Annotated in this window: 54 protein-coding genes and 1 tRNA gene (2 of these 55 cut by a window edge); 20 read left to right on the forward strand and 35 right to left on the reverse strand. The window is 68.0% G+C overall.

Going from position 1 to position 54,712, the window contains the following annotated elements; translation table 11 throughout:
- Positions 1–444 carry the end of a Y-family DNA polymerase gene (locus AC1DMS_RS11720; protein ID WP_478181032.1) on the forward strand. 807 nt of this gene lie to the left of the window's left edge, so the window shows 444 of its 1,251 coding nt (coding positions 808–1,251); the start codon falls outside the window, past its left edge; the stop codon is at positions 442–444.
- 13 nt (positions 445–457) lie between these two features.
- Positions 458–1,138: a TIGR02117 family protein gene (locus AC1DMS_RS11725; RefSeq protein ID WP_478181033.1), complete on the forward strand. Its 681-nt coding sequence runs from the start codon at positions 458–460 to the stop codon at positions 1,136–1,138.
- A gap of 6 nt (positions 1,139–1,144) precedes the next feature.
- Here AC1DMS_RS11725 and AC1DMS_RS11730 read toward each other — a convergent pair whose 3' ends face one another.
- Positions 1,145–2,218 carry a purine-nucleoside phosphorylase gene (locus AC1DMS_RS11730; protein ID WP_478181034.1) on the reverse strand — a complete coding sequence of 358 codons (1,074 nt, stop codon included), beginning with the start codon at positions 2,216–2,218 and terminating at the stop codon, positions 1,145–1,147.
- A gap of 122 nt (positions 2,219–2,340) precedes the next feature.
- Here AC1DMS_RS11730 and AC1DMS_RS11735 point away from each other — a divergent pair, with 122 nt between their 5' ends.
- Entirely contained in the window at positions 2,341–3,588 is a 1,248-nt protein-coding gene (locus AC1DMS_RS11735) for a DNA topoisomerase IB (RefSeq protein ID WP_478181035.1), read from the forward strand.
- On the opposite strand, the gene AC1DMS_RS11740 is transcribed toward AC1DMS_RS11735, so the two are convergent.
- Positions 3,534–4,211, reverse strand: coding sequence for a hypothetical protein (locus AC1DMS_RS11740; RefSeq protein ID WP_012746466.1), 678 nt, complete (start codon positions 4,209–4,211; stop codon positions 3,534–3,536). The genes AC1DMS_RS11735 and AC1DMS_RS11740 overlap by 55 nt on opposite strands.
- Before the next feature lie 184 nt (positions 4,212–4,395).
- A complete protein-coding gene (locus tag AC1DMS_RS11745; RefSeq protein ID WP_012746465.1) occupies positions 4,396–4,575 on the reverse strand; it encodes a DUF3606 domain-containing protein in 180 nt (59 codons plus the stop codon).
- 143 nt (positions 4,576–4,718) lie between these two features.
- On the opposite strand from AC1DMS_RS11745, the gene AC1DMS_RS11750 reads away from it, so the two are divergent.
- Positions 4,719–5,135: a nuclear transport factor 2 family protein gene (locus tag AC1DMS_RS11750; RefSeq protein WP_278880468.1), complete on the forward strand. Its 417-nt coding sequence runs from the start codon at positions 4,719–4,721 to the stop codon at positions 5,133–5,135.
- Here the strand turns inward: AC1DMS_RS11750 and AC1DMS_RS11755 are convergent.
- The 3 genes from AC1DMS_RS11755 to AC1DMS_RS11765 are packed head-to-tail and all read right to left on the reverse strand — an operon-like array spanning position 5,132 to position 10,000.
- The gene (locus AC1DMS_RS11755) at positions 5,132–6,637 is read right to left on the reverse strand and encodes a class I adenylate-forming enzyme family protein (protein WP_478181036.1); all 1,506 of its coding nucleotides are present in this window, start codon (positions 6,635–6,637) and stop codon (positions 5,132–5,134) included. The two genes, AC1DMS_RS11750 and AC1DMS_RS11755, sit on opposite strands and share 4 nt — an antisense overlap.
- Before the next feature lie 5 nt (positions 6,638–6,642).
- Complete coding sequence (locus AC1DMS_RS11760; RefSeq protein WP_012746462.1) at positions 6,643–7,629, reverse strand: Bug family tripartite tricarboxylate transporter substrate binding protein; 987 nt, start codon at positions 7,627–7,629, stop codon at positions 6,643–6,645.
- Positions 7,630–7,672: 43 nt separating this feature from the next.
- Positions 7,673–10,000 (reverse strand): acyl-CoA dehydrogenase, encoded by a 2,328-nt coding sequence (locus tag AC1DMS_RS11765; RefSeq protein ID WP_478181037.1) that lies wholly within the window; start codon positions 9,998–10,000, stop codon positions 7,673–7,675.
- Positions 10,001–10,106: 106 nt separating this feature from the next.
- Here AC1DMS_RS11765 and AC1DMS_RS11770 point away from each other — a divergent pair, with 106 nt between their 5' ends.
- From AC1DMS_RS11770 to AC1DMS_RS11780, 3 genes are read left to right on the forward strand one after another with little or no spacing between them, the layout of a single operon-like run.
- Complete coding sequence (locus AC1DMS_RS11770) at positions 10,107–10,895, forward strand: citryl-CoA lyase (RefSeq protein ID WP_478181038.1); 789 nt, start codon at positions 10,107–10,109, stop codon at positions 10,893–10,895.
- A 5-nt stretch (positions 10,896–10,900) separates the two neighbouring features.
- Complete coding sequence (locus tag AC1DMS_RS11775; protein WP_478181039.1) at positions 10,901–12,064, forward strand: acyl-CoA dehydrogenase family protein; 1,164 nt, start codon at positions 10,901–10,903, stop codon at positions 12,062–12,064.
- 9 nt (positions 12,065–12,073) lie between these two features.
- The gene (locus tag AC1DMS_RS11780; RefSeq protein WP_478181040.1) at positions 12,074–13,438 is read left to right on the forward strand and encodes an MmgE/PrpD family protein; all 1,365 of its coding nucleotides are present in this window, start codon (positions 12,074–12,076) and stop codon (positions 13,436–13,438) included.
- A gap of 6 nt (positions 13,439–13,444) precedes the next feature.
- Here AC1DMS_RS11780 and AC1DMS_RS11785 read toward each other — a convergent pair whose 3' ends face one another.
- The 10 genes from AC1DMS_RS11785 to yaaA all read right to left on the reverse strand — a co-directional run bounded on the left by AC1DMS_RS11785 (position 13,445) and on the right by yaaA (position 23,047).
- Entirely contained in the window at positions 13,445–14,152 is a 708-nt protein-coding gene (locus tag AC1DMS_RS11785; protein WP_478181041.1) for an arylmalonate decarboxylase, read from the reverse strand.
- Positions 14,153–15,157, reverse strand: a complete 1,005-nt coding sequence (locus AC1DMS_RS11790; protein ID WP_478181042.1) for a Bug family tripartite tricarboxylate transporter substrate binding protein — start codon at positions 15,155–15,157, stop codon at positions 14,153–14,155. It abuts the gene before it with no gap.
- 137 nt (positions 15,158–15,294) lie between these two features.
- Positions 15,295–16,449 (reverse strand): mandelate racemase/muconate lactonizing enzyme family protein, encoded by a 1,155-nt coding sequence (locus AC1DMS_RS11795; protein WP_278881433.1) that lies wholly within the window; start codon positions 16,447–16,449, stop codon positions 15,295–15,297.
- 110 nt (positions 16,450–16,559) lie between these two features.
- A complete protein-coding gene (locus AC1DMS_RS11800; protein WP_478181043.1) occupies positions 16,560–17,447 on the reverse strand; it encodes a LysR family transcriptional regulator in 888 nt (295 codons plus the stop codon).
- A 19-nt stretch (positions 17,448–17,466) separates the two neighbouring features.
- Positions 17,467–18,357 (reverse strand): LysR family transcriptional regulator, encoded by an 891-nt coding sequence (locus AC1DMS_RS11805; protein ID WP_018903192.1) that lies wholly within the window; start codon positions 18,355–18,357, stop codon positions 17,467–17,469.
- 96 nt (positions 18,358–18,453) lie between these two features.
- Complete coding sequence (locus AC1DMS_RS11810) at positions 18,454–19,359, reverse strand: SDR family NAD(P)-dependent oxidoreductase (protein ID WP_028253956.1); 906 nt, start codon at positions 19,357–19,359, stop codon at positions 18,454–18,456.
- A 114-nt stretch (positions 19,360–19,473) separates the two neighbouring features.
- A complete protein-coding gene (gene queF, locus AC1DMS_RS11815; RefSeq protein ID WP_307593519.1) occupies positions 19,474–20,352 on the reverse strand; it encodes an NADPH-dependent 7-cyano-7-deazaguanine reductase QueF in 879 nt (292 codons plus the stop codon).
- Entirely contained in the window at positions 20,349–21,248 is a 900-nt protein-coding gene (locus tag AC1DMS_RS11820) for an alpha/beta fold hydrolase (RefSeq protein ID WP_478181044.1), read from the reverse strand. The genes queF and AC1DMS_RS11820 overlap by 4 nt, the downstream gene beginning before the upstream one ends.
- Before the next feature lie 17 nt (positions 21,249–21,265).
- Complete coding sequence (locus AC1DMS_RS11825) at positions 21,266–22,105, reverse strand: 2OG-Fe(II) oxygenase (RefSeq protein ID WP_012746449.1); 840 nt, start codon at positions 22,103–22,105, stop codon at positions 21,266–21,268.
- A gap of 156 nt (positions 22,106–22,261) precedes the next feature.
- Entirely contained in the window at positions 22,262–23,047 is a 786-nt protein-coding gene (gene yaaA, locus AC1DMS_RS11830; RefSeq protein WP_278877801.1) for a peroxide stress protein YaaA, read from the reverse strand.
- Positions 23,048–23,154: 107 nt separating this feature from the next.
- On the opposite strand from yaaA, the gene AC1DMS_RS11835 reads away from it, so the two are divergent.
- Positions 23,155–26,034 carry a valine--tRNA ligase gene (locus AC1DMS_RS11835; RefSeq protein WP_307593521.1) on the forward strand — a complete coding sequence of 960 codons (2,880 nt, stop codon included), beginning with the start codon at positions 23,155–23,157 and terminating at the stop codon, positions 26,032–26,034.
- A gap of 109 nt (positions 26,035–26,143) precedes the next feature.
- A complete protein-coding gene (gene galU, locus AC1DMS_RS11840; RefSeq protein WP_018903186.1) occupies positions 26,144–27,034 on the forward strand; it encodes a UTP--glucose-1-phosphate uridylyltransferase GalU in 891 nt (296 codons plus the stop codon).
- 39 nt (positions 27,035–27,073) lie between these two features.
- On the opposite strand, the gene AC1DMS_RS11845 is transcribed toward galU, so the two are convergent.
- The 3 genes from AC1DMS_RS11845 to cysM are packed head-to-tail and all read right to left on the reverse strand — an operon-like array spanning position 27,074 to position 28,780.
- On the reverse strand, positions 27,074–27,301 hold the full coding sequence (locus tag AC1DMS_RS11845; protein ID WP_012746445.1) for a sulfurtransferase TusA family protein: 228 nt from the start codon (positions 27,299–27,301) through the stop codon (positions 27,074–27,076).
- Positions 27,291–27,869, reverse strand: a complete 579-nt coding sequence (locus tag AC1DMS_RS11850; RefSeq protein ID WP_012746444.1) for an NUDIX hydrolase — start codon at positions 27,867–27,869, stop codon at positions 27,291–27,293. Before AC1DMS_RS11850 ends, AC1DMS_RS11845 begins: the two co-directional genes overlap by 11 nt.
- 8 nt (positions 27,870–27,877) lie before the next feature.
- Complete coding sequence (gene cysM, locus AC1DMS_RS11855) at positions 27,878–28,780, reverse strand: cysteine synthase CysM (RefSeq protein WP_278877802.1); 903 nt, start codon at positions 28,778–28,780, stop codon at positions 27,878–27,880.
- Positions 28,781–28,821: 41 nt separating this feature from the next.
- On the opposite strand from cysM, the gene AC1DMS_RS11860 reads away from it, so the two are divergent.
- A tRNA-Leu gene (locus tag AC1DMS_RS11860) sits at positions 28,822–28,906 on the forward strand.
- Between the two features lie 28 nt (positions 28,907–28,934).
- Here AC1DMS_RS11860 and AC1DMS_RS11865 read toward each other — a convergent pair.
- Together AC1DMS_RS11865 and AC1DMS_RS11870 are read right to left on the reverse strand one after the other, a co-directional pair.
- Positions 28,935–29,561, reverse strand: coding sequence for a DUF7002 family protein (locus tag AC1DMS_RS11865; protein ID WP_478181045.1), 627 nt, complete (start codon positions 29,559–29,561; stop codon positions 28,935–28,937).
- Between the two features lie 4 nt (positions 29,562–29,565).
- Entirely contained in the window at positions 29,566–30,507 is a 942-nt protein-coding gene (locus tag AC1DMS_RS11870; RefSeq protein ID WP_062362967.1) for an SDR family oxidoreductase, read from the reverse strand.
- A gap of 55 nt (positions 30,508–30,562) precedes the next feature.
- On the opposite strand from AC1DMS_RS11870, the gene AC1DMS_RS11875 reads away from it, so the two are divergent.
- Together AC1DMS_RS11875 and AC1DMS_RS11880 are read left to right on the forward strand one after the other, a co-directional pair.
- Positions 30,563–31,627 (forward strand): CDP-6-deoxy-delta-3,4-glucoseen reductase, encoded by a 1,065-nt coding sequence (locus AC1DMS_RS11875; RefSeq protein WP_018903181.1) that lies wholly within the window; start codon positions 30,563–30,565, stop codon positions 31,625–31,627.
- A gap of 37 nt (positions 31,628–31,664) precedes the next feature.
- Positions 31,665–32,642 (forward strand): Bug family tripartite tricarboxylate transporter substrate binding protein, encoded by a 978-nt coding sequence (locus AC1DMS_RS11880; RefSeq protein ID WP_027730918.1) that lies wholly within the window; start codon positions 31,665–31,667, stop codon positions 32,640–32,642.
- A gap of 10 nt (positions 32,643–32,652) precedes the next feature.
- Here AC1DMS_RS11880 and AC1DMS_RS11885 read toward each other — a convergent pair whose 3' ends face one another.
- The 8 genes from AC1DMS_RS11885 to AC1DMS_RS11920 form a co-directional block, all read right to left on the reverse strand.
- Positions 32,653–33,441 carry an ABC transporter ATP-binding protein gene (locus tag AC1DMS_RS11885; RefSeq protein ID WP_027730917.1) on the reverse strand — a complete coding sequence of 263 codons (789 nt, stop codon included), beginning with the start codon at positions 33,439–33,441 and terminating at the stop codon, positions 32,653–32,655.
- A 16-nt stretch (positions 33,442–33,457) separates the two neighbouring features.
- Entirely contained in the window at positions 33,458–34,231 is a 774-nt protein-coding gene (locus AC1DMS_RS11890) for an ABC transporter ATP-binding protein (protein WP_012746437.1), read from the reverse strand.
- 19 nt (positions 34,232–34,250) lie between these two features.
- Positions 34,251–35,450: an ABC transporter permease subunit gene (locus AC1DMS_RS11895; RefSeq protein ID WP_018903178.1), complete on the reverse strand. Its 1,200-nt coding sequence runs from the start codon at positions 35,448–35,450 to the stop codon at positions 34,251–34,253.
- Between the two features lie 13 nt (positions 35,451–35,463).
- On the reverse strand, positions 35,464–36,393 hold the full coding sequence (locus AC1DMS_RS11900) for a branched-chain amino acid ABC transporter permease (protein WP_012746435.1): 930 nt from the start codon (positions 36,391–36,393) through the stop codon (positions 35,464–35,466).
- Positions 36,394–36,632: 239 nt separating this feature from the next.
- A complete protein-coding gene (locus AC1DMS_RS11905; protein ID WP_012746434.1) occupies positions 36,633–37,925 on the reverse strand; it encodes a replication-associated recombination protein A in 1,293 nt (430 codons plus the stop codon).
- Between the two features lie 20 nt (positions 37,926–37,945).
- Positions 37,946–38,578 carry an outer membrane lipoprotein periplasmic chaperone LolA gene (lolA, locus tag AC1DMS_RS11910; protein WP_012746433.1) on the reverse strand — a complete coding sequence of 211 codons (633 nt, stop codon included), beginning with the start codon at positions 38,576–38,578 and terminating at the stop codon, positions 37,946–37,948.
- A 154-nt stretch (positions 38,579–38,732) separates the two neighbouring features.
- Entirely contained in the window at positions 38,733–41,132 is a 2,400-nt protein-coding gene (locus tag AC1DMS_RS11915; protein WP_028254019.1) for a DNA translocase FtsK, read from the reverse strand.
- A 94-nt stretch (positions 41,133–41,226) separates the two neighbouring features.
- Positions 41,227–41,901: a Crp/Fnr family transcriptional regulator gene (locus AC1DMS_RS11920; protein ID WP_018903175.1), complete on the reverse strand. Its 675-nt coding sequence runs from the start codon at positions 41,899–41,901 to the stop codon at positions 41,227–41,229.
- 181 nt (positions 41,902–42,082) lie between these two features.
- Here AC1DMS_RS11920 and trxB point away from each other — a divergent pair, with 181 nt between their 5' ends.
- From trxB to rpmG, 3 genes are all read left to right on the forward strand, one after another.
- Entirely contained in the window at positions 42,083–43,042 is a 960-nt protein-coding gene (gene trxB, locus AC1DMS_RS11925) for a thioredoxin-disulfide reductase (protein ID WP_012746430.1), read from the forward strand.
- 179 nt (positions 43,043–43,221) lie between these two features.
- Complete coding sequence (rpmB, locus tag AC1DMS_RS11930; protein ID WP_007830293.1) at positions 43,222–43,455, forward strand: 50S ribosomal protein L28; 234 nt, start codon at positions 43,222–43,224, stop codon at positions 43,453–43,455.
- A gap of 11 nt (positions 43,456–43,466) precedes the next feature.
- Complete coding sequence (gene rpmG / locus AC1DMS_RS11935; protein ID WP_007830291.1) at positions 43,467–43,640, forward strand: 50S ribosomal protein L33; 174 nt, start codon at positions 43,467–43,469, stop codon at positions 43,638–43,640.
- A gap of 150 nt (positions 43,641–43,790) precedes the next feature.
- Here the strand turns inward: rpmG and AC1DMS_RS11940 are convergent, their stop codons facing one another.
- The 3 genes from AC1DMS_RS11940 to AC1DMS_RS11950 form a co-directional block, all read right to left on the reverse strand.
- Positions 43,791–45,005, reverse strand: a complete 1,215-nt coding sequence (locus AC1DMS_RS11940) for a DesA family fatty acid desaturase (protein WP_012746429.1) — start codon at positions 45,003–45,005, stop codon at positions 43,791–43,793.
- A gap of 133 nt (positions 45,006–45,138) precedes the next feature.
- On the reverse strand, positions 45,139–46,410 hold the full coding sequence (locus AC1DMS_RS11945) for an RsmB/NOP family class I SAM-dependent RNA methyltransferase (RefSeq protein WP_012746428.1): 1,272 nt from the start codon (positions 46,408–46,410) through the stop codon (positions 45,139–45,141).
- 28 nt (positions 46,411–46,438) lie between these two features.
- The gene (locus AC1DMS_RS11950) at positions 46,439–48,292 is read right to left on the reverse strand and encodes a M48 family metallopeptidase (RefSeq protein ID WP_412510474.1); all 1,854 of its coding nucleotides are present in this window, start codon (positions 48,290–48,292) and stop codon (positions 46,439–46,441) included.
- A gap of 44 nt (positions 48,293–48,336) precedes the next feature.
- Here AC1DMS_RS11950 and AC1DMS_RS11955 point away from each other — a divergent pair, with 44 nt between their 5' ends.
- Entirely contained in the window at positions 48,337–48,573 is a 237-nt protein-coding gene (locus AC1DMS_RS11955) for a DUF1653 domain-containing protein (protein WP_018903172.1), read from the forward strand.
- A 40-nt stretch (positions 48,574–48,613) separates the two neighbouring features.
- On the opposite strand, the gene AC1DMS_RS11960 is transcribed toward AC1DMS_RS11955, so the two are convergent.
- Together AC1DMS_RS11960 and purN are read right to left on the reverse strand one after the other, a co-directional pair.
- Positions 48,614–48,934 carry an I78 family peptidase inhibitor gene (locus AC1DMS_RS11960; RefSeq protein ID WP_018903171.1) on the reverse strand — a complete coding sequence of 107 codons (321 nt, stop codon included), beginning with the start codon at positions 48,932–48,934 and terminating at the stop codon, positions 48,614–48,616.
- A 34-nt stretch (positions 48,935–48,968) separates the two neighbouring features.
- Positions 48,969–49,565: a phosphoribosylglycinamide formyltransferase gene (gene purN, locus AC1DMS_RS11965; protein ID WP_018903170.1), complete on the reverse strand. Its 597-nt coding sequence runs from the start codon at positions 49,563–49,565 to the stop codon at positions 48,969–48,971.
- Between the two features lie 144 nt (positions 49,566–49,709).
- Here purN and AC1DMS_RS11970 point away from each other — a divergent pair, with 144 nt between their 5' ends.
- The 4 genes from AC1DMS_RS11970 to AC1DMS_RS11985 all read left to right on the forward strand — a co-directional run bounded on the left by AC1DMS_RS11970 (position 49,710) and on the right by AC1DMS_RS11985 (position 54,275).
- Entirely contained in the window at positions 49,710–50,891 is a 1,182-nt protein-coding gene (locus AC1DMS_RS11970) for an acyl-CoA dehydrogenase family protein (protein ID WP_478181046.1), read from the forward strand.
- Positions 50,892–50,903: 12 nt separating this feature from the next.
- On the forward strand, positions 50,904–52,019 hold the full coding sequence (locus AC1DMS_RS11975) for an acyl-CoA dehydrogenase family protein (protein ID WP_478181047.1): 1,116 nt from the start codon (positions 50,904–50,906) through the stop codon (positions 52,017–52,019).
- Positions 52,020–52,104: 85 nt separating this feature from the next.
- On the forward strand, positions 52,105–53,457 hold the full coding sequence (locus AC1DMS_RS11980) for an alpha/beta fold hydrolase (RefSeq protein WP_478181048.1): 1,353 nt from the start codon (positions 52,105–52,107) through the stop codon (positions 53,455–53,457).
- Positions 53,458–53,486: 29 nt separating this feature from the next.
- The gene (locus AC1DMS_RS11985) at positions 53,487–54,275 is read left to right on the forward strand and encodes an enoyl-CoA hydratase (protein ID WP_478181049.1); all 789 of its coding nucleotides are present in this window, start codon (positions 53,487–53,489) and stop codon (positions 54,273–54,275) included.
- On the opposite strand, the gene AC1DMS_RS11990 is transcribed toward AC1DMS_RS11985, so the two are convergent.
- A protein-coding gene (locus tag AC1DMS_RS11990) for an HNH endonuclease (protein WP_012746419.1) crosses the window boundary here: on the reverse strand, positions 54,272–54,712 show its 3' portion. 120 nt of this gene lie beyond the right edge of the window; the window shows 441 of its 561 coding nt (coding positions 121–561); its start codon lies off the right edge, out of view; it ends in the stop codon at positions 54,272–54,274. The two genes, AC1DMS_RS11985 and AC1DMS_RS11990, sit on opposite strands and share 4 nt — an antisense overlap.

Here is a 54,712-nt window from a genome sequence, read left to right on the forward strand (position 1 = left end):
GGCCGCGACAACCGGCCGGTGGTGACCGAGAGCGAGCCCGTGTCGATGAGCCGCGAGACCACCTTCGACCGCGACCTGCATGCGGTGCGCGACCGCGCCGAGCTGGGCGCGATCTTCACCCACCTGTGCGAGAAGGTGGCCGAAGACCTGCAGCGCAAGGGCTACGTGGGCAAGACCATCGGCATCAAGCTGCGCTACGACGATTTCAAGATCGCCACGCGTGACCAGACCATCGAGCGCCACACCGCCGACGGCAAGACCATCCGCCAGGTCGGCGGGCTGTGCCTGAAGCGCGTTCCGCTGGAGCGCCCGCTGCGCCTCCTGGGCGTGCGCGTGGGCGCGCTTGCGAAGGCCGGCAGCCCCGAGGCCACGGCGCCGGCTGTGGTCGGCCCGGCCTCGCGCGCGTCGGCGGAGGCGGCCTCGGCCACCGCGTCGCTCTTCTGAAACACCCGGCGCCGTGATCAGACGCTGGCTCCGGCGCATCGCATTCACGCTGCTGGGCTTCACGCTGGCCGCGGGGCTGTACGTGGGCGCGGCCTGCGCGCTGATGCTCTGGCCGGCCAATGCACGGGCGCCCGCGCCGCCGCCCGCCGTCCAGGCCTGGGTGCTGAGCAACGGCATCCACACCGACCTGGTGTTTCCGATCCGCTCGGCCACCGTCGACTGGCAGCAGCTCTTTCCGTTCGCGCATTTCAAGGCCGTGCCGCCCGATGCGGAGTTCATCGCCATCGGCTGGGGCGACCGCGAGTTCTACCTGCACACGCCCACCTGGGCCGACCTCACGGCCTCGCGCGCATTGGGCGCCCTGCTCGGCGGCAACCGCGCGCTGCTGCATGTGACCTACCTCAGCCGTACCTCATTGACCAGGAACGCCTTCCACCTGCCGCTCTCACAGGCGCAGTACGCGCAGCTCGCGGGCTACGTGCAGGCGACGCTCGCCTCGGGCGGCGCGACACCCGTTGCCGGCGCCCACTACGGCAACGACGACGCCTTCTACGAGGCCGAAGGCGGCTACCACCTCTTCGAGACCTGCAACACCTGGACCGGCCGCGGCCTGCGGCAGGCGGGCGTCACGGTGAGCCGCTGGACGCCCTTCGATTTCAACGTGACGTGGCACCTGCAGCCGGTGCGGCCCTGAACCCGCTCAGGGCTTGGGCACGCCGGCCTGCCACTGCGGCCAGTTGGCGACGATGTGGTCCACCACGCGCGTGCCCACCAGCGCAATGTTCTCCACCGTCTCGGCAAAGCCGCCCGCCGTCTCGCCCGGGGCCGGGTCCAGGTGCTGCAGCGTGCTTTCCTTCGGGCTGCCCTGGTCGAAGTTGACGGCACCGCGCAGGCTCATCACGCGGTCGGTGCCATGGGTGCGCTTGATCACGAGCGTGATGGCGGCGGCTTCCATTTCGGTGATCACGTAGTCGTCGGCGCCGTAGAGCCTGGCGATGTATTGCGCCTGCTTCGACATGCCGGGGCCGTGGAAGAAGGTGTCGCCGGTCATGTGGGTGCCGGTGGCCACGAAGGGCGCGCGCCGCGCGGCCGCATCGGGGTAGCGCAGGCGGTACTTGCGCGCGCTGTCCGAATCCTTGAGCGGCGTGTCGGACGAGAGCTTCATGGCCCAGCCCACGAGGTCGGGGTTGAGCTTGAAGCGGCGGTATTCCTCGTAGCCCTTGCGCGGCATGAAGGTGGGTTCGCCGGGCTTGTTCTCCTCGGGCGCCCAGCGGTGGCCGAGGTCGTAGTCCACGAGCCAGGTGGCCCAGCTCACCTCGCCGATGGTGCCGCGCGCCGGCGGCGTGCCGGCCACGCCGGAAATCACGTAGTAGGCCTGCGAGAAGTCGAACTGCGGGTTCAGCAGGATGGCCTGCATCGACGACGAGGCGTTGACCTTGCCCATGCCGAGCACCGCGCCGCACACGCCGTCGGCATTGCAGTACACCGGCTGCAGCGCGCCGGGCACCGCCATGGGCGCGGCGCCCTTCCAGTAGCGCTCATACCAGTGCTGGAACTCGCCGGCCCGGTCGCCGGTGTTCTGGCCGATCTCGAACATGGCCGCGACGAAGACCTTCACCTTGACGGGTGCGGCAGCAGCAGCAGCTGGGCGTGCAGCCGATACCGGCGAGGTCGGCGAAGTTGGGGAAGCGCAGGCCGCAACGAGCAGCGCCGCACCGCAGGCCGAGAGCCAGCGCACGCAGGAAGACGGAAACGGCCGATGGAAGAACATCATTTCTTTGGGACTCCAGGAAAAGAACAAAGCGCCTCCATCGCACCAGCGGCGATTGCGGCGTCCTACAGGCGGCGATTGTCGGTGCAGGCACAAGCGCTGGGTACCGTCACCACGCAAACCCCATGCCGGCCCGCTCCAGATCGACCGCCCCGCCCTCCAGGCCCTCGCCGACGGCCGCGCCCATTGCCAACGGCCTGGTCTACGTGAACCCCGACATGCCGGGCATCCGGCGACTGAAGCACGGCGAGCACTTCCGCTACCGCGACGCGCAGGGCCGCTGGGTGCGCGATGCGGACGAGCTCTCCCGCATCCGCATGCTGGCGATTCCGCCGGCCTACACGCAGGTGTGGATCTGCCCGCTGCCCAACGGCCACCTCCAGGCCACCGGCATCGATGCCCGCGGCCGCAAGCAGTACCGCTACCACCCCGACTGGCGGCTTTTCAAGGACGAGACCAAGTTCGAGCGCCTCGAGGCCTTCGGGCTCGCGCTGCCGCGCATCCGCGCCCGCGTCGCGCGCGACCTGCAGGAAGGCGCGGCAACGGCCAAGGCGCCCGGTCGCCAGCAGGTGCTGGCGGCCCTGGTGCGGCTGCTCGACACCACGCTGCTGCGCGTGGGCAACGAGGAATACGTCAGCAGCAACGGCTCCTTCGGCCTCACCACGCTGCGCAACCGGCACGCGGCCGTGCAGGGCGCGGCGCTGCGGCTGCGCTTCAGGGGCAAGAGCGGCGTGATGCATGAAGCCCGGCTCGACGATCCGCGCGTGGCCAGGGTGGTGCGCCAATGCCAGCAGCTGCCCGGCCAGGCGCTGTTCCAGTACCAGGACGAAGACGGGGAGCTGCGCAGCGTCTCGTCCACCGACGTCAACGGCTACATCGCCGAAGCCTCGCCCGGCGAGCGCTTCACCGCAAAGGACTTCCGCACCTGGCACGGCACGGTGCAGGCGCTGGAGCTCACGCGGCTTGCCTGCGAACCGGGCCGCACGGCCGCCGACGGCAGGCGCTACAGCGCCAAGGAAATACTGGCCGCCGTGGCCAGGCAGCTGGGCAACACGCCCGCGGTCTGCAAGAAGGCCTACGTGCACCCGGCCGTGCTGGCGCTGGGCAGCGCGCTTGCGGGCGACGAGGAAGACCCCGCGGCCGAACTGCTGCGAAAGATGTCGGCCCGTACCGCCGCGCGCAAGACGCGCGGGCTCCACGCCGCCGAACAGCGGCTGCTCGCCTTCCTGCGGATGCATCGGCAAGGCCAGGCGCGCCAGCAGCGCGAGGCGCGCAGCGCCAACGGCCGGCGCAAGGCCGAAGAAGAACGACGAAGGCCTCAGCCCGGCGCGAGCGGAAAGCGCACGCTGTCGCGCTCGAGCGCCACGGTGTAGCCCAGGTCTTCCGCCAGGCTCTGGAGCGCAATCGCGTCGATGGCCAGCGCACGCGGGGCGCGGTGCGCGTCGAGCACCGGGCTGGCACCGGCGGATTCGCGCGGCAAGGCGCTGAGGCGAAGCGCGTTGCCGCCATCGGCCTCGATGCGGATCGCGCCGGCTTCGGATGCGCCGTCGTGCAGGTATCCGAGGCCGCCAAGCACCAGGTAGCGCAGCGCGGCGCCCTGGGGCCAGCGCGTTTCGCCCTCGCGCGGTTCGAGCGCGGCATCGACAGCCAGCTCGACGCCGTGCATGTCGAAGGCTGCGCGCATCAGGCCCACGCACTGCGCCACCAGCGCGCTGCGCGTGATGCCGTCATCCGTCGTGGCCAGCTCCCAGTCGCGCAGCGAGCGGATGCCCTCGACGAGTTCGGACACCTGGTTGTCGATCAGCGCCACGCGCTCCTCGCAGACCGGTGCATCGATGACCGGCGCGCCGATCTGGCGCTTGAGCATGAGCAGCGCCATGCGGATCACCGACACCGGGGCCGCCATGTCGTGGCGCAGTGCCGGCAAGGCGCGGGTGAGCAGTTCGTGGCGTACGCCGGCGGCGATCCAGCTTCGGGCTCCGGGCGAGGCCTTCATTGGGCGCGGAGAGCCGAAGGCTTCGCCTCGGTGAGGGGGTGGCAGGCCCGCGGACCACTGCTGCTGGTGCGGGGTTCGGCATTCGGCTCGTTCACTTTGCGCGTCCTGAAGCGAAGGAAAGCCAAAGTATCGGTCCCGCCCCCCGCAGCGGGTGTAGGAGCGTACCTACGCTTTCGCCACCCGCCTAGGGTTTGCCGAGGTAGACCCGCACGTCCTTCACCTCGACGCCCGCGGCGGCCACGGCCGAACGCAGCTGCGCCTCGGTCACGCCCAGCGTCTCGGTCCAATAGCGCACCTCGTGCGGCTCGTTGACATTGATGCGGGTCCGGTCCTGCGGGCCGCGCTTGTTCGGGTCGTCTGCCATGGCGTGCTTCCTGTATTTGGTGTGTCGATGCAGGGACGATGCGCGCCCCTGCGGCGCGGCACTGGCGGACGGCGGCGCGGCTCCTTGCAGGAAATGTCCGAAACCGGCGTGCGGGCGCCGCGGGCCGCGCCTATGGTCGGCGCATGAACTCCGAACAGAACAAGCGCACCATCGCCGACGCCTGGAAGGCTTTCGCAAGCCGCGACCCCCAACGCATCGCATCCTGGTTCACCGAGGATGCCGAATGGCTTGCGCCGCGTGGCAATGCCACCGCGCTGGCGCTCGATGCGCCCGACCACATGATCGGCCCCCACGCCATCGTGCATTTCCTGGCCGAGAGATTTCCGGCGCTCTTCGTCTCCGATGTCGCGGTCGATTTCCGCAGCCGCTATTGCGAGGGCGATACCGTGATCGTCGAGCTGCGCCTGCAGGCCACGCTCGCGAACGGCCGCCGGTACGACAACGACTACTGCTTCATCTTCGAACTGCGCGATGGGCGCATCGCCCGCGTGCGCGAGTACATGGACACGCAGAAGGGCCGCGCCTGCATCTTCGGCTAGGGCCGGGTGGCGCGCGCCTGCAACTCGCGCTTGAGCAGCTTGCCGTTGGCCGTGGTCGGCATGGCGTCGACGGTCTCGATGCGCGCGGGCCGCTTGTAGGGCGACAGGTGCTCCGCGAGGTAGGCGCGCAGCGCCGGTTCATCGAGCACGGCGCCGGGCTTCATCTCGACGAAGGCGACGATGCGCTCGTTGCCGTCGGCCTCGGGCACGCCCACCACCGCGCAAAGGTGCACGCCGGCGAAGCGGCCGATCACCGCCTCGATCTCCGCGGGGTACACGTTGAAGCCCGAGCGGATGATCATTTCCTTGAGCCGGCCGACCACGAACAGCGCACCGTCCGCACCGAAGCGCCCGAGGTCGCCGCTCGCATACCAGCCGCCGGGGCGCATGACCTGCGCCGTGGCCGCCGCATCGCGGAAGTAGCCCAGCATGAGGCCGGGCCCGCGCAGCCAGATCTCGCCGGTCTCGCCCGGCGCCAGGTCCTGGCCATCGGGGCCCACGATGCGCGCCTCGCCGCCCTCGACCACATGGCCCGCGGCCGTGTCCGCACGCGGTGCCTCCACGCGCGTGAGGAACACCGAGCCCGCGTACTCCGACAAGCCATAGCCGTAGTGCAGCGGCTGGCCGAACAGCGCCTCGACGCGCTGCTTGAGCGCTGGATCGAGCGGCGCCGAGCCGGTGTAGGCATAGCGCAGCGCCGGAAAGCGCGGCGCACCGTGCCCGGCCTCGATGTGGGCCAGCAGCCGCGCATACATCGTGGGCGGCCCGAGCAGGTTGGACACCTCTTCATGCGCCAGCGCATGCAGCATGTCGGCCGGCGAGAAGCTCGCGCGCAGCACCAGCGCCGCGCCGCCCGTGAGCGCGGCCATGAGCACCGTGCCGATGCCGAAGATGTGCGTCATCGGCAGGAAGGCGTAGACCCGGTCGTGCGCGCCCAGCGATCGCACGCCGGCCGACACGCGGCCGAAATGCAGCAGCCCGCGGTGCGACACCATCACGCCCTTCGGCGTACCCGAGGTGCCTGAAGTGAAGATGATGGCCGCGGTATCCGCGAGCGCGGGATCGGCCTCTGGCCTGGCCTCGGCGCGCACGGCCGAGCGCATCACGCCCGGCAGCGCCGAGGGCACCGCACCGGCGCGCTGGGCATGCTGCCGCGCGGCGTCCGAGGCATCGGTGGTGAAGCAGCACAGCCGCGCATCGGCGCGGTCGGCAATGGCCGCGACCTCGCCGGGCGACATGCGCGCATTGACCCCGCACGACCATGCGCCGATGCGGCTGCACGCCATGATGAGCGCGATGTGCGCGGCGCAGTTCTCGGCCACCAGCAGCACGCGGTCGGTCGGCCGCACGCCGGCGGCCAACAGGTCCTGCGCGGCCGCCTCGGCCATGGCCTGCAGCGCGCCGTACGACACGGTGCCCGATGGTTCGAAGAGAAAGGCGTCGCGCGGCGACTGCAATGCGCGCGCTTCGAGCAGCTCGTGGATCCGCGTGGGTGCCGGCATTTCGCTCATTCCGCCTCGATGCCCTGCGCCGCGGTGGCCCAGAGCCTGCGGTCGGCCTGGCCCTTGGCCGCGAGCAGCTCCGCGCCGCCGCTCCAGACCTCGTAGCCCTGCTCGCGCAGCCGATGGGCGACATCCTCACGCGCCAGCGCCTTGTGCGCGGCCGCGTTCAGGCGCGCGACCAGCGCCGCGTCCATGCGCGCAGGGCCATAGAGGCCGAACCAGCCGCCCACGTCGTAGCCGGCCACACCCGACTCGATCATGGTCGGCACCTCGGGCAGCATGCGGTTGCGCTGGCGCGAGGTGACGGCCAGCGCGCGGATCTTTCCCGACTGGATGAAGGGCCGCGAGGTGGCGATGATGTCGAACATCATCGTCACGGTGCCGCCCATCACGTCGGCCAATGCGGGTGCGCTGCCCTTGTAGGGCACATGCGTGAGCTGCACGCCGGTCATCTTCTCGAGCAGCGCGCCGCTCAGGTGATTCGACGCGCCGATGCCGGCCGAGCCGTAGAACACCTTGCCCGGCCGCGCCTTCGCATAGGCCAGCAGCTCGGCCACGCTGTGCACCGGCAGGTCCTTGTTGACCACGAGCACGTTGGTGTAGTCGACCAGCGGCGCGATGGGCGTCAGGTCCTTCATCGGATCGAAGGGCATCCTGCGCTGGATGTTCGGATTGATGGTGATGGTCGGGCTTGCGCCGAAGAACAGCAGCGCGCCGTCGGGCACGGCCTTGGCCACCGCATCGCCGCCCACCGAGCCGCTGGCACCGGGGCGGTTGTCGACGATGACCTGCGTGCCGAGCTCCTGGCTCAGCGCGGGCGCAAGCAGGCGCGCCGCGCCGTCCACCGGGCCGCCGGCCGAATAGCCGACCACCAGCTTGATGAGCGGCGGCAGAGGCTGCTGCGCGAAGGCGCGATGCGGCAGTGCAGACAGCGCCGCGCTGCCTGCCATCGCGGCCATGAGGTGGCGGCGCGAGAAGTGAGTCGATGTCATGGCGTTGTCTCCTGTTGTGTATTTCTTCGGCGGCTCGCATCGATCAGGCCGGCAAGTCCAGCACCTGCCGCGCAAGGATGTTGCGCTGGATCTCGTTGGTGCCGCCATAGATCATTGCGGCGGTGGAGCCGATGAGCGGCGACAGCACGTTGAAGCTCTGCCCGTCGAGCAGCTGGTCGCCCGCGACGGCGCCCTGCTCTTCGCCGGCCTCGACCAGCAGCGCGCCGATGCGGTGGTAGGTTTCACTGGCCCATATCTTGAGCAACGACACCGACGCCGGCAGCGGCTGGCCCGCGCGCACGATGTCGGCAAAGCCCGTGTATGCAGCCGACAGGTCGAGTACGTCGAGCCGCAGTGCGGCAAAGCGCTGCGCGAACACCGGGTCCGCAAATAGGCGCCGCGCCTGCGCCAACCGCGCAAGCTGGCCCAGCGCGTACTGCGACTGCTTGGGGCTGCCGAGAAAGATGCGCTCGAAGCCCAGCAGCGCCTTGGCAATCGTCCAGCCGCCATGCAGCTTGCCCACGAGGTTTTCGGCCGGCACGCGCACGCTGTCGAAGAACACCTCGCAGAACTCGGGCTCGCCCGAGAGCGTATGGATGGGCCGCACTGTGATGCCCGGCGTGCGCAGGTCGCACAGCAGGAAGCTGATGCCCTCCTGCTTGCGCGCGGCCTTGTCGGTGCGCACCAGCATGAAGATGTGGTTGGCGTCCTGCGCGAGCGTGGTCCAGATCTTCTGGCCATTGACGATGAAGTGATCGCCCTCGGCATCGCGCCCCGCCACGGCCTCGGTGCGAAGGCCCGCCAGGTCGGAGCCGGCGTTGGGCTCCGAATAGCCCTGGCACCACACATGCTCGCCGCTCAGGATGCGCGGCAGGAAGCGCTGTTGCTGCCCGGTCGTGCCATGCTGGATCAGCAGCGGGCCGATCATCACGATGCCCTGGTCCGGCGCGCGCGCCACGCCGTGCTGCTCGAGTTCCTCGATCCATGCAATGAGCTTGTCGGCCGGCAGTCCCATGCCGCCATGCACCTGGGGCCACGCCGGCGCGATCCAGCCCTGCGCCGACAGCGTGAGATACCACTCGCGGATCTCGCTCCAGCGCGCGCGGTGCGACAGGTAGCGCAGCTGCTGCGGATAGCGCTGCTGCAGGAAGGCGCGCACCATGCGCCGGAACTCGGCCTCGGGCATCGCATGCCAGTCGGCGCTGCGCGGAAACTCGCCCTCCCATGCGGCGGTGCCCGCCCGCGCTTCACCGCCGTCGGCCAGCGCGGCATGCCGGCGCTGGTGCGCGGCCACGTTGCCGAGCCACGCCGAAAGGCACAGCGTGCGCTTGTAGTAGAGGCTCAGGTCGCACTCCTGCGTGTAGCCGATGGCGCCATGCAGCTGCACCGCCGTGCGCGAGGCCTGCAGCGCCGCGGCGGTGCAGCGGGCATTGACACGGCTGGCTTCGGCTTCGAGCCGCTCGGCCGGGAGCCCCTGGTCCGCCAGTGCCAGCACCTCGGCGAGCGCGGCCTGCGCCACTTCGAGGTGGATGAACATGTCCACGCAGCGGTGCTGCAGCGCCTGGAAACTGCCGATGGGCTTGCCGAACTGCGAACGGGTGCGCAGGTAGGCCAGCGTCTGCGCGAGCATCGCCTGCCCCACGCCCAGCAGCTCGGCCGCCTGCAGGACCTGGCCGGCCGCGAGTGCATGGCGCAGCGCGTCCTGCGCGGCGGGGCCTTCGGCCAGCACCGCATCCGCGGGCAGCGCCACCTGCTCGAAGCGCAGGCTCGCAGCCTGGCTGCCGTCCACCAGCGGCACCAGGGTTTCGCTCACGCCGGCCGTGCCGCGCGGCACCCACAGCAGCACCGCGTCGTCGCTGCCGCGCGCCGACACCAGCCAGCCGCTGGCGGCCGCGCCGGGCAGCACCATGAGCTTCTCGCCCTGCAGCAGCACGCCGCCCGCATGCCCCGCGCGCGGCTCGCAACCGCAGGCGAGCGGCACGGCGCTCAGGTCGCCGGCGCTCTCCTGCCAGGCCAGCGCAGGCAGGCTGCGGCCCGCGACCAGTTCGGCCAGCAGCGACTGCGCGGCCGGAGCCGCGAGCCGCGCGAGCAGCATGGCGCTCAAGCCCGCCACCGCCAGCAGCGGCTCGGGTGCCACATGCTCGCCCGCAGCGCGCAGGATCTGCGCGGCGCCCGCAAGATTCAGCCCCAGCCCGCCCGCGGACTCGGGTGCCAGCATGCCGGTCCAGCCCAGCTCGGCCATGGCGCTCCAGCCCTGCGCCTCGTCGGCATCGGGCCGCTCCATGCGCTCGCGCCGCCGCTGGATGGAACGGCTGCGAACGAAGTAGTCGAGCGCAGCATCGCGCACGGCGGAAAGTGATTCTGTGTCCATCGCCGCAGCGTGACAGAACGCCCCGCCGCGCGGCATTTGCATTTGCCGAAGGGAGGGTTTCGCATTCACAGACCCGCCTCGCGCGAGGGCGGCATAGATTCGGCGCATGACCACCACAAAGATCAAGAAATCCCTGCACACCGAGCTCGGCCACAGCACGCCCGACCGAATCACCGTGCGCGGGCGCGACCTGCCCTCCGAGATCCTCGGCCACCTGAACCTCGGCGACATGGCCTTCCTGGAGCTCACGGGCCGCATCCCGACACCGCAGGAGTCGGTCACTTTCAACGCCATCGTCGTCACGCTGGTCGAGCATGGCATCACGCCCAGCGCGCTGGCCGCGCGCCTCACCTATGCAGGCGCGCCCGAGGCGCTGCAGGCCGCGGTGGCCGCGGGCCTGTGCGGGCTGGGCACGGTGTTCGTGGGCAGCACCGAAGGCGCAGCGAAGATGCTCTACGAGGCCATTCCCTTCGGCGAGAAGCCGGCGCGGCCGCTGGCCGACATGGCGAAGGACATCGTGGCCGACCACCGCGCGCGCAAGCAGATCGTGCCGGGCCTGGGGCATCCGCTGCACAAGCCGATCGACCCGCGCACGCCGCGCCTGTTCCAGATCGCCGAGGAGAACGGCCTCTCGGGCCATTACGTGGCGCTGATGCAGGCGGTGCAGCAGGAGGCCGAGCGCGTCTCGGGCAAGTCGCTGCCCATCAATGCGACGGGCGCCATCGGTGCGATTGCGGCCGAGTTCGGCTTTCCGTGGAAGATCATCCGCGGCCTCGGCGTGATGGCGCGCGCCATCGGGCTCGTGGGCCACCTCTTGGAGGAAATCGACGACCCGATGGCCATCGAGATCTGGCAGCGCGTCGAAAAAGAAGCCGGCGGCCCGCGCCAGGATTGAACGAGATGAACAACCACAACGACACCCGCTTTGCCGACATCCGCGATGCCGTGCGCGACCTGTGCGCGCAGTTTCCCAACGAGTACTTCCGCAAGATCGACGAGGCCCGCGGCTACCCGGCCGAATTCGTCGACGCGCTCACCAAAGCCGGCTGGATGGCCGCGCTCATTCCCCAGGAGTACGGCGGCTCCGGCCTCGGGCTCACCGAAGCCTCGGTGATCATGGAAGAGATCAACCGCTCGGGCGGCAATTCGGGCGCCTGCCACGGCCAGATGTACAACATGGGCACGCTGCTGCGCCACGGCAGCGAGGCCCAGAAGCGCAACTACCTGCCGCGCATCGCCACCGGCGAGCTGCGCCTGCAGTCGATGGGCGTGACCGAGCCCAGCACCGGCACCGACACCACCAGGATCAAGACCACGGCCGTGAAGAAGGGCGGCCGCTACGTCATCAACGGCCAGAAGGTGTGGATCTCGCGCATCCAGCATTCGGACCTGATGATCCTGCTGGCGCGTACCACGCCGCTTGCGGAGGTCAAGAAGAAGTCCGAAGGCATGTCGATCTTCATCGTCGACCTGCGCGAGGCCATCGGCCAAGGCATGACGGTGCGGCCCATCCTGAACATGGTGAACCACGAGACCAACGAGCTGTTCTTCGAGAACCTCGAGATCCCGGCCGAGAACCTGATCGGCGAAGAGGGCCAGGGCTTCAAGTACATCCTCGACGGCCTCAATGCCGAGCGCACGCTCATTGCGGCCGAATGCATCGGCGACGGCTACTGGTTCATCGACAAGGTCACGGCCTACGCCAAGGAGCGCGTGGTGTTCGGCCGGCCCATCGGCCAGAACCAGGGCGTGCAGTTTCCGATTGCCGAGGCCTTCATCGAGATCGAGGCCGCGAACCTCATGCGCTACGAGGCCTGCCGTTTGTTCGATGCGCGCGAGCCCTGCGGCGCGCAGGCCAACATGGCGAAGTACCTGGCAGCCAAGGCCAGCTGGGAGGCGGCCAATGCCTGCCTGCAGTTCCATGGCGGCTTCGGCTTTGCGTGCGAATACGACATCGAGCGCAAGTTCCGCGAGACGCGGCTCTACCAGGTGGCACCGATCTCGACCAACCTCATCCTGAGCTATGTGGCCGAACACATGCTCGGCCTGCCGCGTTCGTTCTGAAGGCACTCCATGACCACCTCATCGAATCATCCCAGCCGGGATCTCGCCACCTTCGCCGCCCAACTCAAGTTAGCGGACATTCCCGCCCCCGTGCTGCGCCGCACCGAGGACCTGATGCTCGACTGGCTGGGCTCGGTGCTCGCGGCGCGCACGGCACGGCCGGTGCGCAGCATCGAGCGCTTCGCGCAGACGATGGGGCCGGCCGAGGGGCCGAGCGAAATGCTCACCTCGCGCCGCACCACTTCGCCAGTGTTCGCCGCGCTCGTCAACGCCGCGGCCTCGCACTACGTGGAGCAGGACGACGTGCACAACGGCTCGGTGTTCCATCCCGCGGCCGTGGTCATTGCACCCGCGCTGGCCGTGGCGCAGAGCATCGGCGCCAGCGGTGCGCAGCTGCTGACGGCCGTGGTCGCGGGCTACGAAGTCGGCATCCGCGTGGGCGAGTTCCTGGGCCGCTCGCACTACAAGACCTTCCACACCACCGCGACGGCGGGCACGCTCGCGGCGGCCGCGGCAGTGGGCCGGCTGCTCGAACTTGCGCCGCAGCAGATGCTGCACGCCTTCGGCTCGGCCGGCACGCAATCGGCCGGCGTGTGGGAGTTCCTGCGCGATGCGGCCGATTCCAAGCAGCTGCACTGCGCGCATGCGGCCGCGAGCGGACTGATGTCGGCCTACCTCGCGCAGGACGGCTTCACGGGCGCTGCGAAAGTGCTCGAAGGCGCACAGGGCCTGGGCGTCGGCATGTCGAGCGATGCCGATCCGGCGCGGCTCACCGACCGCCTCGGCACGCGCTGGGCACTGGCCGAAACCTCGTTCAAGTACCACGCCTCCTGCCGCCACACGCATCCCGCGGCCGATGCGCTGCTGCAGGTGATGAGCGAGCACCAGCTCGCGCACGGCGACGTGGCCCGCGTGACCGCGCACGTGCACCAGGGCGCCATCGACGTGCTGGGCCGCGTCACGGTGCCAGCCACCGTGCACCAGGGCAAGTTCTCGATGGGCACGGTGCTGAGCCTGATTGCGGTGCACGGCCGCGCCGGCCTGGGCGAATTCGACCGCGACTTTCTGGCGCCCGAGGTGGCCGCGTTCCGCGACAAGGTGGCGATGGAACTCGACGCCGAAGTCGACACCGCCTACCCCGCGCGCTGGATCGGCAAGGTCAGCGTGCAGACCCGCGACGGCCGCACGCTGGCCGGCCGCGTCGACGAGCCCAAGGGCGACCCGGGCAACAGCCTGAGCCGCACGGAGATCGAGGACAAGATGCAGCGCCTCGCGCACTACGGCGAGGGCGCCACGGCCGACGAGGCGAAGGCGCTGTGCCAACGCATCTGGCAGCTCGAGTCTGCGCCGCGCGTGGGCCGCTGGCTCGGCTGAGGCCCTTCAGGCGAACAACCGGCCCTGCCCCGGCGAGCGCGCATCGAGCCCCGCGGTGCGCACGAGGTCCCAGAAGCCCGCGGGCGAACTGGACACCACGGGCACCTGCAGGCGCGCCTCGACCTCGCGCACGGCATCGAGCGTGACGAGGCCGCCGCACGAGATCAGGAGGCCATCGGCGCCGGGTTGGTCTTCGAACACTTTGAGGCACAGGTCGACCAGCACCTGGGTCGGCACCCGGCCCACGGCCTGCACATCGGAGATGGCCAGGCCTTCGAGCGCCAGCGGTTCGAAGCCGCTCTGTTCAAGGTAGGTTCGCAGCTGCGTGTTGACCTCGTCGATGTAGGCGGTGGCGACGGCCACGCGTCGAACCTTCAGGTGATGCAGGCCCGCGATGATGGCGTCGCTCATCGTCGTGCAGGGCAGCTCCGTCGCCTGTTCCATCTCGCGCTGGAGTTGACGCGTGAAGGCGACGCCGCGGAAGAAGCTCAGCGAGGTGCCCATGAGGGAGACGGCGCTGGCGCCCTCTGCCTTGAGTTCCAGCGCTTTGTCGACGACCGAGTCGATCACTTCGGTGTAGCCGCGGGTCGAGATTTCGCCGAGTCCCAAGCCTCTTGCTGAAAAGCGGATGCGCTCGCCGTAGAGCAGCGGGCCGTCCACCGGCACCGCGCCGGCGGCCGGCGGCACGATCAGGCCCAGGTGCGGCCGCGCCATCTACTTGCCCTCCGCCACGATGTTCTGCTCGGCAATGATGCGCTGCCAGCGCTTCGTCTCCTCCGCCATGTCCTTGCCGAGCTGCGCCGGCGTGGCGTAGGCGCGCAGCGTGCCTTGCGCGGCAGCCGCGGCGCCGGCCTCGGGCGTGTCGAGCACGGTCTTCACCGCGGCCGAGAGCCTGTCGACGATTTCGTCGGGCGTGCCGGCGGGTGCGAGCACGAAGATGCGCGGCGCCACGTCGAAGCCCGGCAGCGCATCGGCCAGCGGCGGCACGCTCTCGGCGCCTTCGAGCCGCGCGGTGTTCATCAGCGCGACCGCGCGCAGCTTGCCGGCCTTGGCCTGCGCCATGCCGGCCGTGGCGCTGACCACGCCGATGGGCACCTGGCCGCCGACCACGTCGGGCACGATCTGCGCGGCGCCGCGGTAGGGCACGTGCACCACCTTGCTGCCGCTGGTCTGCTTGAGCATCTCGAAGCCCAGGTGGTGCACCGTGCCCACGCCCGAGGTGGCGTAGGAATAGTGTCCCGGCCGGGCCTTGATCTCCTTCACGAATTCGGCCGGCGTCCTGGCCGGGAAGTCGTTGCCTGTGACGATCATCAGCGGCGAGACGAAGGCGCCCGCGACGGGCCTGAAGCTGGTGAGCGGATCGACCGGCGCCTTCGGCTGCAGCAGCTTGGCGGCCAGCAGCGCGCTGTCGCCCATCATCAGCGTGTAGCCGTCCGGCGCCGACTTGGCGACGTATTCGGCGGCAATCATGCCGGTGGCGCCGGTGCGGTTGTCGACCATCACCTGCTGTCCGAGCACCGCCGACAGGCGCGTGCCGAGCAGGCGCGCGACCGCATCGACGCCGCCGCCGGCCGAATAGCCGACCACGAGGCGGATCGGCTTGTCGGGGTACTTCTGGGCCCAGGCGGCGGGCGCGGCGAGCGTTCCCGCAAAGCCCAGGGCCATGGCGGCACGCAGCGCCTGGCGGCGTGCAGGGCGAGCAATCTCTCTGGCTTTCATCATGTCTCCAATAGTCATCGGTCCGTCGCCGTCTGCGCGGCTCATTCAAGTGCACCCGCGGAACCGGCTTTGCCGGGCCGCCGGGTGCGCCCCCCAGGGGGGGGGAAGCGCCCAAGGCGCTTCGGGGGCGTCCATTTTTATGCTTTGCCCTTGCCGCGCGAAGTCGGCAGCTTCGCGAGCTCGCGCACGCGATCCGCATTGGGCGCGAAGCCCAGGCCCGGCGTCTCGGGCAGCTGCAGCCAGCCGTCCTGCGGCACCGGCAGGCCGTCGAAGACCTGCTTGAGCATCTGCACGGCCACGTAGTGGTATTCGGCCATGCCGCCGTTCGACACGCCCGCATGCAGGTGCATGTTGTGGAAGGGCCAGGCACCGCCGTTGTCGATCGGCACGTTGAAGGCCGCGGCCATGCCCGCGATCTTGAGGCACTGCGAATAGCCGCCCGAGATGGTCACGTTGGGCTGCAGCACGTCGGCCGCCTGGTTCACCAGCAGGTCGCGGAAGCGGAAGGCCAACCCTTCGTTCTGCCCGCAGGCCAGCGGAATGCTGGTGCGCGCGCGCAGCTGGGCCATCTGCCGCACGTCGTTCTGCGTGAGCGGCTCCTCGAAGAAGCTGATGCCGTAGGGCTCGATGCGGCGCGCGAGTTCGGTGGCGTGGAACAGGTCGAGGCCGCAGTTGGCGTCGACGTACAGCTTCACATCAGGACCGACCGCCTCGCGCACGGCCGCCACGCGGCGCACGTCCTCGGCAATGACCTCGTCGATGGGCCGCGGCTCGTCGCGCCGCGCGAGCGCATGGCCGCCGACCGTCATCTTCAGGCGCCGGAAGCCCTGCGAGACCCAGAGCTTGGCGGCGGCGGCGAGCTGGTCGCGCTCGAAGAAGCCGAAGCCGAAGGTCGCATAGACCGGCACCCTGGAGCGCGCACCGCCCAGCAAGCGCCACAGCGGCTGGCCGAGCGCCCTGGCCTTCAGGTCCCACAGCGCGATGTCGAGCGCGGCAATGGTGTGGCTCGCATAGCCGGTCTGGCCGCGCGGCGAGAGCAGCCAGTAGAGCTTGTCCCACAGGCGCTCGGTGGCCATCGGGTCTTCGCCGATCAATGCCGGGCCGGCCACCTCGCGCACGGCGGCGGCAATGATTTCTTCTTCGGTGATGGCCGTCATGCCATGGCCGACAAGGCCGGTGTCGGTTTCGATCTCGGTCAGGCAGAGCGAGAGCGAGGTCTGTTGGTTGAGCCCCAGCACATCGATGGTGACGGGAATGTTCAGCGGCGTGGCGCTGACGCGGATGATCTTCAAGAACGTCTCCTGTTGCTTTGCTTCGGCTGCACGATTCTTGGTGCGCAGGCCGCGGAGAACAATTCGTTTTTGGCGGGCGCGAGGCTTCGCGCCGCGCGAAGGCTCGGGGCTCAGTCCGGCCGGCCGAGGTGCTCCAGCACCGAGCGCGCAGCCGCGGTCAGGTCCTGCTGCCGCCGCACGCACAGCAGGTGGCGGCGCACCGCCCACGGCGCATCGAGCTTCAGGCAGCGCAGCTTCAGTATCTGCAGCTGCGGCAGGATGGCCGCATACGGCAGCACGCCGATGCCCACGCCCTGCTCCACCATGCGGCACACCATGTCGAAGCTGCCCACCTGCATGCGCACCTTGAGCGGCAGCTGCGCCTCCAGCGCCGCGTTCAGCAGCACGCGGTGCAGCGCCGTGCCTTCGCGCACCACGATATGGTCGTGCCGCAGCACCTCCTCCACGCCGATGCGCTTGCGCCTGGCCAGCGGATGGTCGCGCGCCACCACCACGGCCAGTTCGTCGCTGCGGTAGGACAGGCATTCGAGCATGTCGGCGGGCGTGTTGCCCTCGATCACGCCGATGTCGGCCAGGCCGGCCTGCACGGCCTTCACCACTTCGGTGCTGGCGCGCTCCTGCAGGTCGATCTTGAGCACCGGATGCAGCCGCAGGAAGGAGCCGATCTGCGCGGGCAGGAACTGCGCGATGGTGGACGCGTTGGCCGTGATGCTGACCACGCCCGCCACGCCGTTCTGGAAGTCGTCGAGCTCGGCGCCCAGCCGGTCCATGGCCGAGAGCACGGCGCGCGCATGCAGCAGCAGGCCGTGGCCCGCCGAAGTGAGCGTCACGCCACGCGCATGGCGCACCAGCAGCGGCGGCCGCGCGCGGGCCTCGAGGTCGGAGATGCGCTTGCTCGCGGCCGCGAGCGCGATGTGGCAGCGCTTGGCGCCTTCGCTGATGCTGCCGTGGTCGGCCACGGCCACGAACAGGCGCAGCGACTTCAGGTCGGCGGACATGCCCTGCGCGCCCTCTTCTTCAGGGCGCGATGAGGTGGTCGAACAGCTCGCGCGCCGAGGCCGGCAGCTGCTCGCGGCTGCGTGCGATGAGCTTGAGCTCGCGCTCGGCCCAGGCATCGCTGAGCGCCACGGTTGCGATGCGCATCGCCATCGACAGCCGCTGCGCCGACGAGGCCGGCAGCACGCCCACCCCCACGCCCGCCTCGATCATCAGGCAGATCGCCTCGAAGCTGCTGACCTGGATGCGCGGGTTGAAGCCGCGGCCGGCCAGCTCGGCCCGGCGCTGCAGAAAGCGGTGGATGGCGCTGCCGTGGTGCAGGCCCACGTGCTGCTCGTCGAGCGTGTCGGCAAAGGCCACCGAGGCCGCACCCGCCATGTGGTGCGCGGCGGGCACCACCAGCACCAGCTGGTTGCGGCCGAAGGGGCGCGCGTCGAGCTCGCCGGTGTGCACGTCGCCGGCCAGGATGCCGATGTCGGCCTCGCCATCGGCCACGGCGCGCACGATCTCCTCGCTCAGGTATTCGCGCAGGTCCACCTGCACCGCCGGATGCTGCGTGAGAAAGCCGGCCAGCTTCTGCGGCAGGTATTCGGTGATCGAGGTGGTGTTGGCGAACACGCGCACATGGCCCTTGATGCCCTTGCCGAAATCCTGCATGTCGCAGCGCAGGTGCTCCATCTGCTGCATCACGCGCTTGGCGTGGTAGAGCACCGCCTGCCCTGCCGCCGTGAGGCTCACGCCCTGCGCGCTGCGGTGCAAGAGCTTGCCGCCCACGGCCTCTTCCATCTGCTTGATGCGCGTGGACGCGGCCGCCAGCGAGATGCAGGCCTTCTCGGCGCCGCGCGTGAGGCTGCGCGCGTCCGCCACGTAGACGAACAGTTTCAGGTCGAACAGGTCGAAATGCAGGTTCACCGGACAAGCGCGCCAGAAAGAAAGGAAGCGTGCATTGTCCGGCGAATGGCGCTGCGCGCGCCGGCCTCAGGGTTTGACCTCAGGAGCGGGCCCCGCTCAGACCGGGTCCCAGCTGAACACGTCGGCCGAGCGGTCCAGCGGATGGAAGCTCGCGCGCATGGCGGGCATGGCGTGCTCGGCAATGCTTTGCGGGGTCCAGCCCTCGGAGCGATGGATGGAGCGCACCGGCCGCGGCTGGCTGATGAGCGAGATCTCGTTGTTGCGCACCGAGAAGATCTGGCCGTTGACCGCGCCGGCCGCATCGCTTGCCAGGTACACCGCGAGCGGCGCCACCTTGGCGGGCGTCATCTGCTTGATCTTGTCGACGCGGGCGCGCTGCTCGTCGGTGTCGGTGGGAATGGCGCCGATCATGCGGCTCCATGCAAACGGTGCGATGCAGTTGGAGCGCACGTTGAACTTGAGCATGTCGAGCGCGATCGACTTCGACAGCGCCACGATGCCGAGCTTGGCCGCCGCATAGTTGGCCTGGCCGTAGTTGCCGATGAGGCCCGAGGTCGAGGTCATGTGCACCATCGCGCCCGAGTTCTGCTCCTTGAAGTGCGTGGCGGCCGCACGGCTCACGTAGTAGGCGCCGTACAGGTGCACCTTGAGCACGGCGTCCCACTCGTCGACCGACATCTTGTGGAAGAACCGGTCGCGCAGGATGCCGGCGTTGTTGACCACCGCATCGATGCGCCCGAAGCTCTCGACCGCGCACTCGACGATGCGCGCCGCGCTGGCCGCATCGGCCACGCTGTCGGTGTTGGGCACCGCCTGTCCGCCCGCAGCGCGGATCTCGTCGACCACCTGCTGCGCGGGGCCGGCGCTGCCGCCCGCACCATCAAGGGCCGCGCCGATGTCGTTCACCACCACCCTCGCGCCATGGCTCGCCATGGCCAGCGCGATGTCGCGCCCGATGCCGCCGCCCGCGCCGGTGACGACGACTACTTTTCCTTCAACCATGTGTGTCTGCTCCGGATAGCCGCCCGCAGTGTCGCGGGCAGTTCCAGAATGCCACAGGGGCCGCGCTGCGGGTTCCGGATTTCCGAAGAGGGGCTTCGGCGGCGCCCTTGCCCCTTATTGCCGCGCGGTGCGGATGTTCGGCGGCAGCGCCTGCGGCCAGCTGGTGCGGAACGGATTGATGTCGAGCCCGCCGCGCCGCGTGTAGCGCGCATACACGGCGAGCTTGTTGGGCTGGCAGCGGCGCCAGATGTCGGTGAACATGCGCTCCACGCAGGGTTCGTGGAACTCGTTGTGGTTGCGAAAGCTCACGATGTATGCGAGCAGGCCGGCCTGGTCGATGGCCGGGCCGCTGTAGCGGATCTGCACGCTGCCCCAGTCGGGCTGGCCGGTGACGAGGCAGTTGCTCTTGAGCAGGCGGCTGGTGAGCGTCTCGTTCACCGGCGGCTGGGTGCTGTCGCTGGACAGCAGCTCGGGCGCAGGCTGGTAATGGGTGCACTCGATGTCGAGCCGGTCGAGGTCCAGGCCGTCGAGCTCGTGCACCGGCTCGCGGTCGAACATGTCGGGTGCCAGCAGCTTCACGCCGATGCCGGCCGATTGGTCGCTGCCGCGCCAGAGTGCCTCGGACAGGTCGGCGCGCAGGCGGTCTCGCACCGCCTCGACGCTCGCGAAGGCGCTGCTGTTGAAGCTGTTGAGGTACAGCTTGAACGACTTGCTCTCGATGATGTTGGGCGTTTCGCAGGGGATGGTGAAGTGCGCGATGGCCAGCTGCGGCTTGCCGCGCAGGTTGAGCCAGCTCACCTCGAAGGCGGTCCAGAGATCGGCGCCGAAGAAGGGCAGCGCGCCGGCGGCGATGCCCATGGCTTCGCGCTGGGTGCTGCGCGCAATCGGAAAGAGCAGCGAGGGGTCGTACTTGTCGGCATAGGCCGAGGCGCGGCCCAGCTGCGACTGCTCGGGCGTGTTGGGGTTGGCGGGGGGGATGTTGTCGAGGCTCATGGCTTGTGGTGTTCTTCGGCCGCATGCAGGAACGGCGCAATGTGATTGGCGAGGATCGCGCAGACCTCGGGCGGCAGGTCGTGGCCCATGCCGGGAATGCTGACGAACTTTGCGCCCGGAATGCGCTTGGCGGTGTCCAGGCCGCAGGCCATCGGCACCAGCGCATCGGCTTCGCCGTGCAGCACCAGTGTCGGGCACTTGATGCGCGGCAGCACTTCGGGGCGGCGCGCATCGGCGCCAATGGCGAGCATCTGGCGGAACATGCCGGCCGGGCGATAGGCGCGGCGCATGCTGAAGGTGAGGCGCTCTGCCAGCGCCTCGGTGCTTTGCGGATAGGCGGGGCTCTGGATGAGCCTGAGCAGCCGGATGCTGTGCGCCACCAGCTCGGCCTCGCCGCCGCCCAGCGGCCGGCGCAGCAGCATGGCGGCCACGTCGCTGCGCGGTCCGGGCAGGCCGCGCGCGCCGCTGGAGCTCATGATGCTCACGAGGCTGGCCACGCGCTCGGGCGCTTCGGCGGCCAGGTGCTGCGCGATCATGCCGCCCATCGAGGCGCCGATGACGTGCGCCTGCTTGATGCCCAATGCGTCGAGCACGCCCAGCGAATCGCGCGCCATGTCCTGCAAGGTGTAGGCCGATCGGACCTGCAGGCCCAGCTTCTGTCGAATGCTCCCCCACACGATGTTGCCGGTGCCCGCATGGTCGAAGCCCTGGCTCAGGCCGATGTCGCGGTTGTCGTGGCGCACCACGCGAAAGCCCGCATCGACCAGCGCCTGCACGAAGTCCTGCGGCCAGCCGACCAGCTGCATGCCCAGGCCCATGATGAGCAGGGCCACCGGGCGGCCTTCGCCGCCGGTGTCGTCGACCTCGATCTGCAATCCGTTGGCCAGCAGCTTCATGGCGCTCCCGTGTCTGTTTATTTGAACTCGCGCTCGCGCAGCCACTTGGTGGCGACCCACTTCTCGCCCGCGAGCACGGGCGCGCCGCCATGCAGCGTGCGGGTGGCGGGGTCGGGTTCCTCGTAGCTGAAGAACACGCCGGTGCCGCGCACGGGCGCCACTTCCAGGCCCACGTCGGGGAAGGTGGTGGCGCCGCCCTGCCCGGGCTCCTGCAGGTACATCACGAGCGTGGCCACGCGCTGGCCGCCGCGCTTGAGGATGGTGGGCGTGCCGGGCTCGCCGGGGTCGAAGTAGTCGTAGTGCGGCCGATACTGGGCGCCGGGCGCATAGCGCAGGATCTGCAGGCCTTCGCCAAACTCCACCGGCCAGCGCAGCAGCGCGGCAATGCGCTGCTCGAGGCGCGCGACGATGTCGTTCTCGCCGCGCTCGAAGAACATGCCCTCGCTGGTGCGGTCGACGTTGAGCACCTCGCCGCCGGTGCGCGTCTCGACCGTGAGCGAGCGCGCCAGCCGCACCCGCGCCGCGGCAATCAGCCCTTCGCACTCTTCCGGCGATACCAGATTGCCGAACACGACGACGCGCGGATGCCGCATGGTCTGCAGCACCTGCACGCGGCGGTCGCCCGCGTCGATGTAGAGCGGCGCGCCTTCGAGGTCGGGGCCGGGCATTTCGGTGCGCCGCGGCCGGGCCACTTCCACGTGGGGAAAGCCGGCCTCGAGCTGCGCCAGCGCCAGGTCGGTGGCCGCGTCCTGCCAGCCGGCCGCGCGCATCGAGGCCCGCAGCGCAGGCACCGAATGCCCCGCCGCGAGCTGCGACACCAGCCATTCCCGGAGCTCCGGACTGATCGGTTGAGACATTTCTTCAATACTCCTCCATGCTGAAGCGAGCCCCGCAAGGCATGAAATTGCCATGGCCCATTCCAGGAACACCGCGGATCCGGCTTCGCCGGGCCGCCGGTGTTGCCCCCTGGAAGGGGGTTGGCGCAGCGACACGAAGTGCGCGAAGACTGGGGGTCATCCAAATTTCCTTCTGAACACCAGCCTTTCGGCCGTCGACGCCGTGGCATCGAAACCATAACCCTCGAGATCGAATTTTTCCAGCGCCTTGGGCGTGGCGGCCTTGTGCAGCACCGCCCAGCGCGCGAGCAGGCCGCGGGCGCGCTTGGCGTAGAAGCTCACGATCTTGTAGCGGTCACCCTTCCACTCCTCGAACACGCATTCGACCACGCGCGCCTTGAGCGCCTTCCGGTCCACCGACCTGAAGTACTCCTGCGAGGCCACATTGACCACCACGGGCGTGCGGTCCGCCGCCAGGCGCTGGTTCAGGTGCTCCGCAATGCGCGCGCCCCAGAAGGCATACAGGTCCTTGCCGTGCCGATTGGCAAGCGGCGTGCCCATCTCCAGCCGGTAGGGCTGCAGCAGGTCGAGCGGACGCAGCAGGCCGTAGAGGCCGCTCAGGATGCAGACGTGCTCCTGCGCCCAGGCCAGCTGCGCGGGCGTGAGCGAGCGCGCATCGAGCCCGCCGTAGACGTCGCCATCGAACGCGAAGGCGGCCTGGCGCGCATTCTTCGGCGTGCTCTTGCCGGACCAGGCCTGGTAGCGCGCCACGTTCAGCGCGGAGAGCTTGTCCGACAGGTGCATGAGCTCGGAGATCTGCTGCGGCGACTTCTCGCGCAGCAGCTTGATCAGTTCGGCCGAGGGGCCTCGGGGGGCTTCGAAATGGGGTTGGGTGGCGGGGACTTCGGTGGGAACGGGGGTGTCGTAGTCGAGCGATTTCGCAGGGGAGAGCAGGAAGAGCATCCCGGAATTATGTGGGGTGGGCCTGCCCCGGGGCGGCCCCGGTAAAATCGCCGGCTATCCCATCTTGTCCCCACGGCACCCCCGAAGGCGCCGCTTCTGCATTTCCCATGAGCGAACCCACCACCCCTTCCGCCCAGCCTGGACTGGAGAGCCTCTCCAAGTCGTTCGAACCCGCCGCCATCGAGGCGCACTGGGGCCCCGAGTGGGAAAAGCGCGGCTACGCCAAGGCGGGCTTTCGCGGCACGCAGGCGCCCAAGGAAGGCGCCGATTCGTTCGCCATCCAGCTGCCGCCGCCCAACGTGACGGGCACGCTGCACATGGGCCATGCGTTCAACCAGACCATCATGGACAGCCTGGCGCGCTACCACCGCATGAAGGGCGACAACACGCTGTGGGTGCCGGGCACCGACCATGCGGGCATCGCGACGCAGATCGTGGTGGAGCGCCAGCTGCAGGAACAGAAGATCAGCCGCCACGACCTCGGCCGCAAGAACTTCGTGGCACGCGTGTGGGAATGGAAGGAAAAGTCGGGCAACACCATCACCGAGCAGATGCGCCGCATGGGCGACACGGTCGACTGGAGCCGCGAATACTTCACGATGGACGAGGACCTGTCCAAGGTGGTCACGCAGACCTTCGTCTCGCTCTATGAAGAAGGCCTGATCTACCGCGGCAAGCGGCTGGGCAACTGGGACCCGGTGCTCAAGACCTCGGTGAGCGACCTCGAAGTGGAAAGCGAAGAGGAAGACGGCTCGCTCTGGCACATCGCTTATCCGCTGGCAGACGGCAGCGGCACGCTCACGGTGGCCACCACGCGGCCCGAGACCATGCTCGGCGACACGGCCGTGATGGTCCACCCCGAGGACGAGCGTTACCGGCAGCTGATCGGCAAGCAGGTGCGGCTGCCGCTGGTGGACCGGCTCATTCCCATCATTGCCGACGACTACGTGGACAAGGAATTCGGCACCGGCGTGGTCAAGGTGACGCCCGCGCACGACTACAACGACTACGCGGTCGGCCAGCGCCACAAGCTCGAGCTGATCGGCATCCTCGCGCTCGACGCCACCATCAACGACAACGCGCCCGAGAAGTACCGCGGCATGGACCGCTTCGTGGCACGCAAGGCCATCGTGGCCGACCTCGATGCGCTCGGCCTCCTGGTCGAGGTGAAGAAGCACAAGCTCATGGTGCCGCGCTGCGCGCGCTCCGGTGCCATCGTCGAGCCGATGCTCACCGACCAGTGGTACGTGGCCATGACGCGTCCGGGCGCCGACGGCACCTCGATCGCACAGAAGGCCATCGACGTGGTGAAGACCGGCGAGGTGCGCTTCGTGCCCGAGAACTGGGTCAACACCTACAACCACTGGATGGAGAACATCCAGGACTGGACCATCTCGCGCCAGCTCTGGTGGGGCCACCAGATCCCGGCCTGGTACGACGAGGACGGCAAGGTGTACGTGGCGCATGACGAGGCCGAGGCGCAGGCCAAGGCGCCGGGCAAGACGCTTCGCCGCGACGAGGACGTGCTCGACACCTGGTATTCGTCCGCGCTGGTGCCCTTCTCCTCGCTCGGCTGGCCCGAGAAGACCGAGGACCTCGCGCTGTACCTGCCCTCCACGGTGCTCGTGACGGGCTACGACATCATCTTCTTCTGGGTCGCCCGGATGATCATGATGACCAAGCACTTCACCGGCAAGGTGCCGTTCAAGGACGTCTACATCCACGGCCTGGTGCGCGACGCACAGGGCAAGAAGATGAGCAAGTCCGAAGGCAACGTGCTCGACCCGGTCGACCTGATCGACGGCATTGCGCTGCCCGAACTGCTCGACAAGCGCACGCAGGGCCTGCGCAAGCCCGAGACCGCGCCTGCCGTGCGCAAGAACACGCAGAAGGAATTTCCCGATGGCATTCCGGCCTTCGGCGCCGATGCGCTGCGCTTCACCTTCGCTTCGCTCGCATCGCTGGGCCGCAGCATCAACTTCGACAGCAAGCGCTGCGAGGGCTACCGCAACTTCTGCAACAAGCTCTGGAACGCCACGCGCTTCGTGCTGATGAACTGCGAAGGGCAGGACTGCGGCCTGCGCGAGCACACGAAAGAAGAATGCAAGGTGGGCGGCCCTGCGCATGGCTACCTGAAGTTCAGCCGCGCCGATTTCTGGATCGCATCGCAGCTGCAGCGCGTCGAGGCCGAAGTGGCCAAGGGCTTCGAGGAATACCGGCTCGACAACGTGGCCAACGCCATCTACCAGTTCGCCTGGGACGAGTTCTGCGACTGGTACCTGGAGATCGCCAAGGTGCAGATCCAGACCGGCGACGATGCGCAAAAGCGCGCGACGCGCCGCACGCTGATCCGCACGCTCGAAGCCTTGCTGCGCCTCGCGCACCCGGTGATTCCGTTCATCACCGAGGAACTCTGGCAGAAGGTGGCGCCCGTCGCCGGACGCGAGGGCGAATCGATCATGGTCGCGGCCTACCCCCAGAGCCAGCCCGGGAAGATCGACGAAGCGGCCGAGGCGCATGTGGCGCGCCTGAAGGCGCTGGTCGATGCCTGCCGCACGCTGCGCGGCGAAATGAACGTGTCGCCCGCGGTGCGCCTGCCGCTCTATGCGGTGGCCGACGATGCCGAGGGCGCGGCCTTCCTGCGCGACGCGGCGCCGGTGCTGCAGGCACTGGCCAAGCTCAAGGAAGTGAAGGTCTTCGACGACGAGGCTTCCTGGTCGGCGGCGGCCGAAGCGGCGCCCGTGGCCGTGGTCGGCACGGCGCGCCTGTGCCTGCACATGGAGATCGACAAGGCCGCCGAGCGCGCGCGCATCGGCAAGGAAATTGCCCGCATCGAGGGCGAGATCCTCAAGGTGAACGGCAAGCTCGGCAATGAAGCCTTCGTGGCCAAGGCACCGCCGGCCGTGATCGAGCAGGAGCGCAAGCGCCTGGCCGATTTCAGCACCATGTTGGAGCGTCTTCGCGACCAGCTTGTGCGTCTCGGCTGACACACGCGGGCCTGGGCAAGGTTTAGCATGGCAACGACGGCCTTTCCGTGCCGCCGTTGATCCATCGAACCCTCTTCTTCAACTGAACGAACAGACGCCCAAATTGTCCATGCCCACTCCCTCGACACGCATCCGCAAGGCCGTATTTCCTGTTGCAGGTTTCGGCACCCGCTTTCTGCCCGCCACCAAGGCGCAGCCCAAGGAAATGCTGCCGGTTGTCGACAAGCCACTCATCCAGTACGCGGTTGAGGAAGCCTACGCGGCGGGCATTCGCGACATGATTTTCGTAACTGGCCGAAACAAACGTGCCATCGAAGACCACTACGACACCGCCTACGAACTCGAGAGCCAGCTCGAGGCCAGCGGCAAGCTCGAACTGCTCAACATCGCGCGCTCGGTCATGCCCGACGACATGACCTGCTCCTACGTGCGCCAGCCGCGCATGCTGGGACTCGGCCATGCGGTGCTGTGCGCCGAACACCTGGTGGGCAACGAGCCCTTCGCCGTGCTGCTGGCCGACGACCTGATGGTCGGCCCTGTGGGCGGCGCACCGGTGCTCGCGCAGATGACGGCCGCCTTCGGCAAGCTCGGTGCTTCGGTGCTCGCGGTGCAGGAAGTGCCGCTCGAACACGTCAAGCGCTACGGCATCGTGGCGGGCGAATCGATCGGCGACGACCTCGTGAAGGTCGATCGCATGATCGAGAAGCCCTCGCCGGACAAGGCACCTTCGCGCCTTGGCGTGGCGGGCCGCTACATCCTCACGCCCGGCGTGTTCGACGAGATCCGCAACCAGCCCAAGGGCGCGGGCGGCGAGATCCAGCTCACCGATGGCATCGCGGCGCTGATGAAGAAGGAAGCGGTCTACGCCTATGCCTACAAGGGCACGCGCTACGACTGCGGCAGCAAGGAAGGCTTCCTGCAAGCCTCTGTGGAGCTTGCGCTCGCGCACCCCGAGGTCGGCGGGCAGTTCCGCGAATACCTCAAGAGCCTGGAGCTCTGAAGAAAAAGGGCCCGGCGGGGCCCTTTTCTTTTCCGGCGCTCAGCGCCTCTTCAGCACGTGGATGAAGTCGCTGCCGATCGTCTGCTGCTCGACCAGCTCGTTGCCGGTCTGCCGCGCAAAGGCCTGGAAGTCGCGCAGCGATCCCGGGTCGGTCGACACCACCTTCAGCAGCTGGCCGCTCGCCATGTCGTTGAGCGATTTCTTGGCCTTGAGAATGGGCAGCGGGCAGTTCAGGCCCCGCGTATCGAGTTCGCGGTCAACCTGCATGCTTCGGCTCCTCGGGCGGCAGGTTCAGGCCGCGCCGCCGTTCCTCGTTTTCCGCCGCGGTAAAGAACACCGGCTCGTGCCCCCGCGTGCGCAGCCAGTCGGCCAGCGCATAGCCGGTGCCCGCGGGCCAGCACTTGAGATCGGGCAGGTCGTAGAGGCGGTAGTCCAGCAGCTCGGGCGAAAGCTTGACCTCGCCATCGGCCACCACGTGGTAGGCGATGATGATCTGGTTCATGCGCTGGAAGTCGTACGCGCCCACGAGTTGGGTCGCGCTCACGTCGAGGTTGGTTTCTTCCTTGACCTCGCGCGCAATGCCTTCCTCGGGCGTTTCGCCGGCTTCCATGAAGCCGGTGATCAGCGCATACATCTTCACCGGCCAGGCGGCGTTTCGCGCCAGCAGCACCTGGCCGCGGTACTCGACGATGGCTGCGAGCACGGGCGTGGGGTTGTTCCAGTGCGTGTGGCCGCAGGAGGGGCAGCGCAGGCGCTCCTTGGGACCGCCGTCTTCCATCAGTGCGATCCATTCGAGCGGCGTGGCGCAGGCCTGGCAGAACTTGGGATGGGCCATGGCTTCGGTCAGGCGGGAAAGACGCCGGTCGACAGGTACCGGTCGCCGCGGTCGCACACCACGAACACGATGGTCGCATTCTCGACCGTCTTGGCAACCTCGAGCGCCACCCAGAGCGCGCCGGCCGCGGAGATGCCGCCGAAGATGCCCTCCTCGCGCGCAAGGCGCCGGCACATCTCCTCGGCGTTGTCCTGGCTCACGCTGATTTCATCGTCGACCCGGCTCGGGTCGTAGATCTTGGGCAGGTATTCGGCCGGCCACTTGCGGATGCCCGGGATGCGCGAGCCCTCGGCCGGCTGCGCGCCGATGATGCGCACCGCGGGGTTCTTTTCCTTCAGGAAGCGCGAGACGCCGGTGATGGTGCCGGTGGTGCCCATGGCGCTCACGAAATGCGTGATCTTGCCCTTGGTGTCGGCCCAGATCTCGGGGCCGGTGGTCTCGTAGTGGATGCGCGGGTTGTCGGCATTGGCGAATTGGTCGAGCACCCGGCCCTTGCCCTGCGCCACCATCTGCTCGGCCAGGTCGCGCGCGTATTCCATGCCGCCGCTCTTGGGCGTGAGCACCAGCTCGGCGCCGAAGGCCTTCATGGTCTGGGCGCGCTCGACGGACAGGTCCTCCGGCATGATCAGCACCATGCGGTAGCCCTTGATGGCCGCGGCCATGGCCAGCGCGATGCCGGTGTTGCCCGAGGTGGCTTCGATCAGCGTGTCGCCGGGCTTGATCTCGCCGCGCTCCTCGGCGCGCTTGATCATCGAAAGCGCAGGACGATCCTTCACCGAGCCCGCGGGATTGTTGCCTTCCAGCTTGCCGAGGATGACATTGCCGCGCCTGGCGTTTTCGGCCGCATCGATGCGTTGCAGTGCCACCAGGGGGGTCTTGCCGATGGCGTCTTCGATCGTCGGATAATTCATGGCAGCCACTGTGCCATAATTTTGGGCTTCCTTCCGGATGTGCCCGGGTGGTGAAATTGGTAGACGCAGGGGACTCAAAATCCCCCACCGAAAGGTGTGCCGGTTCGATTCCGGCCCCGGGCACCACCCCCTCTCCCTCTTTTTCTGCCTGCCCTCACGCAGCCCCGATCATTTCGGTCGCCGTGACATGGCGCATCGCGTCCGGCACGGCCGCGGCGCGCAGCACCAGCTCGGCCGGCCGATGGCTCGCAGCCCGCACCGCCTGCTCCGGCAGCGCCTCCGACGCCCATCCCTTCGCCTGCCATTGCTTGAGCGGCACCAGCGTTCGCAGCCCGCGCGGTGCAGCCTTGCGCAGGGCGCTTCCGACGTTGAATGGCGTAACGTGCGCGACAGCCTCGTAGGCGGCCGCCAGCGCATGCGCGTCGAAAGTCAGCAGCACCTGCGGCCGGCCGCGCAGGGCGGCGCGATGGCGCTGCACCCTTTCAGGGCCCAGCCAGAAGAACACGCAGCCGTTGAGCAGCACATACCAGTCGGCCGGCGCCAGGCCGGGATCGAGGCAGCGTGCCAGTGCTCCGGGCGGCATGGGACGCTGGTCGCGGATGTAGCGGCCGTCGGGCAGCGTGACGCCCTCGGGCCGGTGCGCGCGCACCGAGGCTTCGACTTCAGCGCCGAAGGCGCCGCGCCGCAGCAGCTCGTCGGTGCTGCACAGCCCCTGCTGCTGCACCGCCGGCCAGTTGGCAGCGTCGACGAAATGAAAGGCCTTCGCGGGCAGGTTCGGCACGGCTTCAGGCTGCTGCTGCTTCTTCGCGCAGGCCGGTGTGCACCGTCGGGTGCGCGAGCCGCACGCGCAGTTCGCGCTTGAGCCGCGTGTTGTCGAGCCGGCGCGATTCGCCCATGAAGCTCAGCAGCTGCAAGGGCAGTTGGCGCTGGGCTTCCTCGCGGGCCACGCGCGGCGGGCGCGGCATGCCGTACAGGTCGGCCGCCAGGTCGATGTAGTCGCCCATGCGCAGCTCGGTGTCGTCCGAGGCATGCACGATGCGCTGCGGCCGGCCGCGGAACAGCGCCGCCACGCAGGCCCGCGCAAGATCGTCGGCATGGATGTGGCTGGTGAACACGTCGTCCTCGCGCCGCAGCACCGGTGTGCCGCGCGCGAGCCGCTGGCGCGGCGTGCCGCCCTCGCGGTCGGGCGCATAGATGCCCGGGATGCGCAGGATGCTGGCGCGCACACCCGCGCTGCGGCCGAGCCAGCGCACCGCGCGCTCGGCGTCCACGCGGCGGTGGGCGCGGGGCGTGTCGGGCCGCACGGGGCGCGTTTCGCTCACGCGCGCGCCGCCGCAGTCGCCATAGACGCCGCTGGTGGAGCCGTAGACGAACGCCAGCGGCACGGAACGCAGCCGCAGCGCGCGCGCCAGCGCCGTGGTGCGCTGGTCGCGCCACCAGGCGGCGCCGCCGTCGCGCGCCGGTGGCGCCAGGTGCAGCACGCGGGTGGCCACGCCGGCCAGGCGGCGCAGCGTGGCCGGATCGTCCAGGTTGCCCTGGAGCGGACGGATGCCCGCCGCCCGCAGGGCCGGCACCCGTTCGCCCGATGAAGTGAGCGCCACCAGCTGCATGCGGCCGCGCAGGCTGCGTGCCACGCGCTGGCCGACGTCCCCGCAGCCCACGATCAGCAGGCGTTCGCGGCGAAAGCGCGCCGGCAGCGCGCCGGAAGGGCTATTGATTGAAGGCAAAATCCGAGTTCCTTTCCCTTTTCAGACCCAGGCTGAAACAAGCCGAAGAATACCGATGACTGTTGCAGCGCCGCATGAAGCGGGCTTTTCCATCACCGTCGAGCCCAGCGGGCGTCATTTCGTGGTGCATGGCGACGAAACCATTCTCGCGGCCGGCATCCGCCAGGGCATCGGCCTTCCCTATGGCTGCAAGGATGGCGCCTGCGGCTCGTGCAAGTGCCGGAAGCTCTCGGGCGAGGTCGAGCTCGGGCCGCACCAGAGCAAGGCGCTGAGCGCCGAAGAGCAGCTGGCCGGCTTCGTGCTCACCTGCTGCGCCCATGCCAAGAGCGACGTGGTGCTCGAGTCGCGCCAGGTCACCGAGGCCGGCGCCCTGCCGATCCGCAAGATGCCGGTGCGGGTGCTGGCGCTCACGCGGCTCTCCCACGACGTGATGAAGCTGCGCCTGCAGCTGCCGGCCGGCGAGCCGCTGCAGTTCCATGCGGGCCAGTATGTGGAATTCATCCTGCGCGACGGCGCGCGCCGCAGCTACTCGATGGCCAATGCGCCGCACACGCTGGCCGAACCGGGCACGGGCATCGAGCTGCACCTGCGGCATCTGCCGGGCGGCAAGTTCACCGACCATGTGTTCGGCGCCATGAAGGAAAAGGAAATCCTTCGCATCGAAGGCCCCTACGGCAGCTTCTTCCTGCGCGAGGATTCGGCCAAGCCGATGATCCTGCTGGCTTCGGGCACCGGCTTTGCGCCCATCAAGGCGCTGCTCGAGCACATGAAGTTCAAGGGCATCGAGCGGGCCGCCACGCTCTACTGGGGCGGCCGCCGGCCCGAAGACCTCTACATGGACGCCTGGGTGCGCGAACAGCTGAAGGAGATGCCGAACCTGCGCTACGTGCCGGTCATCTCCAACGCCACGCCGGAAGACAACTGGAACGGCCGCACGGGCTTCGTGCATCGCGCGGTGCTGGAGGACTTTGCCGATCTTTCGGGCCACCAGGTGTATGCCTGCGGCGCGCCGATCGTGGTCGACTCGGCCCGGCACGACTACGTGGCGCTGGCCGGCCTGCCCGACGAAGAATTCTTCGCCGACGCGTTCACCACCGAGGCCGACAAGGCGCTTCCCTGATCCCCGCTTTCCCTTTTCTCCGAGACGACATCAAAGAATGAAGACGAGACACTTCCTCCTCGCGCTGCTCGCCGGCGCCACGCTGCTGGCCACCGCTGGCCAGGCCGCGGCCCAGCAGCAGCGCCCGATCCGCCTCGTGGTGCCCTACGCCGCTGGCGGCCCCATCGACGTCACGGCCCGCATGCTGGCCGAACGCGTGAAGGACTCCCTGGGCACGGTCATCATCGACAACAAGCCCGGTGCGGGCGGCAACATCGGCGCCGACATCGTGGCCAAGGCGGCGCCCGACGGCCTCACCATCGGCATTGCGGCCACCGCCACCCACGCGGTGAATCCGTGGCTCTACAGCAAGATCCCGTTCAACGCGGCGACCGACTTCGCGCCCATCACGCAGATGGTGCGCGTGCCGAACGTGCTGGTGATGAATGCGGAAACGGCGCAGCGCCTCAAGATCAACAGCGTGGCCGACCTGATCCGCTACGCCAAGGCCAACCCCGCCAAGCTCAATTACGGCAGCGGCGGCAACGGCAGCGCCGGGCATCTGGCGGGCGAGCTGTTCAAGAAGCAGGCCGGCATCTTCGCGCTGCACATTCCGTACAACGGCGGCAATCCGGCGCAGCTGGCGCTGCTCTCGGGCCAGGTCGACTTCAACTTCGACAACCTGGCCACGGCGGCGCCGAACATCCGCTCGGGCAAGCTCAAGGCCATTGCCGTGACGACCTTGCAGCGCAGCAGCGCCATGCCCGAGCTGCCGCCGGTGGCCGACACGCTCAAGGGCTTCTCGATCGACACCTGGTGGGGCCTGGTGGCACCGGCCGGCACGCCGCACGACGTGGTCGTGAAGCTCAACCAGGCCTTCGTGGCGGCGCTGAACGCACCGGAAACGAAGACCCGTTTTGCCACGCTGCTGGCCGAGCCGGTCGCCAATTCGCCCGAGCAGTTCGGCGCGTTCATGAAGAGCGAACTCTCCAAGTACGAAGCCGTCGTGAAGGCGACCGGCGCCAGGGTCGACTGACCCTTGGAGCTTATTCGCCGAGGTAGGCGGCCCGCACGCGCGGGTCGCTCAGCAGATCCTTGGCGTCGCCCGTCATCGTGATGAGGCCCGACTCCATCACGTAGCCGCGGTCGGCCAGCTGCAGCGCGCGGTTGGCGTTCTGCTCCACCAGCAGGATGGTCACGCCTTGCGCGGCCACGGTCTGCACCACCTCGAAGATCTTGTCGCACATGATCGGCGACAGGCCCATGGTGGGCTCGTCGAGCAGCAGCACCTTGGGGCGCGCCATGAGTGCGCGGCCCATGGCCAGCATCTGCTGTTCGCCGCCCGACATGGTGCCCGCGAGCTGGTCCTTGCGCTCGCGCAGCCGCGGGAAGGTCACGAACACGCGCTCCATGTCGCTCGCGATCTCGGCCTTGTCCTTGCGGATGTAGGCACCGATCTGCAGGTTCTCGGTGATCGTCATGCGCGTGAACACGCCGCGGCCTTCGGGCACCATCACGAGGCCCTCGCCCACCAGGTCCCAGGCGCCGCGCCCCTTGATGTTGCGGCCCAGGAATTCGATGGTGCCGGCACCCGCCGGCAATGTGCCGGTGATCGCCTTCATTGTGGTGGTCTTGCCGGCGCCGTTGGAGCCGATCAGCGACACCAGTTCGCCTTCGTGGACCTCGAAGTCCACACCCTTCACCGCCTGGATGCCGCCGTAGCCGACCTTGAGGCCGCTGACCTTGAGCAGCGTCTTGCCAGGGGCGTTGGCCGCGGTCTTGCGCGGGGTTGCAGTTGCCGTTGCCGTCGTTGTTGTTTCTTCTGCGCTCGTCATCGTCGTCGTCGCCATTTCAGTGTCCTCCGGTGCCGAGGTAGGCCTCGATCACCTTTTCGTTCTTCTGCACGTCGTAGGGCGTGCCTTCGGCGATCTGCTTGCCGTAGTCGAGCACGGTGACGCGGTCGCACAGGCCCATGATGAGCTTGACGTCGTGTTCGATGATGAGAATGGTGCGGTCGTCCTTGCGGATGCGGTCGATCAGTTCGCGCAGCAGCACCTTCTCGGTCGAGTTCATGCCGGCGGCGGGCTCGTCGAGTGCGATGAGCTGCGGGTCGGTGGCCAGTGCGCGCGCAATCTCGAGCCGGCGCTGGTCGCCGTACGACAGCGTGCGCGCCTTGTAGTCGGCGAACTTGCCGATGCCCACGTACTCGAGCAGCTCGTGCGCGCGGTCGGCGATGGCTTTTTCCTCGGCCTTGAAGCTGCCGGTGCGCAGCATCGCGCCGAACACGCCCGAATGCGTGCGGATGTGCCGCCCCACCATGACGTTCTCGAGGGCCGTCATTTCGGAGAACAGGCGGATGTTCTGGAAGGTGCGCGCAATGCCGGCCTTGGCCACTTCGTGCACGGCCGTGGGCTGGTAGGGCTTGCCGGCCAGCTCGAAGCTGCCGCTGTCGGGCGTGTAGAGCCCGGTGATCACGTTGAAGAAGGTGGTCTTGCCGGCGCCGTTGGGGCCGATGAGGCCGTAGACCTGGCCGCGCTTGATGGTGATGCCGACGTCGGAAAGCGCCTGCAGGCCGCCGAAGCGCTTGGAGATGCCGCGAACGTCGAGGATGGTGTCTGTCGTCATGTTGATTTTCTCCTTCGGCTCACGGATTGATCGACATGGGGCGCGAGGCCGCACCCGGCAGTTCGTCGGCCGGCGTCTCGATGCCCGGCGCATGGGTCTGCAGCGACCCCGGCGCCACCGGTGCGCCGGGGGCAGCGGCCCCCTTGCGCTGCAATGTCTTGCCGTGCTCGGGCGAAGGCCAGAGGCCGCGTGGACGCACCAGCATGATGATGATCATGGCCAGCGCAATGAAGAGCTGGCGCAGGATGGACGCGTCGAGGCGGCCGTCGGTCATGGCCTGCAGCGGGCCGGCCACATAGCGCAGCACCTCGGGCAGCGCAGCCAGCAGCACGGCGCCGAGGATCACGCCCGGCAGGTGGCCGATGCCGCCCAGCACCACCATGGCAACGATCATCACCGACTCCATGAGGCTGAACGACTCCGGCGAGACAAAACCCTGGAAGGCCGCGAACATGGCGCCCGACACGCCGCCGAAGCTCGCGCCCATGCCGAAGGCCAGCAGCTTCATGTTGCGGGTATTGATGCCCATGGCCTTGGCGGCGATCTCGTCTTCGCGGATCGCCATCCAGGCGCGCCCGATGCGCGACATCTGCAAGCGGTGCGAGATGATGATCGTGGCCACCACCAGCGCAAGGAACAGGTAGTAGTAGAGCGTGACCGAGGAGATCGAGAAGCCGTCGAACTTCCACGCCTTGCCGAGGTCGAGCCCCCAGAACTTGACGGAGTCGATGGCCGTGATGCCCTTGGGTCCGTTGGTGATGTTGATCGGCTGGTCGAGGTTGTTCAGGAACACCCGGATGATCTCGCCGAAGCCGAGCGTCACGATGGCCAGGTAGTCGCCGCGCAGCTTGAGCGTGGGCGCACCGAGCAGCACGCCCAGCATGCCGGCCACCACGAGCGCCAGCGGTATCACGATGAGCAGCGAGGTGTGCAGCCCGTTCGGGAACATGGCCTTGAACCACGGAAAGGTGTCGGACAGGTGCGACGAGCCCATCAGCGCGAACAGGTAGGCCCCGATCGCAAAGAAGGCCACATAGCCCAGGTCGAGCAGGCCGGCATAGCCGACGACGATGTTCAGGCCGAGCGAGAGCATCACGTAGAGCAATGCGATGTCGGCAATGCGCACCCAGGCGTTGCCCTGGCTCTGCAGGAAGATCGGCAGTGCGAGCACCGCGACGACGCCCAGGATGTAGAGCGCGAGGTTCTTGCTGTTCTTCATGGTGTGCTGCTCCTCAGGCCCGATCCGCCACGCGCTCGCCGAGCAGGCCCGAGGGCCGCAGCGTGAGCATGACGATCAACACGATGAAAGCGAAGATGTCGCTGTAGTTGCTGCCCAGCACGCCACCCGTGAGGGTGCCGATGTAGCCGGAGCCGATGGCTTCGATCAACCCGAGCAGGATGCCGCCGACCACCGCGCCGGCCAGGTTGCCGATGCCGCCGAACACCGCCGCGGTGAAGGCCTTGAGGCCGGGCAGGAAGCCCATCGCGTGCTGCGCGATGCCGTAGTTGGAGGCGTACATGACGCCCGCGATGGCCGCGAGCACGGCACCGATGATGAAGGTGGCCGAAATGACCATGTCGGGCCGGATGCCCATCAGCGCCGCGACGCGCGGGTTCTCGGCGGTGGCGCGCATCGCGCGGCCGAGCTTGGTGTAGTTGACCAGCCACATCAGCACCACGAGCGAGAACGCCGTGACGCTCAGGATCATGACCTGCGTGGGCGAGATCACCGCGCCGCCCACCTCGATGGGCGTGGTCGACAGCAGGTTGGGATAGGCCTTGTTGGTGGGCTTCCAGATGATCATGGCCAGCGTCTGCAGCAGGATCGACATGCCGATGGCCGTGATGAGCGGTGCGAGCTTGGGACTGTTGCGAAGCGGCCGGTAGGCGACCTTCTCGATCACGAAGTTGAGCGTGGCTGCAACGATGCAGGCGATGATCAGCGCGATGATGAGGATCAGCCAGCCGGGCGTGCCGGGCATGGATTCCTTCATGAGCCCGATGATGGTCCAGCTCGTGAGCGCCCCCACCATCAGCACTTCGCCGTGCGCAAAATTGATCAGATTGATGATGCCGTACACCATGGTGTAGCCCAAGGCTATCAAGGCATACATGCTGCCCAGGACCAGACCGTTGATGATCTGCTGCAGCAATATTTCCATAACGCGTTCCCTATTTGTTGCACCGTTGCGGGGTGCTGTTCACCCACCTTGGCACCGGTTTGGCACCTTGGCTTGATAAGCAAAAAACCAGCCAACATGTGCCGCTGGCTGATTTGTGGGCGGGATTGTAAGCACCCACCAGCGCCGATTTGGTGCGCCTTGCCCGGGGTTTACCCGCTCATGCCATGCTGTATGCGAGTGAAGTCATGCATGGCGTACGCGCATGGCGAAAAGGCGTATCACTCCTCGCGCTGGCCGTTCAGGCGGCGCAGTTCGCGCAGCTTCTCCGCGATGCGGATTTCAAGCCCGCGCTCGACGGGCTGGTAGAAAACCTGGCCCTCGAGGCCATCGGGCAGGTAGCGCTCGCCCGCGGCAAAGCCGCCTTCCTCGTCGTGCGCGTAGCGGTACCCCTTGCCGTAGTCGAGGTCCTTCATGAGCTTGGTGGGCGCGTTGCGCAGGTGCATCGGCACCGGGCGGGTGCTGTCCTTCTTGATGAGCGCGCGCACGGCGTTGTAGGCGGTGTAGACCGCATTCGACTTGGGCGCCATCGCCAGGTAGACCACGCACTCGGCCAGCGCGAGTTCGCCCTCGGGCGTGCCCAGGCGCTCATACACCTCGGCGGCGTCGAGCGCGAGCCGCAGCGCGCGCGGGTCGGCCAGGCCGATGTCCTCGCTGGCCATGCGCACCAGCCGGCGCGCCATGTAGCGCGGATCGGCGCCGCCGTCGAGCATGCGCACGAACCAGTAGAGCGAGGCGTCGGGGTCGCTGCCGCGCACCGACTTGTGCAGCGCGCTGATGGTGTCGTAGAACTGCTCGCCGCCCTTGTCGTAGCGCCGCATGCGTTCGCCGAGCACGCGCAGCAGCCATTCGTCGGTGATGTGGCCGAGCTTCTCGGCGCGGGCCGCGACGGCCAGCGTCTCGAGCGTGTTGAGCAGGCGCCGCGCATCGCCGTCGGCATAGGCGACGAGCCGGTCGATGGCCGTGTCCTCGATGCCCGGCACTGCCTGGATGGCCTGCGCCTTGGCCACGATCTGCTTGAGGTCGGCCTCGGTGAGCGGTTGCAGCACGTACACGGCCGCACGCGAAAGCAAGGCCGAGTTGACCTCGAACGAGGGGTTCTCGGTGGTGGCGCCAATGAAGGTGAAGAGCCCCGATTCCACATGCGGCAGGAACGCGTCCTGCTGGCTCTTGTTGAAGCGGTGCACCTCGTCGACGAAGACGATCGTGCGCCGCTGCTCCAGGCCGTCGCGCGCCGCCGTGGCGCGTTCGACCGCATCGCGGATGTCCTTCACGCCGCCGAGCACCGCGCTGATGCTGAGGAACTGCGCATCGAAGGCATCGGCCATCAGCCGCGCGATGGTCGTCTTGCCGGTGCCGGGCGGCCCCCAGAGGATGCACGAATGCGGCTGGCCCGATTCGAAGGCAATGCGCAGCGGCATGCCCGGCCCCAGCAGGTGCTGCTGGCCGATGACCTCGCCGAGCGTCTTCGGACGCAGGCGCTCGGCAAGGGGTTGATGCGAACTGGTGGCCAAACCTGCGGTGCGTCCGGTGGCTATTGCTTGATGACGTCGGCGCCGGCGGGCGCCTTGAATTCGAACGCGCTGGCGGGCAGCGCCGGATTCACTTCGACCTTGCTGAACTTGAGCACCGAGCGCTGCCCGAAGCTGTCAAGGATCTCGAGCGCCGCCAGCGCGTCGCCCTGGAAGCCGACCTGCACGTTCTGCAGCTGGCCGTCCTTGTTCTTGGGCGTGGCCTTGACCCACTGCAGGCCGTCGCGCTCGGGCGCGGCCTCGAGCGTGAAGTCGGCCTGCAGCGCCCGCAGATCGGGTGCCGCGGCAATCAGCGCGGCGGGCGTGGAGCCGAGCGCCTGCGACTGGGCGCGCTGCGTGACCTGGTTCAGGTCGGCGTCGTAGAGCCACAGCGTCTTGCCGTCGGCCACGATGCTCTGGGCAAAGGGCTTCTGATAGTCGAACTTGAACTTGCCGGGCCGCTGGAATTCGAAGGTGCCGGTGGAGGTCTTGGTGCGGCCGGGCTGCCCTTCGCGCGGCGGCGCCGTCACGGTCTGGGTGAACTCGGCGCGGCCCGACTTGACCGTCTTCACGAAGGCCTCGAGGCTTTCAAGGCCGCCGGCCCAGGCGTTGGCGGAACACAGGAGGCCGATCAACAGCCAATGGCGAATTTTCAATTGGGGCTCCTCGGAAAAAGCGATGGCGTTGACAGGACCATACCCCGCTGCGCGTTGCGCCATGTGCGGGGCTTCATGAAGTTTTGCAACGTTATTGCAGCTTTTGCAACGTGGCTGTCAGTGGGTAACGCCCAGGTGCGCAGGCATGCGCCGGCTATTCGGCGCGCGCCGGCACCAGGATCTCGCGCTGGCCGCTGCCGCTCATGGCGCTGACCAGGCCCGCCTTCTCCATGTCTTCCACCAGCCGCGCCGCGCGGTTGTAGCCGATCTTCAGGTGGCGCTGCACCAGCGAGATGCTGGCCTTGCGGTTCTTCAGCACCACTTCGACCGCCTGGTCGTACATCGGGTCCTTCTCGGCGTCGCCGCCCTCGCCCAGCATGTCGCCCTCGCCATCGACCGTGCCGCCCTCGAGCACGCCTTCGATGTAGTCGGGCTCGCCCTGGCTCTTGAGGTAGGCCACCACGCGGTGCACTTCCTCGTCGCTCACGAAGGCGCCGTGCACGCGGATCGGAAGGCCCGTGCCGCTCGGCATGTAGAGCATGTCGCCCATGCCCAGCAGCGCCTCGGCGCCCATCTGGTCGAGGATGGTGCGGCTGTCGATCTTGCTCGACACCTGGAACGCGATGCGCGTGGGAATGTTGGCCTTGATGAGGCCGGTGATCACGTCGACGCTGGGCCGCTGCGTGGCCAGGATCAGGTGGATGCCGGCGGCGCGCGCCTTCTGCGCAAGGCGGGCGATGAGCTCTTCGATCTTCTTGCCCACCACCATCATCAGGTCGGCGAGTTCGTCGATCACCACCACGATGTGCGGCTCGCGCTTGAGCGGCTCGGGGTCGTCGGGCGTGAGGCTGAAGGGGTTGTAGATGAACTCCTCGCGCGCCTTGGCTTCATCGATCTTGGTGTTGTAGCCGGCCAGGTTGCGCACGCCGAGCTTGCTCATGAGCTTGTAGCGGCGCTCCATCTCGGCCACGCACCAGTTCAGGCCGTGCGCGGCCTGCCGCATGTCGGTGACCACCGGCGCCAGCAGGTGCGGAATGCCTTCGTAGACCGACATTTCGAGCATCTTCGGGTCGATCATGAGCAGGCGGACGTCGCGTGCCTCGGCCTTGTAGAGCAGCGAGAGGATCATCGCGTTGATGCCCACCGACTTGCCCGAACCGGTGGTGCCGGCCACCAGCACGTGCGGCATCTTTGCCAGGTCGGCCACCACGGGGTTGCCGATGATGTCCTTGCCCAGGCCCATCGTCAGGAAGGACTTGCCTTCGTTGTAGACCTGCGAGCCGAGGATCTCGCTGAGCTTGATCGACTGGCGCTTGGCGTTCGGCAGCTCGAGCGCCATGTAGTTCTTGCCCGGGATGGTTTCGACCACGCGGATCGACACCAGCGAGAGCGAACGCGCCAGGTCCTTGGCCAGGCCGACGATCTGCGAGCCCTTGACGCCGGTGGCCGGCTCGATCTCGTAGCGCGTGATCACCGGGCCCGGCGAAGCCAGCACCACATGCACTTCGACGCCGAAGTCCTTGAGCTTCTTCTCGATCATGCGCGAGGTCATCTCGAGCGTGTCGGCCGAGACCGTTTCCTGGCGCGCCTGCGCCGCGTCGAGCAGGTCGACCTGCGGCAGCTTGCTGTCGGGCAGTTCCTTGAAGAGCGGCTTCTGGCGCTCCTTGACAACGCGGTCGCTCCTGGGCACCTCGGTCATCGCGGGCTCGATCTGCACCGGCGGCGACGCCGCGCGGCGCTTCGGGCGCGGCTCGATGCGCAGTTCTTCGTCGCCGTCGAAATCCGCCGGCTCGCCACCGTCCGCTGCACGCGAGAACGGCAGGTCTTCGGCCTCCGCACGCTCGCGGGCGGCCTGCTTGCCCATGGCGATGTCGGCCGCCATTTCGCGCTTTTCGCGGCGCGACTCGAACAGCGAATAGGCCCGCGCGCCGATGCGCTCGGCGATCTGGCTCCATGAGAAACGAAACACCAGCGCCGAGCCGATCACGCCGGCAGCGATGGCCACCAGCGCCGATCCGGTAAAGCCCATCCAGCGCACGCTTGCGGGCCCCACCAGGTAGCCCAGCACGCCGCCGCCCGAACCCGGCAGGTGGGACTCGAGCCGGTACAGGCGCGACCATTCGAGCACCACGCTCGCGCACAGCAGCAGCACCAGGCCGAACCAGAACGCCAGGCGGCTGCGGTTGAAGCGCCCGCGCACCGGCTGCTCGGCCGGCGCGGCCTCGCCGCCGCGCAGCCAGTTGGCCAGCGACGAAAGCCATGCCCGCAGGCCCGCCGCGAGGCACCACCAGACCGAATAGCCCGCCAGGAAATAGCTGCCGTCGGCCAGCCAGGCGCCGATGCGCCCGCCCCAGTTCTTGATCTCGCCGCCGGTGCCGGAGGTCGACCAGGCCGCATCGGAGGGCGTGAAGCTCAGCATGGCCAGCAGCCAGAACAAGAGCCCCGCAAAGCCCGCCACCAGCGTGATCTCGTGGGCGAAGCGCATGGCGCGCAGGCGCACCGGCTGCCCCTCGGCGGCAGAAGAAGATTGAAGTGTATTGAGCGAATAGGTCATGAAAAACGCGGCACCCAATCCTTCGAAACGGCGGCTGGATGCCTGAACACTACAACAAAAGGGTGCGGCCGCCTGAAGCGCCGGACCCGGCGGCTCAAGCCAGGGACAAGAGCCGGTCCTTGACGATCATGGAGCCGTCGTCCTGGGTCTGGACAAATCCGCGCTCCTCGAGATCCTTCATCACGCGGCTCACCATTTCGCGCGAGGCGCCCACCATTTTCGCGAGATCCTGGCGCGAGATCTTGTCGCGCACCTTCAGGTTGCCTGCCCCATCGTCGATCGCGAACTCGAGCAGCGAGCGCGCCACGCGCCCATAGACGTCCATCAGCGCAAGCGACTCGATCTTGCGGTCGGCATGGCGCAGGCGCTGCACCAGGCCGCGCATGATGTTGTAGGCCATCGAGGAGTTCTCGGGCAGGCAGCGTGCGAAGGCGTCCCGGTCCAGCATGAGTACGTCGCACTGGATCTCGGTGCGCACCGTGGCCGAATGGGGCTCGTCATCGATCAGGCTCATCTCGCCGATGTAGTCGCCGGGATGCAAGGTGGCAAGGATCACCTCGCGCCCGCGGTTGTCGGCGCTCGTCACGCGCGCGCGTCCGGTCAGGATGATGTAGAGCGCGTCGGATTTCTTGCCCTGCTCGACAACGACTTCGGCCCGCTTGAAGCGCTTCTTGATGATCGCATCCGCAATGCTTGCAGACTGCGAGGACGTGAGCGAGGCAAACAGCGGAACGCGCCGCAGCAACTCAAGATTGGACAGCATCGACATTTATCAATCCCTGATACGGCGTGCGCAAGCTCGTCCATCGTGGGCCCGATGGATTACTACAATCGCGCGCATTGAAAACACCGTGCACCCGGTGTTGAACCGAGCGGTGATACTCCACATATATCGCTACCACCCTGAAAATGTACACGCTGAAGCAGCGCAAATCCTAGGTTTTCCACTCATGTCCGCTCCCCAACACGCCAAGGTCTTGATTCTGGGCTCCGGCCCGGCCGGCTACACCGCCGCCGTCTACGCAGCCCGCGCAAACCTCCAGCCGCTGCTCATCACGGGCATTGCCCAGGGCGGCCAATTGATGACGACCACCGAGGTCGACAACTGGCCCGCGGACGTGCATGGCGTGCAGGGCCCCGAGCTCATGCAGCGCTTTCTCGAGCACGCAGAACGCTTCAAGACGCAGATCGTCTTCGACCACATCAACAAGGTCGACCTCGGCAAGCGGCCGTTCACGCTCACCGGCGACAGCGGCACCTACACCTGCGATTCGCTGATCATCGCCACGGGTGCTTCCGCCAAGTACCTGGGGATCGACTCGGAACAGAAATTCATGGGCCGCGGCGTCTCGGCCTGCGCCACCTGTGACGGCTTCTTCTACCGCGAGCAGGAAGTGTGCGTGATCGGCGGCGGCAACACCGCCGTCGAGGAAGCCCTGTACCTGGCCAACATCGCGAACAAGGTCACGCTGGTGCACCGCCGCGACAAGTTCCGCGCCGAGCCCATCCTGATCGACAAGCTCATGGAGAAGGTCGCCGAAGGCAAGATCGTCCTGAAGCTGCACAACGAACTCGACCAGGTGCTGGGCGACGACACGGGCGTGACGGGCATCCGCATCAAGAACACGCAAAGCGGCGCCACCGAGCAGATCGACCTCAAGGGCTGCTTCATCGCGATCGGCCACCACCCCAACACCGACATCTTCCAGGGCCAGCTGGAAATGAAGGACAACTACATCCTGACCCGCTCGGGCCTGCAGGGCTTTGCCACGATGACCAGCATTCCGGGCGTCTTTGCCGCCGGCGACGTGCAGGACAACGTGTACCGCCAAGCCATCACGAGCGCCGGCACCGGCTGCATGGCCGCGCTGGACGCCCAGCGCTTCCTCGAGCAGGACGGCACGCTTTAAGCGAGTGGCCCCAAAGGGGCTATAATCCAAGGCTTTGCCGAAATAGCCCCTTTCAACCGGGGCCGAGAATCCAGGCAAAGCCGGGGTACCGCCACCCGTTTTCTGGCGAGGTCAAGCTGCAAAACACCTGCAATCGCCACGATTGCGCCGGTGCCAGCTGTTCAAGAAAGAGTGTCCTCATGGCACGCGTATGCGACGTAACGGGCAAAGGCCCGATGGTCGGAAACAACGTTTCCCACGCCAACAACAAAACCAAGCGCCGGTTCCTGCCGAACCTGCAATACCGCCGTTTCTGGGTCGAGACTGAAAACCGCTGGGTTCGCCTGCGTGTTTCGAGCGCCGCACTGCGCCTGATCGACAAGAACGGCATCGACGCCGTGCTCGCAGACCTGCGTGCACGCGGCCAAGCTTAAGGAGCTGAATCATGGCAACGAGCAAAGGCGGACGCGAAAAGATCAAGCTGGAATCCACCGCGGGTACCGGCCACTTCTACACGACCAGCAAGAACAAGAAGACGATGCCTGAAAAGATGTCGATCATGAAGTTCGACCCCAAGGCACGCAAGCACGTCGAATACAAGGAAATCAAGCTGAAGTAATTCGGCCCGGTTTCCCCCACGAAAAACCCGCTGCTCACCCCAGCGGGTTTTTTGTTGCCTGTCGAATCACGCGCAGCGCGGCGCAGTGCGACAGGCGTAAAAAAGCCGGCCCGAAGGCCGGCTTCTTGACGGGCGCGGACGCCTGCCTGATCAGGCGCGTGCGGCGCGCAGGCGGGTCGAGAACTCGCGCAGGCCCGCGATGCCGCTGGCCTCCGCGCGGTGGCACCAGGCCGCCAGGTCGGCCGCCAGCTGCTCGCGCGACTGCGAGGTGTTGAGCCAGAGCTGGCGCAGCTCTTCGCGCATGGTGACCATCTTGTCGATCACCGGGTGGGCAGCGCGCGCCTGCACGAGGTGCGAGCGGGCCGATGCGGGTACCTTGTCGTCGTCGCGATGCAGCCAGTTCTTGGCCGCCTTGAGCACCGAAATGTCGCCGCCCTTGGTCTTGAGCGCAGCCAGTTCGGCCTTGGTGACGCGGCGCATCTCGCGGGCATAGCCGGCCATGACTTCATAGCGGTTGGCAATGACGGCCTCGAGCGTCTTCTCGTTGGCCACGGGCTGGATGTCGCCCATCAGCATCTTCGGCGGCACCTTCTTGACCTTGGCCCAGCCGATCTTCTGCATCATCTGGATGTAGACCCAGCCGATGTCGAATTCGTACTTCTTGACCGAGAATTTGGCCGAGGTGGGATACGTGTGGTGGTTGTTGTGCAGCTCTTCGCCACCGATGATCAGACCCCAGGGCGAGACATTGCGGCTGGCGTCGGGCGCCTCGAAGTTGCGGTAGCCCCAGTAGTGGCCGATGCCGTTGATGATGCCGGCCGCGGTGATCGGGATCCACAGCATCTGCACGGCCCAGACCGTGAGGCCGAGCGCGCCGAACAGCGCCAGGTTGATGACCAGCATCAGGCCCACGCCCTGCCAGCTGTAGCGGGTGTACAGGTTGCGCTCGAGCCAGTCGTCGGGCGTGCCGTGGCCGTAGCGCTCCATCGTTTCCTTGTTCTTCGACTCGGCGCGATACAGCTCGGCGCCGCGCCACAGGACTTCGTCGATGCCCTTGACCTGCGGGCTGTGCGGGTCTTCTTCGGTTTCGCACTTGGCGTGGTGCTTGCGGTGGATGGCCACCCATTCCTTGGTCACCATGCCGGTGCCGAGCCACAGCCAGAAGCGGAAGAAATGCGAGGGGATCGGGCCCAGATCCATGGCCCGGTGCGTCTGCGTGCGGTGCAGGAAGATCGTGACCGCAGCGATCGTGATGTGCGTGGTGACGAGCGTGTACAGCACGACTTGCCACCATGTGAGGTCCCACAAGCCGTGTCCGAGCCAGTCGATGGCCGCGCTCAAAACGGCAGAGTCAGGAATCAACATTGAATTAAGTGCTCCATGGCCACACGAAGGTGCAGCCTTTCAGTTAACCCGCGATTTTAAGGCGGCAGGGCCAAAATGAGGCCCTTTGCCCTTCCTTAAAGGCGCAGATTTACCCTAATTTGGAGTGTCGTGCCTATTTGCGGTTCCACACCGCGGCAAAGAAACCGTCCGTGGCGTGGCGGTGCGGCCACAGCCGCAGATAGCGGCGGCCGTCCGCTCCGCCTGCGCAGAGCGCCTCGAAACCCTCCACCTTGAGCCCCTGCAGCAGTTCCGCGGCGTCCTGGGGCACGAAATCGGGGTTGGCGGCGCTGAAAGCCTCGGCAATGGCCTCGTTTTCCTCGGGCAGCACGCTGCAGGTGGCATAGACCAGCCGTCCGCCCGATTTCAGCAGGCGCGCCGCGCTTTGCAGGATGGCGGCCTGCTTGACCGTCAGTTCCTCGACCGATTGGGGCGACTGGCGCCATTTCAGGTCCGGATTGCGGCGCAGCGTGCCCAGGCCCGAGCAGGGCGCGTCCACCAGCACGCGGTCGATCTTGCCGGCCAGGCGCTTGATGCGGTCGTCCCGCTCATGCGCGATGGCGGCCGGATGCACGTTCGACAGCTTGCTGCGAGCGAGCCGCGGCTTGAGCGCGTCGAGCCGGTGGGCCGAGGTGTCGAAGGCGTAGAGCCGGCCGGTGTTGCGCATGGTCGCGCCGATGGCCAGCGTCTTGCCGCCGGCGCCGGCGCAAAAATCGACCACCATCTCGCCCCGCTTGGCATCCAGCAGCAGCGCGAGCAGTTGGGAGCCCTCGTCCTGCACCTCGACGGCGCCGCGGGCGAAGGCGTCCAGCTTGGTCAGCGCGGGCTTGCCGTCGATGCGCAGGCCCCAGGGCGAGAACGGCGTTGCTTCCGATTTGATAGCAGCCTTCGCAAGCTCCGCCTTGACTTCGGCGCGCTTGTCGGTCAGCGCATTGACGCGGAGATCGAGCGGCGCGGGCTGCTGCAGGCTTTCGACCAGGGCCCAGAAACCGTCGCCCAGCTGGGCCTTGAGCGGCCCCACCAGCCATTCGGGCAGGTTGTGGCGATGGCGTTCGAGCAGATCGTCCGGCTTGACGGCGTCGCAGTTGTCGAGCCAGCGCTTTTCGGTGTCGTTGAGGGCGCTCTTGAGGAAGTCGCGCGGGCCGTGAAAGCCCAGGATCGCCATGCGGCGCTCCTTCGAGCCGCTGCCCGAGGGCGAGAGGTGGTCGAACAGCAGCTTCTTGCGCAGCACGGTGTAGACGGTTTCGGCAAGCGTGGCGCGCTCGCGCGGGCCGAACTCGCGGTGGTCGCGGAAAAAGCGCGAAACGACCTGGTCGGCCGGGTGATCGAATTTCAGGACAAGGCCGACCAGATCGGCGGTGGCCTCCAACAGGGCTTTGGGGTGCATGCCCCGATTGTCTCAGCCGGGCGGCCCGCTACGCGGTGCGCGTCCAGATCGCCCCGAAAGCCTGCCGCTCGATCTCCTCCAGCGTCGGCGAATGGCCGGCCCAGAGCACCAGCGCCGCGCCCGGCAGGCTCAACGTGTGTTCGAGCTGGCGGCAGAGCTGCCAGCGGTCGTCGTCGTCCAGCCCCGGCAACTCGACGAACACGACGTAGGCCCGGCGCCACGGGAATTCGCGCAGGATCTTGCGCACCAGCCAGGCCCGCGAGACGGGCAGGCAGCGCGCGAGGTCGGCCCGCAGCTCGCCCAGTTCGTGGTCGCCCAGGTCGTGCCGGGCGATCTGGCTGAAGAAAGGCGTCTCGGTGATCTCTTCCCAGGCGCGGGCCTCGGCTTCCTCGGCCTCCTTGAGGCGGCCGCGCCACAGCTTGAGCGCGTCCTCGTCGTGCGCGCCCGCATCGGGGTCCTCGAGCGCGGCCACGGCACTTTTCGCGGCCCACCAACGGCTCGCCGCGCTGGAGCCGTACAGGCGCTCGAGCACCGCCAGGCGCGCCGCGCGGTCGCGCAGGGGCAGCATCTGGGCCAGTCCGCGCAGGGCGCCGGAGTGCTCGGGCGCGATCTGGAGTGCGCGCTCATAGCGGGCACGCACCGGGGCGGCCGGATCGAGCCGGCGTTCGGCATCCGCCCACTCCACCAGCTCGTCGGGCGTGTTGCGCTCGCCCCGCGCCGCGAGCAGCTCGACGCGCTCGCGGATGCGCGAGCGATGCGCGTGGTGCTGCTTCCAGTCGCCGGCATGGGCACGGCGCCACTGGTTGTCGAAATGCGCGATCCACTTGGCGCTGTCGGCCAGCATGCCCAGCGCGGGTTCGACCGACCAGGGCGGCACCACGGCCTTCTGGCCGAGCGCCTCGAGCCGGTCGCGCAGCACGGGATGGGTGTCTTCCAGGTCGCTCACGCGCCGCATGGCTTCGCGCAGGGCCTGGCGCGCGAATTCGGCGTCCGGCGGCGTGGCGGCGCGCTGGCTCAGGGCCTCGAAGGGACCGGGCGGCTGCGGCTCGCGTTCGGCGCGCGCCCAGTGCGAGGCCCAGAACTCGTCGGCATACCAGCGGGCCTTGATGGCGATCTCGGTCAAGGCGGCCGCGGCCACGGGCGTGCCCAGCAGGCGGCCGGAGATGCGGTCGGCTTCGTATTCGTCCTGCCGCGCGAGCGCGAAGGTGCGCGCCGCGAAACGCGGAAAGTACCAGCGGAAGAAGGCTTGCGACACCAGCGCCATCACGCCTTCGTCGCGCTGCAGGCTGGCGTCCAGCTTCAGCCATGAAAGCCGCGTGCGGTAGATCCAGGCACTGAGCTTGCCGTGGTTGCCGCGCAGGTGCCCGTATTCATGGGCGAGCACCGACAGCAGCCGCCACCGGTCCAGCATCATGAGCAGCGGCAGCCCGATACTCAGGGAGTTGACCGCCCCGCCAAACAGCCCGAAGCGCGGTACCTGCCGGATGCTGGCATTGAACTCGTCGTCGAGATAGACGCGGTGGACCGGCGGCCCCTTGATCTTCTTGCGGATGCGCTCGAGCGCCTCGAACAGCGCGGGCGCATCGGCGCGCGAAAGCTCGCGCCCTTCAGGCTCGTCGAACCGGACCCAGAGCGCGCGCAGCGTGGCCCAGAGCAGGCCCAGGGCGAACAGCAGCAGCCAGCCGCGCGTGAAGCCGAAGCGCCCGCGTCCGGCCGCCAGCGCGACCCAGGCAATGATGCCGACCGAAAGCGCAAGGCAAGCCAGCACCCAGAGATAGCCGAGCGCCGCAAAAGCCGCGACGCCGCGCCGGTAGCGCGCGCTGTCGTCCGCGCTGGCATGCTCGCTCAGCCTGACGAGGTGAACAAAATCAGCGCGATCCATCCGACTTTCCTCCACCAGCCTCCCATTGAAAGGCCAGCAAGAACATGAACGACGACAACGACCTGCCACCCCTGATCGAGACGCCCCCCGGCCGCTATCGGCACTACAAGGGCGGCGAATACGAGGTGCTGGGCACCGTGCGCCACAGCGAAACGCTGGAGCCGATGACGCTGTACCGCGCGCTCTATGGCGCGAAAGGGCTGTGGGTCCGCCCGGCTGCGATGTTCGAGGGCACGGTGGAGATCGACGGCGTCATCCAACGGCGCTTCGCGCCGATCTAGAACACCAGGTATTCGACGACGGCGCCGGCCCCGGCACGCCTCAGCCGCAGCGGACGTCCGTCACGCGGCCGCGTGCATCCACGTCGAGGTTCAGGCGCCCGCCGTTGAGTTCCATCGTCACTGCCTCGCCGGGCTTCAGCGCACGTACCGTGCCCGCACCGGCGCGCACGCGGGCGGCGGCCTCGAGTTGGGGCGACAGCGGCTGGCCGACGGCGAAGCGCGCGCCATCCGCATTGCACTGGAACACCGGCTCGGGTGGTGCAGCGGATGCGGATGCGGGGGCTGGTGCGGGGGCTGGCGCGGCGCAGGCCGACAACAGGACAGCGCCGGCGACCGCGGACAGTAGCGATTGGGTTTTCATTCGTGCTCCCGAAAACCCGCGAATATAAACAAATTTAAGACGTGTGACTTGATGTATCTGCAAGCCACGCGGCAATGGCGCGTGGATACAACTGATGCTCCTGCGCGAGCACCCGGCCGGCCAGCGTGGCGGCCGTGTCGTCCGGCAGCACCGGCACCACCGCCTGGTCCAGGATCGGACCGTGGTCGAGTTCCGTCGTGACCTGGTGCACCGTGACGCCCGCCACCTTGCAGCCGGCATCGATGGCCCGCTGGTGCGTGTTCAGCCCCGCAAAGGCCGGCAGCAAGGAGGGGTGGATGTTGACCAGGCGGCCGGCGTAGCGCCCGACGAAGCCCGGCGTCAGGATGCGCATGAAGCCCGCCAGCACCACCAGCGCCGGCGAATGCGCGTCGACCGCCTTCGCCAGCGCCTCGTCGAAGGCCTCGCGCGTCGCAAACTCCTTGTGCGGGACCACGGCGGTTGCGATGCCGTGGGCCCTGGCGACGGCAAGCCCCCCTGCGTCGGCCTTGTTGCTGAGGACCGCGGCAATGCGCGCGCCGAAGCGCTCGGGCCAGCGGTCGCGCTCGGCGGCGCGCACGATGGCCGCCATGTTGGAGCCGCCGCCGGAGATCAGGATCACGATGTTCTTCATGGGAGGCCGGGATTATCTGTGCTCCGCCCGCGTTGTCGCCGCGCGGACACCGATTCACAGCACGACCGTGCTAAAACTCGAAGCTCCGGAGACATGCCGCCGCAGCCGCGACGGCGGCGGACCGATCAACACAGCGAGGCACGCATGGATTTGAGCTTCACGCCCGAAGAACAGCAGTTCCGCGAAGAAATTCGCGCCTGGGTCAGAGAAAACCTTCCCCAAGAGATTTCGCACAAGGTGCACAACGCGCTCGAGCTGACGCGCGACGATTTGCAGGGCTGGGCCAAGATTCTTGGCAAGAAGGGCTGGCTCGGCTACGGCTGGCCGAAGGAATTCGGCGGCCCGGGCTGGACCGCCATCCAGCGCCACCTGTTCGAGGAAGAAACCGCGCTGGCCGGCGCGCCGCGCATCATCCCGTTCGGCCCCGTGATGGTCGCCCCGGTGATCATGGCTTTCGGCAATGCCGAGCAGCAGAAGCGCTTTCTTCCCGGCATCGCGAGCGGCGAGGTCTGGTGGAGCCAGGGCTACAGCGAGCCCGGCTCGGGCTCCGACCTGGCCTCGGTCAAGACCCGGGCAGAGCGCCACGGCGACAAGTACATCGTCAACGGCCAGAAGACCTGGACCACGCTCGGCCAGTATGGCGACTGGATGTTCAACCTCGTGCGCACCAGCAACGAGGGCAAGCCCCAGACCGGCATCAGCTTTCTGCTGCTCGACATGAAGTCGCCCGGCGTCACGGTGCGGCCGATCAAGCTGCTGGACGGCAGCCATGAAGTGAACGAGGTGTTCTTCGACAACGTCGAGGTGCCGGCCGAGAACCTGATCGGTGAAGAGAACAAGGGCTGGACCTACGCCAAGCACCTGCTCTCGCACGAGCGCACCAACATCGCCGACGTGAACCGCGCCAAGCGCGAGCTCGAGCGCCTGAAGCGCATCGCCAAGAGCGAGGGCGTGTACGACGACCAGCGCTTCCGCGACGAGATCGCCAAGCTGGAGGTCGACATTGTCGCGCTCGAGATGATGGTGCTGCGCGTGCTTTCGGCCGCCACCTCGGGCAAGAATTCGCTCGATGTCGCGGGCCTGCTCAAGATCCGCGGCAGCGAAATCCAGCAGCGCTACAGCGAACTGATGATGCTGGCCGGCGGCGCCTATTCGCTGCCGCTCATCCGCGAAGCGATGGAAGCCGGCTGGCAGGGCAACTTCCCGGGCGGCAACCCTGCCCTTGCACCGCTTGCATCGACCTTCTTCAACATGCGCAAGACCACCATCTACGGCGGCTCGAACGAAGTGCAACGCAACATCGTCGCCCAGACGGTGCTGGGCTGAGGAGACAAGAACATGGATTTCAATTTCACCGACGACCAGGAACAGCTGCGCGACGCCGTTCGCAAATGGGTCGACAAGGGCTATGACTTCGAACGCCGCCGCGGCATCGAGGCCCAGGGCGGCTTCTCGCGCGAGGCCTGGGACGAACTGGCCGAACTCGGCCTGGGCGGCCTCTACATCGCCGAGGACGACGGCGGCCTGGGCATGGGCCCGGTGGCCGGCATGGTGGTGATGGAAGAACTGGGCCGCGGCATCGTGCTGGAGCCCTTTGCGCAGACGCTGATCGCCGGCGCCGTGCTCAGCGGCTACGCCAGTGCCGACACCAAGGACAACTGGCTGCCGCGCATCGCCGGCGGCCAGGCCATCGTGGTGCTGGCTCATCAGGAACGCAAGTCGCGCTACCGCCTCGACGTGTGCGAGGCCCATGCGGCCAAGGCCGGCGAGGGCTGGTCGCTGACCGGCGCCAAGAGCGTGGTGCCGGTGGGCGACGAAGCCGACGCCTACCTGGTGCCGGCCAAGGTCGACGGCAAGATCGCCCTCTTCCTGGTCGAACGCAGCGCGAGCGGCGTCGAGGCCCGCGGCTACGGCACGCAGGACGGCGGCCGCGCGGCCGAGGTGGTGTTCGACAAGGCGGACGCCACGCTGGTCACGGCCGACGGCCTGGCCGCGCTCGAATACGCGGTGGACGTCGGCATTGCCGCCACCTGCGCCGAAGCGGTCGGCGTGATGGACAAGACCCTGGCCCTCACCGTCGACTACATGAACCAGCGCAAGCAGTTCGGCGTGACCATCTCCACCTTCCAGGCGCTGCGCCACCGCGTGGCCGACATGAAGATGCAGCTCGAGCTCGCGCGCTCGATGAGCTACTACGCCACGCTCAAGCTCAATGCGCCCGCCGAGGAGCGGCGCCAGGCGCTGGCACGCGCCAAGTACCAGCTGGGCGTGTCGATGCGTTTTGTCGCGGCGAATTCGGTGCAGCTGCATGGCGGCATCGGCGTGACCGACGAATACATCGGCAGCCACTATTTCCGCAAGCTCACGCAGCTCGAAATGACCTTCGGCGACACGCTGCACCACCTGGGCGAAGTGTCGGCGCGCATGCAGGACACGGCCGGCGTCTTCGCCTGACGGAGTTTTTCCCATAGCATCCAACGCCCGCCCGCCTTGCGCCGGCGGGCGTTCTTACTGGAACCCTGCCAGGAACACACATCACATGCCATCACGCCGCACCCTGCTGGCCCTCGGCCTCGCATCGACCGCCATGCTGACCGCCTGCGCCACCGTCCCTTCGCCTTCGTACACCGAACGCCCGCCGATCGTCTTCATGCACGGCAACGGCGATTCGGCCGCGCTCTGGCAAACCACGATCTGGCGCTTCGAGTCGAACGGCTGGCCGCGTGACCGGCTCTTTGCGCTCGACCAGCCTTATCCACTGGCGCGCGACGACGATGCCGTGGCGCAGCCGGGCCGCAGCTCGACCGCCGATTCGGCCCTCTTCCTGAAGGCCGAGGTCGACAAGGTGCTGAAAGCCACGGGCGCCGGCAAGGTGGTGCTGATCGGCAATTCGCGCGGCGGCAACACGATCCGCAACTACGTGCAGAACGGCGGCGGCGCGGCCGTCGTGAGCCACGTGGTGCTGGGCGGCAATCCGGCGCACGGCATCTGGGCCGTGAAGGGCTTCCGCGAGAACAACGAGTTCTCGGGGCTCTCGGGCTTCATGCAGCAGCTCAACGCACCGAAGGGGCCGAACGGCGACGAGGTCACGCCGGGCGTGAAGTGGCTCACCTTGCGCTCGGACAACAACGACAAGTACGCCCAGCCCGACGGCGTGTGGATCGGGGTGCCGGGCCAGCCGACGAACATCGGCTTCGACGGGCCGGCGCTCAAGGGCGCGACCAACCTGGTGCTGCCGCGCGTGGACCACCGGGAAACCTCGTTCTCGCCCGCGGCGTTCGCGGCGACCTGGCAGTTCCTGACCGGCGAAGCGCCGCGCAGCACGGCGGTGGCACCCGAGGCGAGCGTCGTGCTCGACGGCCGCGCGGTGGGCGCGGAGAACCTTTCGCTCAATGGCGGACAGGCCACCGTCTACGCGGTGGATCCGGCCACGGGCGCACGGCGCGGCGATGCGGTGCACAGCAAGAGCATCGGCGCCGATGGCCGCTGGGGTCCGTTCGATGCGCGCGGCGACACGGCCTACGAGTTCGTGCTCAGCGCACCCGGCTACGGCATCACGCACATCTACCGCAGCCCGTTTCCGCGCAGCAGCCGCGTCGTGAACCTGCGGCCCGAACGCCTCACGCCGGCCGATGGCAGCGCCCAGGCGGTCGTCGTCTTCACGCGGCCGCGCGGCTACTTCGATGCAGAGCGCGACACCATGCGCTTCGACGGCCAGAGCCCGCCGCCCGGTGTGCCGCCCAAGGGCTCCGGCGTGTCGAGTTCGCGTTTGCGCCTGGCCGCCGCGCAACCGCAGCGCGCAGTGACCGGTGAATTCAACGCGGAGCGCATCACCGGTCTGACATGGCCTGCGGCGCAGCAGCACGTGACGGTGCTCGAGCTGACCTACTGACTGATCAAAGAGCAAAGAGGGCCACGGACATGAATGACACGACTTCTCCCTTCGTGCTGGCGGCACGCGATGCGCGCGGCGTGGCCACGCTGACGCTGAACCGCCCGGCCTCGTTCAACGCCCTCTCCGAAGGCATGCTGGGCGCGCTCGAACAGGCGCTCGCTGACATTGCGGCCGACGACACCGTGCGCGCCGTCGTCATCGCGGCAGCGGGCAAGGCCTTCTGCGCGGGCCACGACCTGAAGGAAATGCGCGCCGAACCCTCGCTCGGCTACTACCAGCGGCTGTTCGAGCGCTGCGGCGCGATGATGCTGTCGATCCAGCGCCTGCCCGTGCCGGTGATCGCGCGCGTACACGGCATCGCGACGGCCGCGGGCTGCCAGCTGGTCGCGGTGTGCGACCTGGCGGTGGCCTCGAGCGAGGCGCGCTTCGCGGTCAGCGGCGTGAACGTGGGCCTGTTCTGCGCCACGCCGAGCGTCACGCTGTCGCGCAACCTGGGCCGCAAGCAGGCCTTCGAGATGCTGGTAACGGGCGAATTCATCGGCGCGGAGGAAGCCCGCGAGAAGGGCCTGGTCAACCGGGTGGCGCCGCCCAGCCAGCTCGACGCCGCGGTGGAGGCGCTGGTGGCCAGCATCGTCGCCAAGCCGCGCCAGGCGCTTGCGCTCGGCAAGGCGCTGTTCTATCGGCAGCTCGAAACCGGCATCGAGGCCGCGCTGGCCGATGCCAGCCAGACCATGGCCTGCAACATGATGGACGAGAGCGCGCTGGAAGGCGTGCAGGCCTTCATCGAAAAGCGCCCGCCCGACTGGAAGCGCTAGGTGTCGTGCAGCCGCGAACTCTGCGGCAGGTGTGCCATCAGGAATTCCATCTGGTCCGCCAGGATGCGGCGGTTTCGCAAAATGAAATCTTCCCAGAGGCTGGGCACGTAGGGCGCGTACAAGAGCGGCATGTTGGCCTGCTCGGGCGTGCGGCTGCTCTTGCGGTGGTTGCAGGGCCGGCAGGCCGTGACCACGTTCATCCAGGTGTCGATGCCGTTCTGCGCGAACGGAATGATGTGCTCGCGCGTGAGCTCGTCTTCATGGAAATGCCCGCCGCAGTAAGCGCAGATGTTGCGGTCGCGCGAGAACAGCTTGCTGTTGGTGAGCCCCGGGCGCTGGGTGAAGGGGTTGATGCGCGGCACGCCCTTGGTGCCGATGATGCTGTTGATCGCGATCTGCGACTGCTGGCCGGTGATGGCATTGTGGCCGCCACGGAA

The sequence above is a fragment of the Variovorax sp. 05T418 genome (genome assembly GCF_056396385.1).

Excerpts from the sequence above, each read along its gene's own strand:
- AC1DMS_RS11730 (WP_478181034.1), bottom strand. The coding sequence starts at position 2,218 with ATGATGTTCTTCCATCGGCCGTTTCCGTCTTCCTGCGTGCGCTGGCTC.
- AC1DMS_RS11735 (WP_478181035.1), top strand. The coding sequence starts at position 2,341 with ATGCCGGCCCGCTCCAGATCGACCGCCCCGCCCTCCAGGCCCTCGCCG.
- AC1DMS_RS11740 (WP_012746466.1), bottom strand. The coding sequence starts at position 4,211 with ATGAAGGCCTCGCCCGGAGCCCGAAGCTGGATCGCCGCCGGCGTACGC.
- AC1DMS_RS11745 (WP_012746465.1), bottom strand. The coding sequence starts at position 4,575 with ATGGCAGACGACCCGAACAAGCGCGGCCCGCAGGACCGGACCCGCATC.
- AC1DMS_RS11750 (WP_278880468.1), top strand. The coding sequence starts at position 4,719 with ATGAACTCCGAACAGAACAAGCGCACCATCGCCGACGCCTGGAAGGCT.
- AC1DMS_RS11755 (WP_478181036.1), bottom strand. The coding sequence starts at position 6,637 with ATGCCGGCACCCACGCGGATCCACGAGCTGCTCGAAGCGCGCGCATTG.
- AC1DMS_RS11760 (WP_012746462.1), bottom strand. The coding sequence starts at position 7,629 with ATGACATCGACTCACTTCTCGCGCCGCCACCTCATGGCCGCGATGGCA.
- AC1DMS_RS11765 (WP_478181037.1), bottom strand. The coding sequence starts at position 10,000 with ATGGACACAGAATCACTTTCCGCCGTGCGCGATGCTGCGCTCGACTAC.
- AC1DMS_RS11770 (WP_478181038.1), top strand. The coding sequence starts at position 10,107 with ATGACCACCACAAAGATCAAGAAATCCCTGCACACCGAGCTCGGCCAC.
- AC1DMS_RS11775 (WP_478181039.1), top strand. The coding sequence starts at position 10,901 with ATGAACAACCACAACGACACCCGCTTTGCCGACATCCGCGATGCCGTG.
- AC1DMS_RS11780 (WP_478181040.1), top strand. The coding sequence starts at position 12,074 with ATGACCACCTCATCGAATCATCCCAGCCGGGATCTCGCCACCTTCGCC.
- AC1DMS_RS11785 (WP_478181041.1), bottom strand. The coding sequence starts at position 14,152 with ATGGCGCGGCCGCACCTGGGCCTGATCGTGCCGCCGGCCGCCGGCGCG.
- AC1DMS_RS11790 (WP_478181042.1), bottom strand. The coding sequence starts at position 15,157 with ATGAAAGCCAGAGAGATTGCTCGCCCTGCACGCCGCCAGGCGCTGCGT.
- AC1DMS_RS11800 (WP_478181043.1), bottom strand. The coding sequence starts at position 17,447 with ATGTCCGCCGACCTGAAGTCGCTGCGCCTGTTCGTGGCCGTGGCCGAC.
- AC1DMS_RS11810 (WP_028253956.1), bottom strand. The coding sequence starts at position 19,359 with ATGGTTGAAGGAAAAGTAGTCGTCGTCACCGGCGCGGGCGGCGGCATC.
- queF (WP_307593519.1), bottom strand. The coding sequence starts at position 20,352 with ATGAGCCTCGACAACATCCCCCCCGCCAACCCCAACACGCCCGAGCAG.
- AC1DMS_RS11820 (WP_478181044.1), bottom strand. The coding sequence starts at position 21,248 with ATGAAGCTGCTGGCCAACGGATTGCAGATCGAGGTCGACGACACCGGC.
- AC1DMS_RS11825 (WP_012746449.1), bottom strand. The coding sequence starts at position 22,105 with ATGTCTCAACCGATCAGTCCGGAGCTCCGGGAATGGCTGGTGTCGCAG.
- yaaA (WP_278877801.1), bottom strand. The coding sequence starts at position 23,047 with ATGCTCTTCCTGCTCTCCCCTGCGAAATCGCTCGACTACGACACCCCC.
- AC1DMS_RS11835 (WP_307593521.1), top strand. The coding sequence starts at position 23,155 with ATGAGCGAACCCACCACCCCTTCCGCCCAGCCTGGACTGGAGAGCCTC.
- galU (WP_018903186.1), top strand. The coding sequence starts at position 26,144 with ATGCCCACTCCCTCGACACGCATCCGCAAGGCCGTATTTCCTGTTGCA.
- AC1DMS_RS11845 (WP_012746445.1), bottom strand. The coding sequence starts at position 27,301 with ATGCAGGTTGACCGCGAACTCGATACGCGGGGCCTGAACTGCCCGCTG.
- AC1DMS_RS11850 (WP_012746444.1), bottom strand. The coding sequence starts at position 27,869 with ATGGCCCATCCCAAGTTCTGCCAGGCCTGCGCCACGCCGCTCGAATGG.
- cysM (WP_278877802.1), bottom strand. The coding sequence starts at position 28,780 with ATGAATTATCCGACGATCGAAGACGCCATCGGCAAGACCCCCCTGGTG.
- AC1DMS_RS11875 (WP_018903181.1), top strand. The coding sequence starts at position 30,563 with ATGACTGTTGCAGCGCCGCATGAAGCGGGCTTTTCCATCACCGTCGAG.
- AC1DMS_RS11880 (WP_027730918.1), top strand. The coding sequence starts at position 31,665 with ATGAAGACGAGACACTTCCTCCTCGCGCTGCTCGCCGGCGCCACGCTG.
- AC1DMS_RS11885 (WP_027730917.1), bottom strand. The coding sequence starts at position 33,441 with ATGACGAGCGCAGAAGAAACAACAACGACGGCAACGGCAACTGCAACC.
- AC1DMS_RS11890 (WP_012746437.1), bottom strand. The coding sequence starts at position 34,231 with ATGACGACAGACACCATCCTCGACGTTCGCGGCATCTCCAAGCGCTTC.
- AC1DMS_RS11895 (WP_018903178.1), bottom strand. The coding sequence starts at position 35,450 with ATGAAGAACAGCAAGAACCTCGCGCTCTACATCCTGGGCGTCGTCGCG.
- AC1DMS_RS11900 (WP_012746435.1), bottom strand. The coding sequence starts at position 36,393 with ATGGAAATATTGCTGCAGCAGATCATCAACGGTCTGGTCCTGGGCAGC.
- AC1DMS_RS11915 (WP_028254019.1), bottom strand. The coding sequence starts at position 41,132 with ATGACCTATTCGCTCAATACACTTCAATCTTCTTCTGCCGCCGAGGGG.
- AC1DMS_RS11920 (WP_018903175.1), bottom strand. The coding sequence starts at position 41,901 with ATGTCGATGCTGTCCAATCTTGAGTTGCTGCGGCGCGTTCCGCTGTTT.
- trxB (WP_012746430.1), top strand. The coding sequence starts at position 42,083 with ATGTCCGCTCCCCAACACGCCAAGGTCTTGATTCTGGGCTCCGGCCCG.
- rpmB (WP_007830293.1), top strand. The coding sequence starts at position 43,222 with ATGGCACGCGTATGCGACGTAACGGGCAAAGGCCCGATGGTCGGAAAC.
- rpmG (WP_007830291.1), top strand. The coding sequence starts at position 43,467 with ATGGCAACGAGCAAAGGCGGACGCGAAAAGATCAAGCTGGAATCCACC.
- AC1DMS_RS11940 (WP_012746429.1), bottom strand. The coding sequence starts at position 45,005 with ATGTTGATTCCTGACTCTGCCGTTTTGAGCGCGGCCATCGACTGGCTC.
- AC1DMS_RS11945 (WP_012746428.1), bottom strand. The coding sequence starts at position 46,410 with ATGCACCCCAAAGCCCTGTTGGAGGCCACCGCCGATCTGGTCGGCCTT.
- AC1DMS_RS11950 (WP_412510474.1), bottom strand. The coding sequence starts at position 48,292 with ATGGATCGCGCTGATTTTGTTCACCTCGTCAGGCTGAGCGAGCATGCC.
- AC1DMS_RS11955 (WP_018903172.1), top strand. The coding sequence starts at position 48,337 with ATGAACGACGACAACGACCTGCCACCCCTGATCGAGACGCCCCCCGGC.
- AC1DMS_RS11960 (WP_018903171.1), bottom strand. The coding sequence starts at position 48,934 with ATGAAAACCCAATCGCTACTGTCCGCGGTCGCCGGCGCTGTCCTGTTG.
- purN (WP_018903170.1), bottom strand. The coding sequence starts at position 49,565 with ATGAAGAACATCGTGATCCTGATCTCCGGCGGCGGCTCCAACATGGCG.
- AC1DMS_RS11970 (WP_478181046.1), top strand. The coding sequence starts at position 49,710 with ATGGATTTGAGCTTCACGCCCGAAGAACAGCAGTTCCGCGAAGAAATT.
- AC1DMS_RS11975 (WP_478181047.1), top strand. The coding sequence starts at position 50,904 with ATGGATTTCAATTTCACCGACGACCAGGAACAGCTGCGCGACGCCGTT.
- AC1DMS_RS11980 (WP_478181048.1), top strand. The coding sequence starts at position 52,105 with ATGCCATCACGCCGCACCCTGCTGGCCCTCGGCCTCGCATCGACCGCC.
- AC1DMS_RS11985 (WP_478181049.1), top strand. The coding sequence starts at position 53,487 with ATGAATGACACGACTTCTCCCTTCGTGCTGGCGGCACGCGATGCGCGC.